Consider the following 57,277-nt stretch of genomic DNA (forward strand, 5'->3'; position numbering starts at 1 on the left):
CGACCCGCTCCTGCCGGTACTTGCCGTGCTCGGCGGCTGCGTGCCACATCGACAGCACCAGGAACTCACGGCCCGGGGCCTCCCCGAAGAGGCCACGAACCATCCCGGGCGAGCCCGCCATGGCGGGATTCCACACCTTCTCCTGCATGAGGGCGAAGTGGTCGACCCGACCCTCCCGGACCCGCGTGTGCGCGACCCGTACCACGTCGGCATCGGTGAAGCGCGGCTCGAAGCCGGTCTTCACGTCGAAGCGGTGGTCGAAGAGGGTGACCCGCAGGTCGGTGTAGGTGCCGTTCTGCGAGGCAGCCAGCCGGTCGTGCGAGCGGGCCATGAAGGAGTCGTAGAAGGACCGGCTCTCCCAGAACGCGAAGACATGCGCGACCCCCTGCCGGCCCCGGCTCCAGCCGCCGCCCTGCCCCCGGAAACCCGGCTCGCCCGGCAGCCCCGCCCATTTTCGCTGCCCGCGCTCGAACCCGCGTCGGTCCGTCACCGTGCAGCGAATCCACTTGACCAGCACTGCGCCATCGTACGGGCCGGGCGGGGCCCCGGTCAGTCCCCGGCGCGGTGGATCCGCACCAGTTCCGCCGCGTCCCGATCGGGCAGTCGAAGTCCGAACTCCCGGTCGAGCACCGCGAGCAGCTCGTCCGCGCCGACGGTCTCCCGCTCGGCCCGCCCATCGGGATGCAGCCGGGTGAGCTCCCGACCGACGAGTGCCCGGCGGACGCCGTCGCCCGGGTACTGGACGACGAGCCGCCCGGAGAAGGAGGAGGCGGGGTGGCTGGAGCTGTAGTGGTTGAGCACGACGTAGTCGACGGGGTGGTACTGCTGCGGGGAGAAGGCGTACAGGTCCCGCCAGGTGTCTCCGCGCAGGAGACACAGGACGAGGACGCCGCCCTCCTCCTCGCGGACGCGGTACGTCCACTCCCCCTGCCGCACCTCGGCCCCCGGCCGCGCCAGCGGGAGCGGCTCGCGAGGGCCCTGGTGACCGAATCCGGCGTCGCACAGCCACGGTTCGCCTTCGACCATGACGACGAGTACGGCGTGCGTCACGGCCGGCACGAAGTCCCCGCGGGTGCGGTTGCGGGCGCCGCGTCCGGAAACCTCGAAGCCGATCCGCTCCAGGGCAGCGGCCAGCAGTGAGTTCTGCTCGTAGCAGTAACCGCCGCGACGGTCGTGCACGAGCTTGACCTCTATGGACTTGAGGTCCAGCGCGACGGGGCGGCCGAGCAGGACGTCCAGGCTCTCGAAGGCGATGGCGGCGGTGTGGGCCCGGTGCACTGCGTACAACGTGGCAAGGTCCGGCCGGAGTTCCCGGGGCTCCCCGGCATCGACCGAAGCCGCCGAACCCCCTGGAAATCCGATCCGCGCCAGATAGGCGTCGAGGTCCAGCTCGTCACCGCTCCACATGGCCGACCATCTCCCCGTTCACCGGTTCTCCCGTTCGCCGTGTCCCGCCCGCCGTCGCACAGCCGGGAAATCCCCGGGCGGCAGGCGCAGTCACCCCGCACAATGATCGTCATGACCGCCCTGCACACCAACCCGCTTTTCGACCGCCTCGCCGACGCCGAAAGCATCCTGGTCGCAGGCGCGGGCGGCGGCTTCGACATCTACGCCGGCCTCCCCGTGGCCCTCTCCCTCATGCACCAGGGCAAGCGGGTCCACCTGGCGAACCTCTCCTTCAGCTCGCTCGCCGGACTGCCCGTCAAGGAGTGGGCGGCCCCGGACCTCGCCGCCGTCACCCCGGACTCCGCGCCGCACCTGTCCTACTTCCCCGAGCGGACGCTGGCCCGGTGGCTGGCCGCGCACGGCTACCCGGCCACCGTGTACGCCTTCCCCCAGATCGGCGTGCAGCCGCTGCGCGCCGCCTACCGCGAGCTGGTCGACCTCCACGGCATCGATGCGATCGTCCTGGTCGACGGCGGCACGGACATCCTGATGCGGGGCGACGAATCGGGCCTCGGCACCCCCGAGGAGGACCTGACCAGCGTCGCGGCCCTGGCCGCGCTGGACGACGTACGGGAGCGCCTCGTCGTGTCGGTGGGCTTCGGCGTGGACGCCTACCACGGGGTCAGTCATGCGCTCGTGCTGGAGAACATCGCGGCGCTGGAGCGCGAGGGTGCGTACCTCGGCGCGTTCTCCATACCGCGCGCCACCAAGGAGGGTGCGCTCTTCCTCGACGCGGTCGCCCATGCCCAGGAGCAGACCCCGGACCGGCCCAGCATCGTGAACGGCTCCATCGCCGCAGCCGTCCGGGGCTCCTTCGGCGACGTCCAGTTCACCACCCGCACCCGGGGCAGCGAGCTGTTCGTGAACCCGCTGATGTCGCTGTGCTTCGCCTTCGACCTGCCGGGGCTGGCCGCGCGCTGCCTCTACCTGGACCGCATCGAGGACACCCGGCTGATGCGCCAGGTCCATTCCCGGATCGCCGAATTCCGCGACGAGCTCGTCACCCGCCCGCCCCGCCGCATCCCCCACTGACACACCCCTGCGCGTCTCCCCGAGACGCCGGAAAGGGTGCCGACCCGTGGTCGGCACCCTCTCTCATGCGGGTTCGGCGCCGTCAGCGGCAATTGCTCACTGCCGCCTACGGCGCCGCTGCGCCCGGTATCAGCTGCAGCCGCTGGTGGAACCGCAGCCCTCGCAGATGTAGCAGGAGCCGGCGCGCTGCATCTTCGTACCGCAGGAGAAGCAGAGCGGGGCGTCGGCGGAGACGCCGAGCTGCATCTCGACCAGTTCGGCGCTGCTGTGTGCCGTCTTGGGGGACGGGACGGACACGGCCGCGACCGGCTTCGGGGCCGACGGAACCGCGGTCAGCGGGGTCGCCTGCGTCAGGGACTCGGTGTCCAGCTCGTCCTCGAGCGGCTCGTAGGAACCCGTGTCCAGGTGGCGCTGGCGCTCCTCGGCGGAGTGGATGCCGAGGGCCGAGCGGGTCTCGAAGGGCAGGAAGTCGAGCGCCACGCGGCGGAAGATGTAGTCGACGATCGACTGCGCCATCCGCACGTCCGGGTCGTCCGTCATTCCGGCCGGCTCGAAGCGCATGTTCGTGAACTTCGAGACGTAGGTCTCCAGCGGAACGCCGTACTGGAGGCCGACCGAGACGGCGATCGAGAAGGCGTCCATCATGCCCGCGAGGGTCGAACCCTGCTTGGACATCTTCAGGAAGACCTCGCCCAGACCGTCGTCCGGGTAGGAGTTCGCCGTCATGTAGCCCTCGGCGCCACCGACCGTGAAGGAGGTGGTGATGCCCGGGCGGCCCTTGGGAAGGCGCTTGCGGACGGGTCGGTACTCGATGACCTTCTCGACCGCGGCGCGGATGGTCTCCTCCGTCTTGGCGGTGACCTCCTCCTTCTCCTCCTCCTTCTTCTTGGCGGAGAGGGGCTGGCCGACCTTGCAGTTGTCGCGGTAGATCGCGAGCGCCTTGACGCCCAGCTTCCACGCCTCGAAGTAGATCTCCTCGATCTCCTCGACGGTCGCCGTCTCCGGCATGTTGACCGTCTTCGAGATCGCGCCGGAGATCCAGGGCTGGATCGCGGCCATCATGCGGACGTGGCCCATCGCGGAGATGGAACGCTCGCCCATGGCGCAGTCGAACACCGAGTAGTGCTCGGTCTTCAGGTGCGGGGCGTCGACGACCACGCCGTGCTCGGCGATGTGGGAGACGATCTCCTCGATCTGCTCCTCCTGGTAGCCCATGCGGCGCAGGGCCTGCGGGACGGTGCCGTTGACGATCTGCATCGAGCCGCCGCCGACGAGCTTCTTGAACTTGACCAGGGCCAGGTCCGGCTCGACACCGGTGGTGTCGCAGGACATCGCCAGACCGATGGTGCCGGTCGGCGCGAGGACGGAGGCCTGCGAGTTGCGGAAGCCGTTCTTCTCGCCGAGGCGCAGGACGTCCTGCCAGGCTTCGGTGGCCGCGGCCCAGATGCTGTTGTCCAGGTCCTCGGTGCGCGGCGCGACGGCGTTGGCGTCGGCGTGCTGCTTCATGACGCGCTTGTGCGAGTCGGCGTTGCGGGCGTAGCCGTCGTACGGGCCGACGATGGCGGCCAGCTCGGCGGAGCGCTTGTACGCGGTGCCGGTCATCAGCGAGGTGATCGACGCGGCGAGGGTGCGGCCGCCGTCCGAGTCGTACGCGTGGCCGGTGGCCATCAGCAGGGCGCCGAGGTTGGCGTAGCCGATGCCCAGCTGGCGGAAGGCGCGGGTGTTGTCGCCGATCTTCTGCGTCGGGAAGTCCGCGAAGCAGATGGAGATGTCCATCGCGGTGATGACGAGCTCGACGACCTTGGCGAAGCGCTCGGCGTCGAAGGACTGGTTGCCCTTGCCGTCGTCGTTCAGGAACTTCATCAGGTTGAGCGAGGCGAGGTTGCAGGACGTGTTGTCCAGGTGCATGTACTCGCTGCACGGGTTCGACGCGGTGATCCGGCCGGACTCGGGGCAGGTGTGCCAGTTGTTGATCACACCGTCGTACTGGATGCCCGGGTCGGCGCAGGCCCACGCGGCCTCGGCGAGCTTGCGGAAGAGCGCCTTGGCGTCGACCTTCTCGATGACCTCACCGGTCATCCGGGCCCGCAGGCCGAACTCGGTGCCGTTCTCGACGGCCGTCATGAACTCGTCGTTCACGCGGACGGAGTTGTTGGCGTTCTGGTACTGGACGGACGTGATGTCGTCGCCGCCCAGGTCCATGTCGAAGCCCGCGTCGCGCAGGGCGCGGATCTTCTCCTCCTCCTTCACCTTGGTCTCGATGAAGGCCTCGACGTCCGGGTGGTCCACGTCCAGGACGACCATCTTGGCCGCGCGGCGGGTGGCGCCGCCCGACTTGATCGTTCCGGCGGACGCGTCGGCGCCGCGCATGAAGGAGACCGGGCCGGAGGCGTTGCCGCCGGAGGAGAGGAGCTCCTTGGAGGAGCGGATGCGGGAGAGGTTCAGGCCGGCGCCGGAGCCGCCCTTGAAGATCATTCCCTCTTCCTTGTACCAGTCGAGGATCGACTCCATGGAGTCGTCGACGGCCAGGATGAAGCAGGCGGAGACCTGCTGCGGCTGGGGCGTACCGACGTTGAACCACACCGGGGAGTTGAAGCTGAAGATCTGGTGCAGCAGGGCGTAGGTGAGCTCGTGCTCGAAGATCTCCGCGTCGGCGGGCGAGGAGAAGTAGTCGAAGTCCTCGCCGGCCTTCGTGTACGTCTTCACGATCCGGTCGATCAGCTGCTTCAGACCGGTCTCGCGCTGCGGGGTGCCCACCGCGCCGCGGAAGTACTTGCTGGTGACGATGTTGACCGCGTTCACCGACCAGAAGTCGGGGAACTCGACGCCGCGCTGCTCGAAGTTGACGGAGCCGTCGCGCCAGTTGGTCATGACGACGTCACGGCGCTCCCAGCTCACCTCGTCATAGGGGTGCACGCCCGGGGTGGTGTGGATGCGCTCGATACGCAGGCCGCCCTTGGCAGCCTTGGTCCCCTTGGCGCGGGAACCACGTGCCGAGCCGCTCGCCGTCTCTGTCATGCCGCTTCCTCCCATATGCGGGCAAAAACGCCCTAAAGTGCCAGCGATATTCCGCGGCACGGTGCTGTGTCTTGTATCTACGTCTCTTCGCCCGGCCGACCGGCCGTGTCACGGAGCGCGAGCGCCGCGGCACGGTTGTCCGGTCAGTCGGCGGCGGAGGCGGGCACGGGGACCTGGGCGGCCCCACTGAGCTCGCACTCCTCGGGGTGAGGCCGGGACACGCGGAGTTCCGCGATGGCGGTCTCGAAGTCTTCAAGGGTGTCGAACGCTTTGTAAACGGAGGCGAACCGCAGGTACGCGACCAGGTCGAGTTCCTGCAACGGACCGAGTATGGCCAGACCCACGTCGTGAGTGGTCAGCTCGGCGCTCCCGGTGGCGCGCACCGCCTCCTCGACCCGCTGGCCGAGCTTGGCGAGGGCGTCCTCGGTGACCGGCCGCCCCTGGCACGCCTTGCGCACGCCGGAGATGACCTTGCTTCGGCTGAAGGGTTCCGTCACCCCGCTGCGCTTGATCACCATCAGCGAGGCCGTCTCCACCGTCGTGAAACGACGGGAGCAGTCGGGGCACTGACGGCGCCGGCGGATCGACGTGCCGTCGTCCGTGGTGCGACTGTCGACGACGCGGCTGTCGGGGTGCCTGCAGAAGGGGCAGTGCATGGTTCCCTCACCCTCCCTCTTGGCACGACTGAATCACCCCACGGAGCCCCTGAACGGCGGAGGCGGACTCCGTCGGGGGCTCGTGAAGCAGCCACCAGCATATGCGATGCCGGGACCCGCGGGAGACCCGAGGACCACAACTTCTGGGCGGCAGCGCTCATCCAACCACTAGATCTTGGGTTGTGGCGGATTTACGCGACTCCGCGTGTCGCAGCGTCCGATGAGCGGACGCGGGGCCTCCCGGTGCCACACTGGACATGGGCCCGGACGGCGGCCGTCCGACCGGGAAGGGTACCGTAAGCGGCGGACGGCGAGCCGAACCCGCGTTCGGCGAACCGATCGTCCATACACCTCTTGATATGCCCACGCAGGACGATCTGCGATTTTTCACTCGAACGTGTGTTTGGCGCAACCTTTCGAAAGCAACTACCGTTGTCCAGCTAGGGAGAACATTTCGAGAGGGGCCGACGTGACCACCACCGCAGACAGTGCCGCCATCACTGCCCAGAACCGCTCCCAGAGCCGACTCGAGCCGGTGCATGCCATGAACGACGCAAACCTGAACCCGGAGGCGGAGCCCGTAGTACGCCCCGCACGCTCGCTGCCAGGTCGACCTCCAGGCATCCGCGCCGACAGCTCCGGACTCACGGACCGGCAGCGGAGGGTCATCGAGGTCATTCGCGACTCCGTGCAGCGGCGGGGTTACCCGCCGTCGATGCGGGAGATCGGCCAGGCGGTCGGCCTGTCCAGCACGTCGTCCGTCGCCCACCAGCTGATGGCCCTGGAGCGTAAGGGCTTCCTGCGCCGCGACCCGCATCGACCCCGCGCCTACGAGGTGCGCGGCTCGGACCAGCCCAGCTCGCAGCCCACGGACACCACCGGCAAGCCCGCCGCCTCCTACGTTCCCCTGGTCGGCCGGATCGCGGCCGGCGGACCGATCCTCGCCGAGGAGTCGGTCGAGGACGTCTTCCCGCTCCCCCGGCAGCTCGTCGGCGACGGCGAGCTCTTCGTCCTCAAGGTCGTCGGCGACTCGATGATCGAGGCCGCCATCTGTGACGGCGACTGGGTCACGGTCCGACGCCAGCCCGTCGCGGAGAACGGCGACATCGTCGCCGCGATGCTCGACGGCGAGGCCACCGTCAAGCGCTTCAAGCGCGAGGACGGCCATGTCTGGCTCCTCCCGCACAACGCCGCCTACCAGCCGATCCCCGGCGACGAGGCGACCATCCTCGGCAAGGTCGTCGCGGTACTGCGTCGGGTCTGACCCCGCCGCCCCATACAGCCCCCGGGATCCACTGCGCCGGTCCCGGGGGTTGTTCCATGCCCCGGAACCCGCGGGCTGGCGGGGCGCCCGCCCGTGGACTACTTGCCGTCGGTGGGCTACTTGCCGTCTGCCTTGGCCGTCGCGTCGATCGCCGCCAGGGAGCGGCGGGCCTGGTTGCGGTCCGTGGTGTACCAGAAGTCCGGCAGCGTGGCCCGCAGGAAGCTTCCGTACCGGGCCGTTGCCAGCCGGGGATCCAGCACCGCGACGACGCCCCTGTCGCCCGAGGCCCGTACGAGACGGCCCGCGCCCTGGGCCATCAGCAGGGCGGCATGCGTGGCGGCGACGGCCATGAAGCCGTTTCCGCCGTGCTCCTCGACCGACTTCTGGCGGGCGCTCATCAGCGGGTCGTCGGGGCGCGGGAAGGGGATCCGGTCCATGACCACGAGCTGACAGCTGGGTCCCGGCACGTCCACGCCCTGCCAGAGCGACAACGTTCCGAACAGGCAGGTCTTCGGGTCGGCGGCGAAGGACTTGATCAGCTCGCCGAGGGTTTCCTCGCCCTGGAGCAGGATGGGGTTGTCGAGTCGGCCGCGCAGTTCCTCGGCGGCTGCCTTGGCGCCGCGCATGGAGGAGAAGAGGCCGAGGGTGCGGCCGCCGGCCGCCTCGATCAGCTCGGCGAGCTCGTCCATCATGTCGCCGCGGGTCCCCTCACGGCCCGGCGTGGCCAGGTGCTTGGCGACGTAGAGGATGCCCTGCTTCGGATAGTCGAAGGGCGAGCCGACGTCGAGGCCCTGCCAGACGGGCACGTCGTCCCCCTCGACGCCTTCGGGAGAAAGCCCCAGGGAGGCCGCGACGCCGTTGAAGTCACCGCCCAGCTTGAGGGTGGCGGAGGTCAGCACCACGGAGCGGTCCTCGAACAGCTTCTCGCGCAGCAGCCCGGACACCGACAGCGGGGCGACCCGGAGGGTGGCGCCGAAGCGGTCGTGGCGCTCGTACCAGACGACGTCGTACTCGGAGCCGTTGGTGATCCGCTCAGCCACCCCGTGGATGCTCTCGACGGCGGCCAGGGCCTGCTTGCGCACCGCGTCCTCGTCCTGGACGGACTTGTCCCGGGTCGCCCCGATCGCCGAGATCACATTGCGCGCAGCGTCCCGCAGGGACATCAGCGCATAGCCGAGGTCCTCGGGAATCTGCTCCAGCCGGCCGGGGAGCGCCAGCTCCATGACTCGCTCGAAGGTTTCGGAGGCGGTCTGCAGGGAGTCGGCGGTCTTCTCGTCGACCAGCTTGGCCGCACGCTTCACGGCCCGGTTGACCTGCCCCGGAGTGAGCTCGCCTGTGGCGACACCGGTCACCCGGGAGACCAGCTCGTGGGCCTCGTCCACGATCAGCACCTCGTGCTGCGGCAGCACCGGAGCGCCCTCGATGGCGTCGATGGCGAGCAGCGCGTGATTGGTGACGACCACGTCCGCGAGCTTGGCCCGCTCACGGGCGGCCTCCGCGAAGCACTCGGCGCCGTACGCGCACTTCGTCGCGCCCAGGCACTCGCGCGAGGAGACGGAGATCTGGGACCAGGCCTTGTCGGAGACACCCGGGGTCAGGTCGTCCCGGTCGCCGGTCTCCGTCTCGTCCGCCCAGTCCCGCATGCGCAGCAGGTCCTGGCCGAGCTTGCTGGTGGGTGCGGCCGCCTCGAACTGGTCGAAAAGGCCGTCCTCCTCGTCCTGCGGGGCGCCCTCGTGCAGGCGATGCAGGCACAGGTAGTTGGACCGGCCCTTGAGCATGGCGAACAGCGGGCGGCGGCGCAGCTGCGGATGCAGAGCGTCCACCGTCCGGGGCAGGTCGCGCTCGACGAGCTGCCGCTGGAGGGCGAGCGTCGCCGTGGCGACGACCACGCGCTCGCCGTGCGCGAGGGCCGGCACCAGGTAGCCGAGGGACTTACCGGTGCCGGTACCGGCCTGGATGAGCCGGTGGGAGTTGTCGTCGATCGCTTCGGCGACGGCTTCGGCCATGGCCACCTGGCCGGGGCGCTCCGTGCCGCCGACGGCGGAGACGGCGGCGTGCAGCAGGTCGGGGAGGGAGGGCTTCGTCATAGCACTGCCAACCCTACGGGGCCGCACCGACAGCGAGAGCATCGGCGAGGAATCATGGCCGGTACAAGGGGTTGGGGACGGTGCCGTACTGCACGGCGTGCGGGCGGTCGGGGCGGTCGCGATAGCCGTCCTCGTAGAGCCGGTTCCGGTTCAGGCAGAGCCGGCCGATGCGTTCCCCGAGCAGGTCGAAGAGCTCGTAGCGGTCCTTGAGCTCCGGGAAGCGTGCCTGGTGGCGCAGGATCTCCGCCCGGACGAGGGACCAGAAATCGCTCTCCGGGACACCGAGGCGGTCCTCACACAGGGCCGAGAGGTAGCGGAAGACGCCGACGAAGAGCCCGGAGTGGATGAACTGGGGCAGGAAGTCGGCGGGCTCGGTGAGCAGGACGGCCCGGACCTCGTCGGGCAGGGATGCCAGCTCGGGCAGGGGTTCGTCGCTGATGTTGACGTCGTCCACGAAGTCCTTGACCGCGAGCCGGACCGGCACGTCGTGCTCGTCGAAGATCACGACGGCGTTCTCGCCGTGCGGGGAGAAGACGGTGCCGTAGCGGTAGAGGAAGCGGAGCAGCGGGGGCAGGAGGGCGGCGAAGAGTCGCTGCAGCCAAGCGGTGGGGGTCAGTCCGGACCGGGCGACGAGCTCGGCGGTGAAGGAGCGGCCGCGCGGGTCGGTGTGGAGGAGCGAGGCGAGGGTCCGGGCGCGCTCGCCCGGTGCCAGCAGGCCTGCGAGGGGCTCGCGCCAGATCGCGCCGAGGAGCTCCTTGTACTGGTACGGGACCTCGGGCAGCGCGTCGTAGACGGGATGGCGGACGGTGACGGAGGCGACCTCACCGAGCAGGACGACCCTGCATTCGTCGCTCAGGAAGGGGTCTCCGTCGCGGAGGGAGTGGATCCAGGCCGTGACGGCGGGGGCGGCGAGCGCGAGGTCGCTGGGCAGTCCGCGCCAGACCATGGTGTTGAAGACGGAGAGCGGGAGCTTGACGCTGTGCCGGTCGGGCCGGCTGAGATTGAGGAAGGTGCGGACCGACTGCTGCGGGAGGCGCAGGTCGGGGTCGGCGGGGAGCGGCACCAGGGCCCCGGAGGCGAGTGCCGGGGCGAAGAGGGGGAGGACGACCTCGTCCCACTGCCAGGGGTGGACGGGGAGGTAGAGGTAGTGGAGCGGGTCGAGGCCGCGGTCGCGCAGGGTCCGGTCGAAGGCGGCGCGGGTGACGGGGTCGAGCTCGGCGGTGTAGAGGCGGGCGGGGTTCTCCAGACCGGCGGTACCGCGGTAGGTGGCGAGCGAGGTGTGGGCGGCGAGCCAGGGCAGCCGCTGGCGGGTGCGGGCCTCGGGGGCCCAGGCCGCGGTGTCTGCGGCGGAGAGTCCGATGCGGCCTTTGTTGGGGACGAGCCAGGGGTGTCCGGTCTGGTGGCCTTCGAGGGCGGCGTAGTCGAGGTCGGCGAGGACGTCGGCGGTGAGCGCGTTGTGGTCGAGCCGGGCGTCGGCGGTGAGGGTGGCGCTGAGCTCGCGGACGAGGTGGCCGAGGGTGGGTCCGTCGAGTCCGAGGAGGGTGCGGGCCCGGATGAGGAAGGCGTACGGGTCCCCGAAGGAGATCGGGCTCCCGAAGTCACCCGGTCCGTCTGGCTCGCCCGGCCCGCCCGGCACGCTCTGTGACGGCGGTGAGGGTGGAGGGGTCGGTGGGGCTGCCGGTGGGGTGAGCGTGATGGTGTCCGGGGTGACGTGCCAGCTGCCGTACGAGCGGCGGCGGGCGCGGAAGCCGAGGCTGCTGCCGTCGTCGAGGGTCAGCGTCCAGGCGTCGCCGTCGGCGGCCGGTGCGGGGACGGGCCGGATGATCTCCTCGTATGCGAACTCGCCGAGCATCTTGGCGAGCAGCCGCCGTGAGGCGAAGTCCCAGGTCGTGCTGTTGAGTTCGGGCGGAGTGCAGGGGTTCTGGGGCGCGGGAGGCACGACCGGTTCGGCCGCGTCGGTGGCTGCGGAGAGGTTCGGCACGGGACTCCTCGAAGATCGGGAACTTTGCTTCGTCACGCAGAGTTATCGAAGGGAGAGGTGCGAAGCGGCCGACGACGGTCGGGGCTTGCGGGGCGGCACTCAGAGGAGATTGCGCAGCACCCGCTCCCGGATCATCAGGGCGGCCCGCTTCTCGGGAAGGTCGATTTCCGCGGAGCAGCGGAAGCCGGAGCTCAGGAAGGCAGATACGGAGGGGGTGTTGCGGATGTCCGGTTCCGCGACGACGCGTGTGCAGCGGGGGCGGTTGCCCAGGACCAGGTCGGCGACGGCGCGCAGCAGAGCCGTACCCAGTCCGCGGCCACGGTTCGTGCCGTCTCCGATGAGCAGGTGGATACCCGTGTCGTGGGGGCGTGCCGGGTAGTACCCGCAGAGCCGGTCGAGGTCGGCCCGATAGATCTCCCAGTAGCTCATCGGCGTTCCGTCGAGGAGACCGAGGCAGGGGATGCTCCGGCCGTCGCCGTCGAGCTGCGCCCGCAGGTGCGCGGCGGTGACCGCGGCGGGGCCGGAGAGCTCCCAGTAGGCGGCCACCGCGGGGTCGTTCATCCAGCCCGTGAGGAGTTCCAGGTCACGGGCCGGTCGTACGGGTTCGAGGCGGAAGGCTCCGACGGGTGTGGTGACGCTGCCCCAGGTGGCCGGGGAGTCGAGAAGGTCGGCCTCGGCGAGCAGGGGCAGCAGGTGGGCGCTGAGGCGTGGTTCGGTCCTGCCTCCGAGAGGTTCCACGATGCCGGTGGCGGCGCGGGTTGCATAGGCGGCGTAGGTGGTGGCGTGGGCGGATCCGGCGGCGGGGGCCGGGGTGGCGGTGGTGCGCATCGGGGGCTCTTCTCCGCGTCGGAGCCGACGCGTCAATCGTGGAGGGGGTTGGTGATGGTGACGTAGACGGACTGGGTGTCGACGGGTCCCACCAGCTCGTCGAGACCGCCCAGGCGGGTGAGCAGGTTCGCCTTGCAGCGCAGGGTGGGCGAGTCGAGCAGCCGCGTGGGGAGCGGGCCGAGGCCCGTGGCCTTGGCGAGGAAGCGGCGGAAGGCGGCGAGCAGGACGCGTTCGTCCGCGAGCCGCTGGGATCCGAAAGCGCCGATGAGGCCGAGCACGTTGTTGATGCCGAGGTAGTAGGCGAAGCGTTCGTCGGTGACGGCGTCGGAGACGAAGGTGTCGCTGGCGCTTCCGATGCCGGGGAGCCGGTGCTCCAGTTCCGCGCGGCGGGATTCGCGGAAGTAGTAGCCCTGGTTGTCGCGGTAGCGGCCGCCGATGGGCCAGCCGGCCGGGTCGAGGAGGACCAGGGTGTTCTGCTGGTGCGCTTCGAGGGCGATACCGGCGAGTGCGTCGAAGGCGAGGACCGGCAGGACCACGTGGTCGAGGTAGCGCAGGAACCACTCGGCGGCGACGGCGGAGGTGGTGTGTCCGGTGGCGTTGGCGAGGCCGGTGACGAGCTCGGCGAGGCGCGAGCTCATGGTGGTCCGGCCGGGCCACGGGCGGGGAGCGGTGAGTGCGGCGATGCAGACGGGGTCGTCGCCCGAGCGGAAGGGGTTGTGGCGCAGCAGGGCGTCCAGGCCGGGGACGGGGGTGCCGTCCGGGGCGTCCACGGCGACCCAGGCGGGGTCGCGGACGATGTCGAAGCCGGGGTGGGCGGCTTGCCACTGATCGGCGAGGCCGGTGCGGAGCAGCCGGTGCACCTCGACTCCGCGGTGGAGTTCCTTGCGGAGGTTCTCACGGCGGGAGTTGGTGATGCGCAGGCCCAGGGAGAGCTTGAGCATCGCGGGGGCGCCCGGGCGGTGGACGGTGCGGACGGAGGATGTGGGGTACCAGGGTTCGCCGTGCGGGCCCAGGTCGTGCAGGAGTCCCGCGTCGTGGAGGGCGGCGACGGCGGGGCGCTGGAGCAGGTCGCGGGCCTGCCAGGGGTGCAGGGGAAGAGGGGTGGTGCCGGGGGGCAGCGGGAGCCCGGGGGCGAGCCGGCCGAGGAGCTGGGGTGCGGAGACGGGGCGGCCGCTCTCGGTCCAGGCCGATTCGCCGGCGAGGGCGGCGGGTTCGACCGCGAACCAGTGCAGGGGAAAGGAGCCGTGGAGTTCGGGTGAGTAGCGGCGCGCTTCGGCCTCGGAGAGTCCTTCGCGGCTCTTGGGGTCCGGTTGGAGGGGGTGACCGAGGAGGAGGGACTGTTCGGCGGTGAGGAAGCGGTCCCCGCCCACGGGGTCCGGTGCGGTGGGGCGTTCGCGCCGGTCGGCGATGAACTCGGCGGTGCGCCGGACCGAGTCGGCGACCCGGCCGACGAGGTCGGCGGCGCCGCGGCCACCGCTCGTGCCCTCACGGGCGATGAGTGCGGCGACGGTGACGGCGTCGAGCGAGGGAGCGGCGGCGGTCGTGCCTTCGAGTCGGGCCGGTCCGAAGCGGTGCCAGCCGGAGTGTGACCAGTGGCGCACGGGAACGAGCAGGGCGGTTCCCGAGGCGGGGAGGGGGATGCGCAGCGGAGTCCCGGCGGGGGCGTCGGGGCGGCCGAGGCCGGATTCGCGGACCCAGCAGCGGAGCAGGTTCTCCACTGCCGCGGTCTCGGCGGCGACGGCCGGGTCGGGGTGGTTCAGCAGGTCGGGCAGGGTGGTCGGCTCCAGCCGGAGGGGGCTCGTCCACACGGAGCGGAGCCGGGGTGTGCCGTCCTTCTGGCGCGGGACGGTCGCCGCCGCCTCGGTCGCGGCCATCGCCGCGGGGGGCTGCTCGGCCGGTGCGCGGGGTGTTGCTGCCGGGCTCGGCGGCGGATGCTCCCCCGTGGCCGCGTCGGCGTGGGCCGGTGTACCGGCCGGGGGCGGGACCTGCGCGTCCCCGGCCGGGGGCGGGACCTGCGCGTCCCCGGCCGGGGGCGGGACCTGCGCGTCCTCGGCCGGTACGGGCCTCACCGACGGGCCGACCGCGAGGCCGACGCCCTGCGCCTCGCTCGTCTCGGGCCGCGGCGTCGGGGACGGCGGCTCGGCGGGCTCCCGTACGGTGGCGGCGCCCGACGGCGGCGACGGCTGCTCCGGCGCGGTGGACCCGGGGTCCGGGAACGACTGCGGCCGCGCCGGGCCCGGCCCGGCGGCGAACCGGTCGGGGACCGGCCCCGCCGGCGACGGGTCGGGCTGGGCCCCGGTGACGGGGCTGGGCTGGTGCGGGTCTGGCATCGCGGGTCCTCGGGGTGCGGGTCAGTGGGTCCGCCGGACGGCGGCCGGGATGGCGTCGGCCAGGCGGTCGAGGACCGCCGCGGCCTGCTCGTCGGTCAGGGTCAGCGGGGGCAGCAGGCGGACCACGGCGCCGTGGCGGCCGCCGAGCTCGACGATCAGCCCGCGGTCCAGGCATTCCTGGCGGACGGCGGCGGCGAGGGCCGGTGCGGCGGCCCCGGTGTCGGGGTCGACGAGTTCGACGCCGATCATCAGTCCGCGGCCCCGGACGTCGCCGATGCAGGGGTGGCTGCAGGCCAGGCCCTGCAGGGCGGCCAGCATCCGCTCTCCCAGCACGGCGGCGCGCTCGGCGAGCCGGTTCTCCCGGACGAAGGCGAGGGTGGCGGTACCGGCGGCCATGGCCAGCTGGTTGCCGCGGAAGGTGCCCGCATGCGCCCCGGGGGTCCAGACGTCCAGGTCGGCCCGGTACACGATCACCGCGAGCGGCAGGCTGCCGCCGATCGCCTTGGAGAGGACCATCACGTCGGGCACCACCCCGGCGTGGTCGACCCCCCAGAAGGCGCCGGTCCGGCCGACGCCCGTCTGCACCTCGTCGGCGATCAGCGGGATCCCCCGCGCCTCGGTGATCTCGCGCATCCGGCGCAGCCAGGCGTCCGGGGCGGGGAGTACCCCGCCCTCGCCCTGCACGGGTTCGACGATCATGCCCGCGGGGGCGGGCACCCCGCCCTTCGGGTCGTCCAGCAGGTTCTCCGTCCAACGCGCGGAGAGTTCGGCGCCCTCGGGACCGCCGACGCCGAACGGGCAGCGGAGGTCCTGCGGGTACGGCAGCCGGGTCACCCGTACCTCGGGGGCGCCCCCCGACGCGTCGAGCGCTCCGGCACTCATGCCGTGGTAGGCCCCGGTGAAGGCGAGGAGCCCGGAGCGTCCGGTCGCGGTGCGCACCAGTTTGAGGGCGGCCTCCACGGCGTCCGTACCGGCCGGACCGCAGAACTGGATGCGCGCGTCGGTGGCCAGAGCGGGCGGCAGGTTGGCGAACAGCTCGGTGGTGAAGGCGTCCTTGACCGGGGTCGCGAGGTCCAGCACGTGCAGCGGGGCCCCCGAGTCGAGGACGCCCCGGATGGCTTCGAGCACCACCGGGTGGTTGTGCCCGAGGGCGAGGGTACCGGCGCCGGAGAGGCAGTCGAGGTAGCGCCGACCGTCGGCGCCCTCGATGGTCAGCCCGCGGGCCCGCACCGGGACGATGGGCAGCGAGCGCGCGTACGTCCGCGCCGCCGACTCCCGCTGCGCCTGCCGGCGCAGGATCCCTTCGGGTACGACCGAGCCGCCGCCCGGCCCGCCCGTGGCCGGGGCCCGGTTGCCCTGCGGCGGCACTTGAGGCGCTGCTTGAGGCGGTACTGGCGGCGGTACTTGTGGCGGGATCTCTGTCCCGGCCGCCGCCGCGGCCGGCTCGGTGACAGCCACGAGTGTTGGTCCTCCCGCACTGATTGCTCTTCCGGATTGCGTCTCGAACATGAACGCTGCTCCCCCATCCCCCGTACGTACCAACGACGGTGACGGCGAGGGATCACGGGTTGACTCAAGATCCTTGTCCCGCAGGGGCAGGGCGCCAGGAACCACGGCCCCGGGCTCTGTCGTCCTGGGCGGCAGCGGCATAGTGGGGGACGCACTCCACGCCTCGAACTCCCAGGGGGACGAAAGACATGCGACCGAACCGACCGGTCACCGCGATCCTGTGCGCGGCCACGCTCGCGCTGACCGCGGCTGCCTGCGGCCCCGGCGACGGGGAGGCCGGCGGCGACGCCAAGCCGACCGTGGCGGCGAGCCTGCCGGGCACGGACGGGATCAAGATCCCGGACCAGCTCAAGGACAAGCTCAAGGAACACGGCATCGACCTGGAGAAGTGGAAGGGCGGTGAGTGGAAGAACTGGAAGAAGGAGGACTGGCTCCGCGAGGCGGGCGACTACATCAACCCGATCATCGAGGACCTGTGGGACCCGGACCGCATGCGTGACGCCGAGCAGCCGCAGCGCCCGGCCGTCGACCCGGACGCGGGCAAGGACCAGGGCGTCACGGACCCGACCCCGGCCCCGGTGGCGGCCAAGCAGGCCAACCCGCCCTACCACCAGAGCGTTCCGGAGTCCGGCAAGGTCTTCTTCGACGGCCCCGAGGGCTCGATGGTCTGCTCGGCGACCGTGGTCAAGGACCCGGCCCACCCCGGCAAGTCCAACATGGTCTGGACTGCGGGCCACTGCGTGCACGCGGGCAAGGCCGGCGGCTGGTACCGCAACATCGCCTTCGTCCCGTCCTACAACAACGCGGGCAAGCCCGCGGCGCAGCTCAAGGGCGCGCCCCGCGAGCAGGTGGCCCCGTACGGCGTCTGGTGGAGCGACTGGGCCCAGACCTCCGACCAGTGGATCGCGACGGGCGGCCCGACCGGCGGCGCGGGCGCCCCGTACGACTTCGCGGTGCTGCACGTGACGCCCGAGAAGGGCAGCGGCAAGTCCCTGGAGGAGACGGTCGGTTCGGCGCTCCCGGTGGAGTTCAACGCTCAGCCCGTGCCGAAGGTCGCGGGGATCACGGCGACGGGTTACCCGGCGGCGGCTCCGTTCGACGGGCAGCGCGCGTTCCAGTGCACGGACAAGCCGGGCCGGCTGTCCCTGAACGCCGCCGACCCGGTGATGTACCGCATCGGCTGCACCATGACCGGCGGTTCCTCCGGCGGTGGCTGGGTCGCGGCGGGCGCCGACGGCAAGCCGGCGCTGGTGTCGAACACCTCGATCGGCCCGGCCAAGGCGGGCTGGCTGGCCGGACCCCGGCTGGGTCCGGAGGCGAAGGGCATCTTCGACGCCGTCAGCCGCAAGTTCAAGTAGTCCCGGCTCCGCGGCTGCGGAGCATGTCCGAATGGCTGAGGCCCCCCTGCACGTGCAGGGGGGCCTCAGCCATTCGGACCGTCAGACCGTCAGACCATCGAACCGTCGGGCCGGGTCGGCCCGGCCGGACCGCCCGGACCACTCGGATCGGTCAGTGCTTCGCGAGCGCGTACGGCGCCAGGTCGGCCGCCAGTTCCTGGTGGACCCGCGCCTTGAGCAGGGTGCCGTCCGGGGTGTGCTCCTCGGAGATGACCTCGCCCTCGGCGTGCGCCTTGGCGACCAGCGAGCCGCGCGTGTACGGCACCATGGCCTCCACCTCGACCTCGGGCCGCGGCAGCTCGGAGTCGATGAGCGCGAGGAGTTCCTCGATGCCCATGCCCGTGCGCGCCGAGACGGCAATGGAGTGCCGCTCGATCCGCAGCAGCCGCTGCAGGACGAGCGGATCCGCGGCGTCCGCCTTGTTGATCACGACGATCTCGGGCACGCTGACCGCGCCGACCTCGCGGATCACCTCGCGCACCGCCGCCAGCTGCTCCTCCGGCGCCGGGTGCGAGCCGTCCACGATGTGCAGGATCAGGTCGGAGTCCCCGACCTCCTCCATCGTGGAGCGGAAGGCCTCGACGAGGTGGTGCGGCAGGTGCCGGACGAAGCCGACCGTGTCGGCCAGGGTGTAGACCCGGCCGCTCGGCGTCTCGGCCCGGCGCACGGTCGGGTCGAGGGTGGCGAACAGTGCGTTCTCCACCAGGACGCCCGCGCCCGTGAGGCGGTTGAGCAGCGAGGACTTGCCCGCATTGGTGTAACCGGCGATGGCGACCGAGGGCACCTTGTTGCGGCGCCGTTCCTGCCGCTTGATGTCACGGCCGGTCTTCATCTCCGCGATCTCCCGGCGCATCTTCGCCATCTTCTCGCGGATCCGGCGCCGGTCGGTCTCGATCTTGGTCTCACCGGGGCCTCGGGTGGCCATGCCGCCACCGCCGCCACCACCCATCTGCCGGGACAGCGAGGCACCCCAGCCACGCAGTCGCGGCAGCATGTACTGCATCTGCGCGAGCGCCACCTGCGCCTTGCCCTCTCGGGACTTGGCGTGCTGGGCGAAGATGTCGAGGATCAAGGCGGTCCGGTCGACCACCTTCACCTTGACGACGTCCTCGAGGGCGATGAGCTGGCCGGGGCTGAGCTCACCGTCGCAGACGACGGTGTCGGCGCCGCTCTCCATGACGATGTCACGCAGCTCGCGCGCCTTGCCCGAGCCGATGAAGGTGGCCGGGTCCGGCTTGTCACGGCGCTGGATCACGCCGTCGAGCACGAGGGCACCCGCCGTCTCGGCGAGGGCGGCGAGCTCCGCGAGGGAGTTCTCCGCGTCGATGACCGTGCCGGAGGTCCAGACACCGACGAGCACGACGCGCTCCAGGCGCAGCTGCCGGTACTCGACCTCGGTGACGTCTTCGAGCTCGGTGGAGAGGCCGGCCACACGGCGCAGGGCCGCGCGTTCCGAGCGTTCGAGCTGCTCGCCGTCCCGGTCTCCGTCGATCTCGTGGCTCCAGGCGACGTCCTCTTCCATCAGGGCATCGGCCCGAAGGCTCTCGGTGAAGCTCTGCGAGTCCCGCACGTCCTGAGTGTCCTGTGCGTCCCGCGCGTCCTGGGAAGGGGAAGAAGAGGAGGTCATTGGATCCTTACGTCGATTCGAATAGCAGTGTCACGTTAGCTGTCACGTCCAACGTGTCACACCGCCGGGGGATTCCCTGCGCGGCCCTGTCGATGGTGACATGCCCGTTCCTCACCGGTCACACCCTTTATTGGGCGCTCCCGCCCGCCGCGGGCTTCCCGGAGGCGGCATGGCCGGGGCCCGCGGCTGCCTTGCCGGGGGCCGCGGCTGCCTTGCCGGAGGGCGCGGCTGCCTTGCCGCTCCACTCCGGGTGCCCCGGCATCGGCGGGGTCGTGGCCCCGTACAGCCAGGGCTCCAGGAAGGCCCCGAGGTCCCGGCCCGCCTCCTGCGAGGCCAGCCGTACGAAGTCGGCCGTCCCGGCCACCCCGTCCCGGTTCTCCGCGACCCAGCGCCGCTCGATCCGGTCGAAGGCCTGCGCGCCGACCTCCTGCCTCAGCGCGTAGAGGATCAGCGCGGCCCCGTCGTAGACCACCGGCCGGAACAGACCGATCTTCTCGCCCGGCGCCGCGGCCTTCGGGGCGGCCGGGGGTCCGCCCGCCGCGCGCCACTGGTCGGAGCGCTGGTACGCCTCGCGCATGCGCCGCTCCAGGGAGTACTTGCCGAGCCCGTCCGCATACAGGGCCTCGTACCAGGTGGCGTGCCCCTCGTTGAGCCACAGGTCGGACCAGGTCCGCGGGGAGACGCTGTCGCCGAACCACTGGTGGGCGAGCTCGTGGACCATCACGGACTCGACGTACCAGTCGGGGTAGCCGTCGCCCGAGAACAGGTTGCTCTCGAAGAGCGAGAGGGTCTGCGTCTCCAGTTCGAAGCCGGTCGTCGCCCGCGCGATGAGCACGCCGTAGTTCTCGAAGGGGTAGCGGCCGACCCGATCCTCCATCCACTCGATGTGGCCCGCGGTCTTCTTCAGCCAGGGGTCCAGGCGCTTGCGGTCCTGGGCCGGCACCACGTCGCGCAGCGGCAGCCCGTGCGGTCCGGTGCCGTGCACGACCTCGGAACGGCCCACCGAGACCTGGGCCAGTTCGGTGGCCATCGGGTGCCGGGTCCGGTACGTCCATGTCGTCGTGGGACCGAGCCGCCGGGCCGGCGTCACCGCCTCGCCGTTGGCGACGGCCGTCAGACCGGCCGGGGCGGTGATCCGGAAGGTGAAGATCGCCTTGTCGGCGGGGTGGTCGTTGCAGGGGAAGACCCGGTGCGCGGCGTCCGCCTGGTTGGCCATGGCCAGACCGTCCTCCGTGGGCACCCAGCCGCCGTCCCCGCGGCCGCGGGGGTCACTGGTGTGCCGGATGGTGATGCGCAGGGGCATGCGGACCGCCACCGGCCGCGCGGGCGTGAGTACGAGGTCCTCGCCCACGCTCTCGAACCGCGCCGGCTCTCCGTTGACCTCGGCGGACGCCACCTTGCCGTGGGTGAAGTCCAGGTTGATGCGCTCCAGCGGCTGCAGGGCGCGGGCGTCGATGACGGTGACCGCGTCGAGCGGGCTCAGGTTGTCCTTGTAGGCGAAGGACAGGTCGTACGAGAGCACGTCGTACCCGGGGTTCCCGAGCTCGGGGAAGAGCCGGTCGCCGATGCCCAGCGGCGTCGGCGGGGGCAGTACGGCGGCGACGAGGGTGAGGGAGGCCGCGGCGAGCAGGGCGGCGCGCAGGCGCGGGGAGGAGAGCTGCATCCACCACCGCTTACCAGCGCCCGCCGCACGGCCGCGTACGGCGCGCGACGGGTCCACCCGAACGGGGCCTTCCGGAGCCGTCCCGGCCTACGCGCGGCTGACGCCGTGGCCACGCGCGGCGGACGGCCGTGGCTACGCCCGGCGGACGTCGTACACGCCCGGCACGTCCCGCATCGCCCGCATCAGCGCGGGCAGCCCCGCCGCGTCGGGCAGCTGCAGGGTGTACGTGTGCCGGACCCGCTGCTCGACCGGGGGTTCGACGGTCGCGGAGACCACCTCGACCCCCTCGCGGGCGATGGCCTCGGTCAGGTCGGCCAGCAGGTGCGGGCGGCCGAACGATTCAGCGAGCAGGGTGACCCGGCAGTCCGCCGTCGCGCGCCAGTGCACGGCGACGGAGGTACGGCCCACGGCGCGCATCTGCGCCACCGCCGCGCAGTGGATGCGGTGCACGGTGACGGCCCCGCCGCGGACCAGGAACCCGGCGACGGCGTCCGGCGGCACCGGGGTGCAGCACCCGGCCAGCCGCACGGTGGCGTCCGGCAGGTCGGCGACGGCGTTGCCACCGCCCCCGCGGGCCCCGACCACCGAGAGCGGCGCCCGTGCGGCGGAGGTGGTTGCCATGGCCCGGTCGGGATGGGATTCGAGCCACCTGCTGATGGCGATCCGGGCGGCGGGGGTCCGCGCGTGGTCCAGCCACTCGGCGGCGGGTCCGGAGGAGGCGTCCTGCGCGAGCAGGAGCTGGACGGTGTCCCCGTCGGACAGCGGGGAGGACAAGGAGGTGAGGCGCCCGTTGACCCGGGCGCCGATACAGCCGTGGGCGGCCTCGCCGTGCTGCGCGTAGGCGGCGTCGATGCAGCTGGCCCCGGCCGGCAGGCTGATCGTGCCGGTGGCGCTGCCGTCCTCCCGGAACACGGTGATCTCCCGGTCTTGGGCGAGTTCCGCCCGGAGCACGGTCCAGAAGGTGTCGGGGTCGGGCGCGGACTGCTGCCAGTCGAGCAGCCGGGACAGCCAGCCGGGCCGCGTGGGGTCCACGCGCTCCTCGTCCGGGTCGGTGGCGGCGTCGGGGGTCGCGGTGGCGTCGGACGCGGCGGCATCGGGCGTCGCGGTGGCGTACGGGTTGCCGAGGGCCACCACGCCCGCCTCGGCGACGCGGTGCATCTGCCGGGTCCGCACGATGACCTCGGCCACGTACCCCTCGGGCGTGGCGACGGCGGTGTGCAGCGACTGGTAGAGGTTGAACTTCGGGGTGGCGATGAAGTCCTTGAACTCCGAGATGACCGGGGTGAAGCAGGTGTGCAGCTCGCCGAGAACGGCGTAGCAGTCGGCGTTCTCGCCGACGAGGACGAGGATCCGGCCGAAGTCGGACCCGCGCAGCTCGCCGCGGGTGCGGGCGATGCGGTGCACGGAGACGAAGTGCCGTGGCCGTACCTGCACTTCGGCGGTGATCCCGGCGTCGCGCAGAACGCTCCGTACGGAGTCGGCGATGGCGGGGAGCGGGTCGCGTTCGCCGGCGTGGGCGGCGATGAGCGCGCGGGTGCTCTCGTACTCCTCGGGATGCAGGATCGCGAAGACGAGGTCTTCCAGCTCGGTCTTGAGGGCCTGGACGCCGAGGCGTTCGGCCAGCGGGATGAGGACGTCGCGGGTGACCTTGGCGATGCGGGCCTGCTTCTCGGGGCGCATCACGCCCAGGGTGCGCATGTTGTGCAGCCGGTCGGCGAGTTTGATGGACATGACGCGGACGTCGTTGCCGGTGGCGACGAGCATCTTGCGGAAGGTCTCGGGTTCGGCGGCGGCGCCGTAGTCGATCTTCTCCACCTTGGTGACGCCGTCGACGATGAAGCAGACCTCGTCGCCGAACTCGGCGCGGACCTGATCGAGGGTCACGTCGGTGTCCTCGACGGTGTCGTGGAGCAGAGAGGCCGTCAAGGTGGTGGTCTCGGCGCCCAGTTCGGCGAGGATCAGGGTGACGGCGAGCGGATGTGTGATGTACGGCTCACCACTTTTTCGCATCTGACCGCGGTGCGAGGTCTCCGCGAGGAGGTACGCGCGGCGCAGAATGGACAAATCGGCGTCCGGATGGTGCGCGCGATGCGCCTCGGCCACGTGGCCGATCGCGTCCGGGAGCCGGTCCCGGGACGTCGGCCCGAGCAGGGCGGCACGCCCGAGCCGGCGCAGATCGAGCCTGGTCCGCCCACGTCTGCGGAGCTCAGGGCGCGCTTCGGGGTGTGCTTCGGGGTTCGTGGCCTCTGCACTCATGGGCACCTCCGGCGGCTTCGACCGGCGGTGGCGGGCATGGGGTGAGCCCTCAGGGCCGGTGCCTGATGTTACCGACCCCACCACGTGGCGCAGTCCACCTCTCGCTCAGCGTGAAACGGATCACCCATTAGAGGGAAGCTTCAGCCGAAAGCCGTTTCGGTGAGCCAGGCTTCATCGAACTCCCCCGCAGCCACGATCACGGCCGGTCCGGTCATGTCGATCTGCCCGTCGGGGTGTTCGGTGATGATCAGGGTTCCGCCGGGGAGGTCGACGGTGTACGCGACCGGTTCGCCGGTGGTGGCCGGGTCGGCGCCGTCGCGGCGGATGGCGGCCACGGCGACGGCGCAGGCGCCGGTGCCGCAGGAGCGGGTCTCGCCGGAGCCGCGCTCGTGGACGCGCATGGCGACGTGCCGGGGGCCGCGGTCGACGACGAACTCGACGTTGACGCCCGTCGGGTAGGCGGACGCCGGGCTGAAGGCGGGGGCGGCGTACAGGTTCCCGGCGTGGTCGAGGCTCTCGACGAAGGCCACCGCGTGCGGGTTGCCCATGTTCACGTTGCGGGCGGGCCAGCTGCGGGCGTCGACGCTGACCGTGACCTCGCCGGCGGGCAGCTCGGCGCGGCCCATGGAGACGGTGACGTCGCCCTTCTTGTCGAGGTGGACCCGCTTGACGCCGCCCCGGGTGGCGACGGCGAGGTCGCCGGGCTCGACGTGTCCGGCGTGCTGGAGGTAGCGGGCGAAGACGCGGACGCCGTTGCCGCACATCTCGGCGATGGAGCCGTCGCTGTTGCGGTAGTCCATGAACCACTCCGCCTCGTCGGCCAGGTGCGCCGCCTCGGGGTGTGCGGCGGAACGGACGACGTGAAGCACGCCGTCGGCGCCGATTCCGGCCCGCCGGTCGCACAGCTTCGCGACGGCGGACGCGGGCAGCTCGATGGCGTTGTCCGGGTCCGGGACGATCACGAAGTCGTTCTCGGTGCCGTGGCCCTTGAGGAAGGGGAGGGTGGTCTGCGTCACCCGCCCATGGTACCCAGCCCCTGCTCAGAGGGGTGGAGCCGTCCGAGGGGCGGTCAGCGGAGCCGGGCGACCCGGTAGACGGCCAGACTTACGACGGCCAGTACGGCCACGGCGTACAGCGCGGCCATGCGCCAGTCGGGGCGGCGGCCGCTCCCCCGGGCCGGGAGGCCGGGCCACGTGTAGCCGACCCGGCGGGCGGCCATCATTCCCCAGCCTCCGGCGCAGCAGCTGATCAGGAAGCCGAGCATCGCGACCACGGCTCCGCCGTCACCGAACTCGAAGGCGAGCGGGAAGGCGAACATCAGCGAACCGGTGGCGGCGAGCATCGCGATCGGGGCGATCTGCCACAGGCGCAGGCGGCGCTGGGGACGCAGTTCGACCTCGAACTCGGGCCCGGCAGCAGCCTCCGCCTCGGCGGAGTCCGGGGCGTCCGGGCCGTCGGGGGTCAGGCGCGCCGGGTCTGCGGGCAACCCGAGCCCCGCGGGCCCGTCCGTCCCGTCCAGAAGCATCGGGTCCGCTTCCCTCCGGGTGTCGTCCCGCCCGGTGTCACGAGGGCCGGCCTCCATCGCCACGCGCCCTCCCCACTCGGACTCAGTACGCCGCCGTTCATCGCAGGTGATCGCACCCGCTGGAGTTTGATGATGGCACGCCCCCGGCCCCGCTACGGGCGCGTGAGGCGTCCCGATGCCATCACGTGATCAGGCTGTGACCGCTCGTTCGACCAACGACTGCGCGAGTCCGGGGAGTTCCCCCCGGTCGGCCACGGCCCCGCTGAGCCAGTGCACGCGCGGGTCGCGACGGAACCAGGAGTCCTGGCGGCGGGCGAACCGCCTGGTCGCCCGGACGGTCTCGGCCCGGGCCTCGTCCTCGGTGCATTCGCCCGCGAGGGCGGCCAGAACCTGCTGGTAGCCGAGCGCCCTGGAGGCGGTGATTCCGTCGCGCAGCCCGCGGGCCTCCAGTGCGCGGACCTCGTCCACCAGCCCGGCCTCCCACATCCGGTCCACGCGCAGTGCGATCCGCTCGTCGAGTTCCGGCCGGGCCACGTCGACGCCGATCTGCACGGTGTCGTAGACGGACTCGTGGCCGGGCAGGTTGGCGGTGAACGGGCGGCCGGTGATCTCGATGACCTCCAGCGCGCGGACGATGCGGCGGCCGTTGCTGGGCAGGATCGCCCGGGCGGCGGCCGGGTCCGCGGCGGCGAGCCGGGCGTGCAGGGCGCCGGGGCCGCGCAGCGTGGCCTCCTCCTCCAGCCGGGCGCGGACCTCGGGATCGGTGCCGGGGAACTCCATGACGTCCAGGGCGCCGCGGACGTACAGGCCGGATCCGCCGACGAGCACGGGGGTGCGGCCCTCGGCGAGCAGCCTGTCGATCTCCAGGCGGGCCAGTCTCTGGTAGTCGGCGACGTTCGCGGTGTCAGTGACGTCCCAGATGTCGAGGAGGTGGTGCGGGACACCGCCGCGCTCCTCGGTCGTCAGCTTGGCGGTGCCGATGTCCATCCCCCGGTACAGCTGCATGGAGTCGGCGTTGACGACTTCGCCGTCGAAATGGCGGGCCAGGGCTACGCCCAGGTCGGACTTTCCTGCCGCGGTGGGACCTACGACGGCGATGACCCGCGGGGCGGGGGCTGCTTTCCTCACGGCCCCAGTCTCGCAGCCCCTGGTCAAGACACGGGCATGTACCCGATCGAGTTACGTGACGGGGTGTGGTCGGGGTCGTTGCCCTGGCGAGGTTCCGGCCGGGCATACGCCCCGCGTACGCCCGGCGCAGGCCGGTCCGGCCAACGCGGAACTTCGCTCACACGCGTAACGTTACGGGAGTAGACATGGGTGTTTTTGATCGGTTTTTTCGTCGTAAGGACGAGGCCGTGACCACGGAGGTCGCGGCGGAGGACCTGACGGCGGAGTCCGGCGCGGCCGACGAGGCCGCGCCTGTTGCGCAGGAGGCTCCGGCGGCGGAAGCCGTGGAGATTCCGAAGCAGCAGTCGGCCGAGGTGGCTGCGGACAGCGAGACCGGCGAGGGCGCCCGCACATAGCGACCGCCAACGGAAGGTGACCCATGGGCCTGCTGGACAATCTGAAGGCCAAGCTCGGTCCGGCGAAGGACAAGGTCGGCGACCTCGCCCACCAGCACGAGGGCAGGATCGGCGAGAGCCTCGACAAGGTGGCCAAGGCCGTGGACTCCAGGACCAAGGGCAAGTACAGCGGCCAGATCACGAGCGGGACGGGCAAGGCGAAGGACGCCCTGGGGAAGATCGCGCACAAGGACGCTCCCGGCGGGACGACGCCGCCGGCCGCTTCCTGACGCGGTCCGCGGAAGGGGCGCGGGACCGGCACCGGCCGGTCGCGCGCCCCTTCGCCGTTTCCTGGGCGGCTCCGCAGCCGGCCCCGGCCGGCCCGGGCCCGCTAGGACCAGGCGGCGACGAAGTACCCCACGCCGTACGGCGCGTCCTCGTACAGCAGGCGCCCGGTCAGCCCCGCGCCCTCCGCGGCGCCGGCCAGCACCTGCCAGGGGGCCCGTCCGGCGGCCTGGAGCTCGGCCGCTAGCCCGGCGTCCAGGGCGGCGAGCGCGGGCACGTCGGCGGCGCCCAGCGCGCGGGCGGCGGCCTCGTCGAAGGCAGCGGCCCGCTCGTCGAGGTAACCGGGGGCCTTGAGGGTGCGGCAGGCACTGCCGTCCCCGAGGACCAGCATGGCCACACGTTCGGCGGAACCGCCCAGGTCCGCGCCGAGGAGGCCGCAGCCGCTCGGGGCGAGGTCCGCGGCGACGGCCACTCCGGCGACCGGGGCGGCCGCCCAGCGGGCCCGGCCGAGCAGCCAGCCGGCCACCGCGAGGGAAGCCGGGAGGGTGACCCCGGTGGCGTGGCCGCTCGGCGGTTCGCCCAGGTCGGGGCCCAGGGTGACGGTCAGGTCCACGCCGAACCCGGCGAAGCTGCCGGGGGTGCCCTGGTCGTACGCGCCGCCCTCGGCGGCGGCCCCGACCACGACCAGCAGGTCGGGCCGGGACGCGGTGAGCACCGCCAGCGCGTCGGAACAGGCGGTACGGGCGGCCCCGAGTTCGGCGGCGGCCCCGGCGGCGACCTCCGGCACGAGCAGGGGCGGGGCGGGACAGACGGCAGCGGCTACGAGCATGATCCGCAGCCTAGCCGCAGGCGCGGAACCCGTGTCGCTCAGGAGGAGGCGGGCACCGAGCAGCCGGAGGCGACGGTCGGCAGCGGCGCCGGGACGCCCAGCGTCGGGATGCCGAGCATGACGCCCGCCGGCTGGGCCGGGGCCGCGTTGCGCTTCTCCCAGGCGTCGCCGGCGCGGGTTCGGCGCACCGTCGGCGTCGGCCCCTCGGCCAGCAGGTGGTGCGGAGCCGCGTAGGTGATGTCCACGGTGACCACGTCGCCCGGGCGGACCTCCGCCTCCGGCTTCGTGAAGTGGACCAGGCGGTTGTCGGGCGCGCGGCCGGAGAGGCGGTGCGTGGCGCCGTCCTTGCGGCCCTCGCCCTCCGCGACCATGACCTCGAGGGTGCGGCCGACCTGCTTCTTGTTCTCCTCCCAGGAGATCTCCTCCTGGAGGGCGACCAGGCGCATGTAGCGGTCCTGCACGACCTCCTTGGGGATCTGCCCGTCCATGTCGGCGGCGGGGGTGCCGGGCCGCTTGGAGTACTGGAAGGTGAAGGCGTTCGCGAAGCGGGCCTCGCGCACCGCGTGCATCGTCTGCTGGAAGTCCTCCTCCGTCTCACCGGGGAACCCCACGATGATGTCGGTGGAGATCGCGGCGTGCGGGATCGCGGCGCGGACCTTCTCGATGATGCCGAGGAACCGCTCCTGCCGGTACGAGCGGCGCATCGCCTTGAGGATCGGGTCGGAGCCGGACTGCATCGGCATGTGCAGCTGGGGCATCACGTTCGGGGTCTCGGCCATCGCCGCGATCACGTCGTCCGTGAAGTCGCGCGGGTGCGGGGAGGTGAAGCGGACCCGCTCCAGGCCCTCGATCGCACCGCAGGCGCGCAGCAGCTTGCTGAAGGCCTCGCGGTCGCCCAGGTCCGAGCCGTACGCGTTCACGTTCTGGCCGAGCAGGGTGATCTCCGAAACGCCCTCGGCGACCAGGGCCTCCACCTCGGCGAGGATGTCGCCGGGCCGGCGGTCCTCCTCCTTGCCGCGCAGCGCCGGGACGATGCAGAAGGTGCAGGTGTTGTTGCAGCCGACGGAGATCGAGACCCAGGCGGCGTACGCGGACTCGCGGCGCGTCGGGAGCGTGGAGGGGAAGGCCTCCAGCGACTCGGCGATCTCGACCTGCGCCTCCTCCTGGATGCGCGCGCGCTCCAGCAGCACGGGGAGCTTGCCGATGTTGTGCGTACCGAAGACGACGTCGACCCAGGGAGCCCGCTTGACGATCGTGTCGCGGTCCTTCTGCGCGAGACAGCCGCCGACGGCGATCTGCATGCCGGGGCGCTTGGTCTTCATCGGGGCCAGCCGGCCGAGGTTGCCGTACAGCTTGTTGTCGGCGTTCTCGCGGACCGCGCAGGTGTTGAAGACCACGACGTCGGCGTCGCCGTCGGCGCCCTCGGGCGCCCGGACGTAGCCGGCGTCCTCCAGCAGACCGGAGAGCCGCTCCGAGTCGTGCACGTTCATCTGGCACCCGTAGGTGCGCACCTCGTAGCTTCGCTTCACGTCCACTGCCTGGCTCCGGTCGCTGCTGGTCATGCAATAAGGGTAGGCGGTACCCGGTGGCCCTCCGGTCCCCCGTTCGGCCGACCCCGGCGGAAGGCGGTGGCCGAAGAGGACGAGCGGCAGGTCCTGGGCTTCCGCGTGCACGGGGGTTCCCTCTCGGTAGGACCGGTCCGGGTCGTCCGCGCGCAGCCGGATGCCGGTCGGGTCCACGCCCGAAGGGGCGGGTCGCCCCGGACCGGCGCGGCGACGGGCCGCCCGGCCGCCGCCCACGAGCTGCTGCGACGGCTCCGCCCCGGGGCCCCGGACCGGCCGCGCCGTGACAGGACGGCGGCCGGGTGGCAGGATCGCGGCCATGCCTCTCGTACCGCCCCGGATCAGCAGGCGCCACGCCCTGCGGGTCCTGGTGGCCGTACTCGCCGTCCTCGGGATCCTGACCTGGTGGCTGAAGCCCTTCGGGCAGCCGGATCTGAGCGGCGAGCTGACCTTCAGCACGGGCGCGCGGACCGGGGTCTACCACCGGTACGGGTTGTTGCTGGAGCAGGCGCTCGGTCCGGAGATACCCGGGGTGGACGTACGGCTGGAGACCAGCGAGGGCTCGCAGGAGAACCTGAAGCGGCTGGCCACCGGTGAGGCCGACTTCACGGTGGCGACGGCCGACGCGGTGGCCAAGTACCGGCTCGACGGGAAGCCCGGCGCGGACCGGCTGCAAGGGGTCGCGCGGCTCTACGACGACTACGTGCAGTTGGTGGTCCCGGCCGGCTCCCCGGTGCAGTCGGCCCGTGACCTGCGTGGCAAGCGGGTCGCCATAGGTCAGCCGGGCTCCGGGGTACGGCTGGTCTCGGAGTGGCTGCTCAAGGCGGCCACGATCGACCCGGTGCTGGACGTCACGCCGGTGTCCATCGGCATCGACACCATGCCGGGCGAGTTGGAGGCCGGCCGGATCGACGCCTTCTTCTGGTCCGGCGGCCTGCCGACGAACGCCGTGCGCGAACTGTCGGAGCGCTTCGACATCCGGCTCGTGCAACTCGGCGACCTGGTGGAACAACTCCAGGAGAACGGCGGCCCGGCACGCTACTACCGGACGGCGGTCATGCCCCAGGACGCGTACACACGGGCCCGCAACACCAGCTCGGTGGCGACCCTGGCCGTGCCGAACCTGCTGGTCACCACGGCGGGGGCCGACCCCCGGCTCACCGAGCAGCTGACGCGGACGGTGATCGGCAGCCGCGACCTCGTCGGCCGCGAGGTGCATGCGGCGCAGCTCGTGGACCTGCGGACGGCGATCTACACCGACCCCCTGGAGCTGCACGAGGGCGCCCGCCGGTACTACCGGTCCGTCAAGCCCTGAGGCCACCGAGGACCCGGAGAGCCCCCGGAGAACCTCCGGGGGTCACGAGGACGACGAGGGCAGCAGCATCGTCGCCGCCGCGGCCGCGCCGATCAGCCCCGCGTGGGTGCCCAGCATCGCCGGGACCACCTGGACGTCCTTGACGAAGGAGAGCGTGGCGTAGGCCGCGAGGTGGCGGCGGATCGGGGCGAAGAGGGTGTCACCCGCGGCCGCCACTCCACCGCCGATGACGGCGATGTCCGTCTCCACGAGTGTCGCGGTGGCCGCGATGGCGGCGGCCAGGGCGCGACCCGCCCGGTCGAATGCGGCCAGGGCGATCGGGTCGCCCGCGGCGGCGGCAGCGGCCACGCCCGCCGCCGTGGCATCGGCTCCGCCTCCCTCGGTGCCCGACGGGGCGTCCGACGCGGGGTCCGACGGCTTCCAGCCGTGGTCGAGCGCCCAGCGGGCGATCGCCGTGCCGGAGGCGATCGACTCGACGCAGCCGCGGCTGCCGCAGACGCACGGTTCACCGTCGAAGGCGACGCTGATGTGACCGATGTGCCCCGCGTTGCCCGTGGGGCCGGGGTGGAGCTGGTTGTTCAGGATCAGGCCACCGCCGACGCCGGTGGAGACCACCATGCACAGGGCATTCGCATGCCCGCGGGCCGCGCCCAGCCAGTGCTCGGCGGCGGTCATCGCCACCCCGTCACCGGCCAGCACCGTCGGCAGATCGGCCCCGTGCGCCGCGAGCTCCGCCACGACCCGCTCCTGGACGGGGAAGTCCCGCCACGCGCCGATGTTGACCGGGCTGACCGTGCCCCGGGAGGCGTCCACCGGTCCGGCGCTGCCGATCCCGCAGCGGACCGCCGAGGCCCACAGCGGCGACTCGGACAGCTCGGCGACGACCTCGGCGACCGCCGCCATCACGCCGTCCCCGTCCACGCCGCGCGGGGTCGGGCGGCGGGTGGTGGCCGTCATCGTGCCGTCGGGGTGCACCAGCGCCCCGGCGATCTTCGTACCGCCGATGTCGATCGCCACCGTAGGGCCGGAGGAAGCTGCGGCGGCTCGCGGTGCGGGGAACGGGGCGGTGGGAATGATCACGGTGGCGGCTCCAGGAAGGGTTCAGGATTCAGTATGCGCCGGGGCGGCGCCGTGCTCTCGCGAGGCTCCAGCCGCGGCTGCTCGCTGATCCGGACCCCGGGCGGGCTGCCCGCGAGGACGGCCAGGAGTTCCTCGGCGGCCAGCCGGCCGAAGCCGGCGGTGTCCCGGACGAGCGCGGTGAGCCGCGGATGGGTGACCCGGCAGAGCGCGGAGTCGTCCCAGGCCACGATCGACAGCCGGCCCGGGACGGGGATGCCCAGCTCGGCGGCGACCGCGCTCCCGGCGACGGCCATCACGTCGTTGTCGTAGACCAGCGCGGTGGGCGGCAGCGGCTCGGCGAGGACCCGGCGGGTGGCGGCCGCGCCCTCGGCGTCGGAGTAGTCGGTGACCACCGAACGCACCTGGTCCGGGCCGAGCCCTCGCCGGGCCGCCTCGGTCCGCAGGGAATCCATCCGGTGGACCGTGTGGGCGAGGCCGGGGAGTCCGGCGATGTGCGTGATGCGGCGGTGGCCGAGCCGGTGGAGGTGGTCGAGCACCTGGGCCATGGCACCTGCGTCGTCGGCCCGGACCGAGGAGAGGGTCCCGGACGGAGCGCCCCCGCCCCCGCCCCCTGCTTCGGCCCCCGCGCCGGCTCCTGCCCCGGTGTCGCCCGTCGCGGCCGCCTCGCCGATCGTGACGGCGGGCAGGGCCAGTTGCTCCAGGAGCGCCGGGCGCGGGTCGCTCGTACGCGGGTCGACCACGAGGACGCCGTCGACCCTCCGCTCGGCCCACCAGCGGCGGTAGACCGCGCATTCGGCGTCGATGTCCTCGACGACCTGGAACAGCAGGGCGGTCCGGGCGGCGGAGAGCACCTCCTGGATGCCGGAGACGAGCTGGAGGAAGAAGGACTCGACGCCGAGCGTGTGCGCGGGCCGGGCGAGGACCAGGCCGACGGCACCGGACCGTTCGCCGGACAGGGCCCGGGCGGCGCTGTTGGGCTGCCAGCCGAGTTCCTCGGCGAGGCGGCGGATCCGGGCGCGGGTGTCCTGCGAGACGCCCGGCCGGTCGTTGAGCGCGAAGGAGACGGCGCTCTCCGACACCCCGGCCTGCCGGGCGATGTCCTTGATCGTGGGTCTGCGGGCCATGGCCTGTCTCATTCGTCCTTCGAGTGCGTCACGCGTGGCGGAATACGGAGGGCAATGGCCGGACCGTACGCGATCCTGCCCTGGCAGACCGCCTTGACGAGCATCCAGTGGTCCCCGGGAGGGGTGTCGAGCGGGGGACGCAGCTCGAACTCCACCTCGGCCACCCCGTCCGCCGGGACGTGCACGGGCCGGGTCGCCGGCCCGATCAACCCCCAGGTGCCGTACGGGGAGACGGCGTGGGCCAGTCCCGTCAGCGCGGTCCGCACGCCGGTGGCGCCGATCCGGACCGGTACGCGCCCCCGCGCGCCCGGGGCCACGGTCACGGCCGGCTCGGGCGCCTCCACCCACAGCCCGGCCGGGACGGAGCCGCCGGGCACGGTGACCGTCAGCACGTCCTCGAACTCCCCCGCGGGGGTGGCGGCAAGGATCCTGACCAGGTGTTCTCCGGGGCCGGGACCGGAGCCGGGGCCGGGGCGATCGCCGGGGCCGAGCCCGGTCAGGGCTCCCGCCCCGGCTGCGGGCACCACGCTCAGCGGGATCCGCTCGTGCCCACCCGGTGCCAGGTCCACGACGCGCCGGGTCCAGGAAGCCTGCCAGCCGTCGGGGGCACGGACCTCCAGCGCGACGGGTCCGCGCGCACCACCGTGGGCGGCGAGCGTGACCGTCGCGGCGGACGGGTCTCCGTCGCATGTCACCGTGTACGGAGCGTCCCCCAGTGGGGCGGTCCCCGTGTTGTGCAGCCAGTAACGGCTGAACACGGGCTGCTGCGGCTCCCGTTCCCCCTCCCGCAGCGGCATGCCCGAGGCAGTGGGCAGCAGCAGTGTGGTGGTGGCCGTGCCCCGGATGCCCGCCGCGAAGGCGCCGCGCGGGCGGTCCAGCAGGTCCGCCTCGACGACCGGATCGGGTGCCTGACCAGGGCCTTGGACCTGGGCCAGGACTTGGACTTGGACCTGGAGCGGGGCCAGGACCAGGACCGCGCACCTCGGGCTCCGCCGCGCGGCCGTGCGTCTCGCGCAGCCGGACCGCGAGGCCGCCCTCCTCACCCCGTTTCACGGCCTCGACCAGGACCCGGTCGGCCGGTTCCACGCCGAGCAGCGACCGGGTCGCCGGCCTCGGACCGCCCGTCGGGGCGGTGACCACGGCGGTGAGCGGCTTGTTGAACTCCCTTCCCCGGCGCGGCAGATCCAGCGCCCGCCAGTCCCCCTCGCCCGCGACCAGCGCGTGCTCGAAGACGTGCGTCCAGTGCTGGAGCTGGAAGGAGCTGCCGTCCGGGGCGGTACGGCGGGGCGGGTCCATCCACTCCCCGGCCGGCCGGCCGGTGCAGGAACGCATCAGGTTGCTGTGCAGGCGGCCCGCCGTGTCCACCGCGAAGCCGGGCGTGCCGCGGACGAGGATCCCGACGGTCCGCTGCGCGTACGGGGCCTCGCGCCCGGCCACCCCGGCCACCCCGGCCGGCTGCCCGCCGGCCTCCAGGCGGCCCGAAGCGGCGACGGCCCGGGCCAGTTCCGCCGGTGGCCCGGTGTGCACCAGGACCGGCAGGTCCCGGATCCCGGTGAGGTCGCAGCCGGGGCTCCAGAGCGCGCGGAGCGGGGCCCGGGCCGGGATCCAGACCCGGGCGTGCTCTCGTACGGCCTGTGCGTACGCGGGATCGGCCGTCGCCAGCACCGCCGCCGTGAAGGCATTGGCTCCGGGGCCGCCGAGGGCGATCCGGAAGTCCGGGAGGCTGCTGTCCGCCGCCAGGTCGCCCCAGCGCGGACCGGCGGGCCGGGTGGGGGTCGCCGTGACCCCGTACCGGCCGAGCGCGGTCACCAACTCCCGCAGTCCGTCGGGAGTTCCCGCGTCCGGCAGCACGATCTCCGCCGCGCCCAGCGCCCGGTCCGGCCCGACCAGCGGCGCCGAGAGCGCGAACCAGTTCAGGCAGGGGCTGTCCAGGGTCCACGGGGCCCGCGTGTGGTCGGCCCCTGCATCCACCCCGGGAAAGGCGAAGCCGCGTCCCACCGCGGCGGCAGCGGTCTCCGCGACCGGGATCGCACCCGGCACATCGGCGGGTACCCGCAGCCGCACCAGCTGGTCGGAGCCGGTGAACCCGTCGACGCACGTGGTCAGTTCGACCCGGTCGAGGCCCCGCCACAGGGTGGTGGTGCGGGTCCAGCGGACCGGCCCGGTGCGCCCGGTGGCGACGATCCGCGCCCCGAGCGGCCCCCGCTCCACCCGGCAGGAGGTGGCGGGCGCGGAGCCGGATCCGGTGCCCGGGCCCTTGGGGAGCAGGTGCCAGGGCCCCTCCTCGAAGAAGGGGTGCCGGTCGTACTCGTCCTGTACGAGCAGTTCGTCCACCTCCCCGGTGCTCATGAGCTCCTGCCCCGTGCGCCGGTCCAGCAAGCGGGCGAGTCCGCCGCCGCGTGCCGGGTCGGCCTCGGCACGGAAGGCCTCGTTCTCCACGGCGAGGCCCTCCGCCGGCTCCCAGCCGCCCGAGGCCGGACTCCCCCGGTCCGGGGCGTCGGTGGCCCCGGCGGCCGCCAGCCACCAGGTCCGGTGGCCGAGCGAGGGCACCTCCTCGGCGAGGAAGACCAGCTCCGCCCGGTCGCCGGCCGCGGCCTCGACATGGACGGGCGCGCACCGGCCCTCGGCGTCACGGAGGGTGATCCGGTGCTCCTGCGCGGCCGTGATCCCCGCGAGCCCCGCGACGGCCGACGCGGCCGCGTCCAGTGACACCCGGACCAGGTCGGTCCGCGGCCACGACACCGGGTTGTACACGGTGACCGCCAGCAGCCCCGACCCCGGCTCCGCCTCCCCCTCCGGCCCCGGCGCCGGCACCGGCACCGGCACCGGCACCGGCACCCGAGTGTCCGCCGCGTCCGTCAGTGCGGCCAGCGCCTCCTCCCGTACGGCGGCCGCCAGTTCGTACGCCTCCCGCCAGGTCGGCAGCAGGTCCAGGTACACCTGGTCGGAGAAGGTCCCGGTGACGGCGTCGTGGTGGGCGGCGTGCACCAGGTGGCGCCAGGCCTTGCCCAGCGTCTGCGCCGGATGGTCCAGGAGTCCCTCGGCACAGGCCAGGGCCGCGAAGGCCTCCGCCTGTTCGAGGAGGTTCTCGGCGGCCCGGTGCGCCTGTTTCACGTCGGTGTAGGTGACGTCCTTGCCGGTGTACACGGGGCCCATCTCCCGGGTGACCGGTAGCGGCCGCTCGCCTCGCGCCGCGAACTCGGCCCGGACGGCGTCGAAGTGGGCGCGCGGCCCGGAGTGCTCCATGCGGGGCCAGCAGTAGCGGCGGTTCCAGGCGTGCTGGACGTCCAGGCCCCAGCGGTGCGGCCAGGAGAAGTCCGTGCCCATCGGGATCAGGACGTTCCGGGTCGCGGCGCAGGTGCGCAGCAGTTCGTACAGGTCGAGCAGCTGCTCGGCGGCGGCCTCCGCGTCCGGCGCCCCGTGGGAGGGCCAGCCGGCCGAGTAGTGCGCGGGCAGGTAGTGCAGCAGCAGTCCGTCGCCGCCGGGCGCGATCCACTCGTACTCGGCGGGCAGCTGCATCGCGGCGGGTGCCCGCAGGGGATCCCCCCAGCGGTCCGTCATCGGGCCCCAGTGGTGGTGGGGGCCGCGCGCGAGGACGGCGGAGTCGAGCCCGCAGCCCGCCATCAGGGCGGGGAAGGACGGGTCGTGGCCGAAGGCGTCGAGCTGCCAGGCGGTGCGCGGGTCCGCGCCCAGGGTGCCGCGGTGCAGGGCGAGGCCGTGGACCGCGCCGCGGAGGGTGGTCTCGGCGGAGACGAGGTTGGTGGACGGCTCGTTGTAGGTGCCGCCGACGATCTCGACGCGGCCCTCGGCGATCAGCGCGCGCAGTTCGGCCCGGTCGGCCGGGTGGGTGTCCCAGTACGGCTTGAGGTAGTCGACCTCGGAGAGCACGAAGCGGTACGCGGGGTCCTCGCGAGCCTGCTGGAGGTGGAGCGGGATCAGGGTGAAGGCGGGGACGCCCTCGTGCTCCCAGCCGCGCTCCACCTCTCCGGGCCGCAGCGGGGTGTCCCACAGGGCGGTGTAGGCGGCCTGGGTGTTCCACCACCTCGGGTCGTAGTGGAAGTGCGGGACGAGCCGGACGGTCCAGCCGGGCTCGGCGACGGTCAGCGCGAACGGCAGCTCGGCGAGCGGCCGCCCGTCGGGGGTGGCTACGCGGGCGGTGGCGGCCAGCAGCTCGCCCGGCGCGGCGGCGCCGGTGCGGACGGCGACCTCGACGGTGGAATCCGGTGCGCACTGCTGCGCCCGCAGGATGCGCGGGTGCGGCGTGGTGAGGCCCGCGCCGTGCACGGTGACGTGCAGCGGCCCGACGGGCCGGTCCCTGCGGATCCTTGCGCGGACCACCTGCGCGGGCGCTCCTGGCGGTCCGGTGAACAGGGCCGGAGTCGTGACCGCCGTGACCGAAATACCGCTGTACATTTCCACACACTTCCCTGCGGCCAGCCACAACTAAAGCGCATTAGTCAGCCCAGGTTCTGCCGGACACAACCCTTGTGTCAACTGGGCTGAAGCGCATAAGTAGGTGGACGTGAGGCCTTGTTGACTTTCCTCTTCGACACCGGCAGGTTGTGGCCCGTCCGCTGAATTCCTGCAGAACTCCAGAACCCCAGGACGCCCTGTGCACGATGACGCGCTCCGCTTCGGCGCCAACTACACGCCGGCCCGCGGCTGGTTCCACCACTGGCTGGACTTTGACCTCGACGAGGTCCGGGCCGACCTCGACTCGATCGCCGCGCTCGGGCTGGACCACATCCGCGTCTTCCCGCTGTGGCCGGTCTTCCAGCCGAACCGGACGCTGATCCGGCCGCGCGCAGTCGAGCAGCTCGTCGCGCTCGCCGACGCGGCTGCCGAGCGCGGGCTCGACGTCAACGTGGACGGTCTGCAGGGGCACTTGTCGAGCTTCGACTTCCTGCCCGCCTGGACCCGGACCTGGCACCGGCGCAGCATCTTCACCGACCCGGACGTGGTCTCCGGGCAGGAGGAGTACCTGCGCACGCTGGCCGCGGCCCTCGCCGACCGGCCGAACTTCCTGGGCATGACCGTCGGCAACGAGATCAACCAGTTCTCCGACGCCCCGCACCCGGACCCCGACCGGATCACCCCGGACCAGGCGGCCCGGTGGCTGGAGCGGATGCTGGCCGCCTGCGAGGAGGGTGCGCCCGGGCGGCTCCATCTGCACGCCGAGTACGACGCCGCCTGGTACCGGGACGGGCACCCCTTCACCGCGGCCCAGGCGGCCCGGATGGGCGCGGCCACCGCCGTGCACTCCTGGGTGTTCAACGGCACCGCGCAGCGCCACGGCGGGAGCGGGGCTGCGACCGAGCACCATGCCGCGTACCTGATCGAGCTCTCCAAGGCCTGGGCCCTCGATCCGCACCGCCCCGTGTGGCTCCAGGAGGTGGGCGCGCCGGCGCCGCTGATCCCGCCCGAGCGCGCGGCGGGGTTCACCGAAGCCACGGTCGCGAACGCGCTGGACTGCCCGGACGTGTGGGGTGTGACCTGGTGGTGCTCGCACGACGTGTCGCGCGGGCTCGCGGACTTCCCGGAGCTGGAGTACGGCCTCGGCCTGCTCACCAACGACCGCCGGACCAAACCGGCCGGCGCCGCCATCGCCCGGATCACCGAGGAGTGGCGGGGCCGCGCGCACCGCCCGGCCCCGCGGACGACCGCGCTCGCCGTGGACGTCGGCGGGCCCGGCGGGAACGGCCGGAGCTCGGGCGGGGCGGCGCAGGCGGCTGCGGGGCGCTCCGTGTGCGCCCCCGGCGGCGCGTTCTTCGAAGCCTGGGCCGCGCTCGCGGCCCGGGGGGTGCGCCCTTCGGTGGTGCTGGCGGAGCACGCCGCGGACCCGGCCCATCTGGCCGCGCGCGGCATCACCGAGGTACTGCGCGTGCACGACGTGACCTGACCGGTCCCGACCCGATCCCGATCCCGATCCCGATCGCCTCGTGAGGAGCCCCGCATGCCCGACACCGGCAACTCCACCGACCGCGCCAGCAACAGTTACAGCTACAGCTGCACGGGCGTCGATCCGCGTACGCCTCCGCCCGCCGCGATACGGCCGACCCGGCGCAGAGTGCTGGCCACCGGGGCCGGGGCCGCCGCGCTGCTGGGCCTGGCGGGCCGCGCCCGGGCCGCCGCCGCGCCGTTACCCGCGCCCGCGGGGGCGGCGGCCACCGTACCGGCCCCGGCCGACCTGGCCCCGTACGCCTCGTACTGGTTCCCGGATTCCCTCCCGGCGGGGACGCCCGGCCCCGGGATCGTGTGGCGCTCGCTCAGCCGGTGGACCCCCGAGAGCGATCCCGACCTGGCCCACAACACCGCGACCGTGCCCCTGGCGGAGCGGTTCACCCCGGTTCCGGCGAACCGGGACGCCCGGGCCGGCCAGGCCCGGATCTCCTCCCTCGTCTCCTTCGGGCCCACGGCCGGGAACCCCGCCCAGGGCTCCCCGACCGCCGACCACTACGCGCTCACGCACTGGGCGTACATCGACGAACTGGTCTTCTGGGGCGGCTCCGCCGGCGAGGGGATCGTGCTCGCACCGAACGCGCCCGTGGTCGACGCCGCCCACCGCAACGGGGTCCGGGTGCTGGGCAACGTGTTCCTGCCGCCCGTCGCGTACGGCGGCGACCTCCGGTGGACCCGCGACCTGGTCCGGCGGGATACCCTCGGCCGCTTCCCGCTCGCGGACCAACTCGTCAGGGTGGCGCGGACGTACGGCTTCGACGGCTGGTTCGTCAACGCCGAGACCGATGGCGGGGACAGCGCGCTCGCCACCCGGATGCGGGAGTTCCTGCGCGCGCTGCGGGCGGCCGGCGAGCCCCACGGTCTGCGCATCACCTGGTACGACGCCATGAACAGCACGGGCCGGGTGGGCTGGCAGGGCGCCCTCAACGCGCTCAACCAGGAATTCTTCGAGGACCGGGCCGGGAAGGTCTCGGACACGATGTTCGTGGACTTCCGCTGGACCCCGGACAGTCTGGCCGCCTCGGGCGCCCTCGCCGACCGCCTCGGCCGCTCCCGCCACGACCTGTGGGCGGCCGTGGACACCGAGTCGCGCGGCTGGGACTCCCCCGTCGACTGGAACGCGATCGTCCCGCGCGATCGCGACCATGTCGTCAGCTACGGCTTCTACCGGCCGGAGTGGACCCGTAACCACCTCACCGACCGCTCCCCGGGGGCCTTCCACCGCGCCGACGACCGGTTCTGGACGGGCGAGTCCCTGGATCCGGCCCGCCCCGCGCCCGGGGCCCGCTGGCGGGCCCCGGCGACGGCCGTCGCCGACCGGTCCACCGTCACCGGGCTCCCCTTCGCCTGCTCCTTCAACACCGGGCACGGGCTGCGCTGGTACCAGGACGGCAAGGTCGCCTCCGACACGCCCTGGAACCACCTCGGGCTGCAGGACCGGCTGCCGGGCCGCCGCTGGGCGGTGGAGACCGCCGGGGCGCGCCCGTCGGTCACCCTGGACTTCGCGGACGCCTGGCGCGGCGGCTCCAGCCTGCTGGTCGAGGGCGCCCTGACCGCTCCCGTGGTCATCGGGTTGCACTCCACGCGGTTGCCGCTGACTCGCGGGTCGGTCCTGGAGCTGGTGCACGCCGCCGGGCCGGAGCCGGTCGCAGTGGAGATCGGGGTGGCCGTGCGCGAACCGTCGGCCCCCGGCGAGCCGATCCCGTACACGTGGTTGCCGGCCGCGAACCGGGGCGGCGGGCAGGGCTGGCGCACGACACGGGCCGGGTTGGCGCCGCTGGCCGGCGGGACCGCGTACGGCCTGGCGGTACGGATCACCGCGCCCGGGACGAAGCCGGTGCTGTGGCGGATCGGCGCCCTGTCGGTGCACGACGAGCCCCGCACCCGGCGCCCGGCACCGCCCACGGCTCCGGTCGTCGACGCCTCGGTCCGGCAGGACGGCCGGGCGTGGCTGCGCCTGTCCTGGCGGGCGGCGGCCGGTCCGGGCGGGCGGCCGCGCCACTACGAGGTGTGGCGGATCCTGCCCGACGGCGGCCGCCGCTTCCTCGGGGGCACCTGCGGCACCGCCCTGTACCTGCCCGCCGTTGCGCGCGCCGGACGGGAGCGGGCGGCGGCCTTCGAGGTCCGGGCCGTCGACGAGCTGTACGCGGTGTCGGCCCCGGCGCGGGTCTCCCTCACCTGGTAGCGGCGGGGGCAGTGGCCCGGGGCAGGCGCCCCGAGGGTTGCGCGCCCATGTGGGTTCCGCGCCCTGCGGGTCGGTACGCGGCCTGCGGGTTACGCAGACTGCGGGTCGGTGCGCGGGACCGCCACCGTCACCCGCAGCCCGTGCGGCGGGTTCGTCCCGTAGGAGAGGGACCCGCCGCCTGCGGCGAGCAGGGCCCTGGAGATCGACAGGCCAAGCCCGGAGCCCTTGATGTTCTGGTGGCGGCCGCTGCGCCAGAAGCGGTCGCCGACCCGGAGCAGCTCGTCCTCGGTCAGGCCGGGGCCGCGGTCGGCGACGACCACGCGGACGGAGCGCCCGGCGACGGAGACGGAGACCTCGACCTCCTCACCCGTGGGGGTGAATTTGAGGGCGTTGTCGACGACGGCGTCGAGCGCGCTGGACAGGGCGATGGGGTCGGCCCATCCGGTGACTGCGGTCCGGCCCGTCTCGGTGAGCCGTACGCCCTTCTCCTCGGCGTAGGGTCGCCACGCGGCGACCCGCTCGGCCGTCAGCGCCCCGATGTCGGTCAGGCTGATCTCGGCGGAGGCGTGCTCGGCCAGCGCCAGGTCCAGCAGGTCGTCCAGGACCTGGGTCAGGCGCTTGCCCTCGGTGCGTACGGAGGCGATCTCCTCGTTGCCCTCGGGCAGTTCCAGGGCGAGCAGCTCGATCCGCAGGAGCAGCGCCGCGAGCGGGTTGCGCAGCTGGTGGGAGGCGTCGGCGACGAACGCCCGCTGCTGCTCCAGGACCTCTTCGACGTTGTCGGCCATCTCGTTGAACGAGCGGGCCAGGCGCTGGAGCTCCGGGGGGCCGCCGGCGGCCGCGACGCGCGAGTTCATGCGCCCCGTGGCGATGCCGTGCGCGGCGGCGTCCAGGGTCTGCACGGGCTTGAGCACCCAGCTGGTGAGCCTGAGGGCGGCACCGAAGGCGACCAGCATGGCGGCGGCGAGCCCGCCGGCGATCAGCAGCCAGCCCTTCAGGATCCGGGCGCGCATCTCGTCGGTCGGGGATTCGGTGGCGACGACCGCGACGACGTCGCCGTCGAGGACCACCGGGGAGACGACGAGCAGCTTGCCGTGGGTCTGCCAGGGCCACACCTGAGGCGGATCGTGGCTGCGCCGGCCGGCCAGCGCCTCCTGGAAGGCGCGGCGCCCCTCGCCGGATTCCGGGAGCTGCCACCAGCTCGGGGACCGGACCATGGCGTTGTCGTCGCGGTAGAAGATGCCGGCCCGGATTCCGTACAGGGTCTGGTAGCGGGCGAGTTCGTGCTGGAGCGTCTCGCGGCGCTCGTCGGCGCCGGTGGCTCCGGAGCCCTGGGCGTCGATGAAGAACTGGGCGAGGGCGGCGAAGCGGGCGCTGTCGTCGATCCGGTCGACGACCACCCGCTGCTGCTGCCCGGCGGCCAGGCTCACCGCGAGCGGGAAACCGAGGGCGAGCAGCGTGCCCGCCATCAGGATGACGAGCAGCGGGAGCAAACGGGCACGCACGACAGGGGACCCCTAGGGAGCGCCCGGGGCGACGAGCCGGTAGCCCACCCCTCGGACGGTCTCGATGAGGGCGGGCATGCGCAGCTTGGAGCGCAGCGAGGCGACGTGGACCTCCAGCGTGCGGCCGGTCCCCTCCCAGCTCGTGCGCCACACCTCGCTGATGATCTGCTCGCGGCGGAAGACGACTCCGGGCCGCTGCGCGAGCAGGGCCAGCAGGTCGAATTCCTTGCGGGTGAGCGGTACGTCGGCGCCGTCCACACTGACCCGGCGCGTGGGCAGCTCGATGCTGACGGGGCCGAGCCGGACCGTGGCGGGCGTACCGCTCCCGGGGGCGGCGGCCTCCTCGGCGGCTCCGGTGCGCCGCGCGACGGCGTGGATGCGGGCGAGGAGCTCGCCGGTGTCGTAGGGCTTGACCACGTAGTCGTCGGCACCCATGTTCAGGCCGTGGATGCGGGAGCGTACGTCGGCCCGCGCGGTCACCATGATCACCGGGGTGGCGGTGCGCTTGCGGATCTTGCCGCACACCTCGTAGCCGTCCTGGTCGGGCAGGCCGAGGTCGAGCAGGATCACGCCGTAGGGCTGGGGGCAGGCCGGGGCGCCGGCGGGCAGCAGCGCCTGCAGGGCCTCCTCGCCGTTGCGGGCGTGGGTGACCTGGAAGCCGTGGCGGGAGAGGATCGCGGAAAGGGCCGCCGCGACGTGGTCGTCGTCCTCGACGAGCAGCAGTCTCATGGGTCCCCCTCTCCTCTTTCTCTCACTTCTGGCTCGGACCGCACCCGGAATGGTCACACGCGGGGCCACCATGCATCCACGCCCATGAGGAGTCCCACGTCAAGGGTGTCCCGCTCCGGCGCGCCTTCCGTTATGCACCCGGTACGCGTACATGATCGACCAGATCGGTGTCGCGCACGGAGCGTATCCGGAAGAGGCCGGATCGTTATCCTCAATTCTCCCTCAGATGTGATGACGTTGTGCGCGTCACCTCACTACTGTCCTCCCAACCGAGGAGGACGGAGCAAGAAGCCGATGAGCGGAGTATCAGTGACCAAGGACGTGCAGGACGCGGCCGGTGCCGCAGACGACCTGGTCGTACTGAGCAACGTCAACAAGCACTTCGGCGCGCTGCACGTGCTTCAGGACATCGATCTGAGCATTGCCCGCGGTGAGGTGGTCGTGGTGATCGGTCCCTCGGGATCGGGCAAGTCCACGCTGTGCCGGACGATCAACCGCCTGGAGACCATCGACTCGGGCACCATCACGCTCGACGGCAAGGAACTGCCCTCCGAGGGCAAGGAACTCGCCCGGCTGCGTGCCGACGTCGGCATGGTCTTCCAGTCGTTCAACCTCTTCGCGCACAAGACGGTGCTGCAGAACGTCATGCTGGGCCAGCTGAAGGTCCGCAAGACCGACCAGGCCGCGGCTCACGAGAAGGCGGTGGCCCTGCTGGAGCGGGTCGGCGTCGGCTCGCAGGCCGACAAGTACCCGGCGCAGCTCTCCGGCGGTCAGCAGCAGCGCGTGGCGATCGCCCGTGCGCTGGCCATGGAGCCGAAGGTGATGCTCTTCGACGAGCCGACCTCGGCCCTGGACCCGGAGATGATCAACGAGGTGCTGGAGGTCATGCAGCAGCTCGCCCGCGAGGGGATGACCATGGTGGTGGTCACGCACGAGATGGGCTTCGCGCGCTCCGCCGCCAATCGGGTCGTCTTCATGGCCGACGGAAAGATCGTCGAAGAAGCGACTCCCGAGCAGTTCTTCAGCAACCCGCGCAGTGATCGGGCGAAGGACTTCCTGTCGAAGATCCTGCACCACTGAGGTTTCCGTCTGGTAGGCATCCGTATGCGGATCGTCACCGGAACGGTTCCTGTCGGCCGTGCGTGCGCCGTAAGCGTCGCTCGTCGTTCAACAACGTCTCATCCGAGGGAAGTTCACCATGAAGATCTCCAAGGCCGCTGCGGCCGCGGCCATCGCCGTCGCCCTTTCCCTGACCGCGACCGCGTGCGGCGGCAGCAAGCAGGACGCCGCCTCTGACGGCGGTGCCTCCGGCGGCGCCAAGGACAAGATCGTCGTCGGTATCAAGTACGACCAGCCCGGCCTGGGCCTGAAGACCCCGGACGGCAAGTACACCGGCTTCGACGTCGACGTCGCGACCTACGTCGCCAAGGAGCTCGGCTACCAGCCCGACCAGATCGAGTTCAAGCAGGCCGTCAGCGCCGAGCGCGAGAACCTGATCGCGAACGGCGACGTCAAGTTCGTCGTCGCGACCTACTCGATCAACGACAAGCGCAAGGAGAAGGTCGACTTCGCCGGCCCGTACTTCCTCGCGCACCAGGACCTGCTGGTCCGCGCCGACGACTCGAGCATCACCAAGGCCGAGGACCTGAACAAGAAGAAGCTCTGCTCGGTCACCGGCTCCACCTCGGCGCAGAACGTCAAGACCAAGCTGGCCCCCGAGGCCGACCTGCTGGAGCAGGGTGGCTACTCCGAGTGCCTGACCGGCCTGGAGAACAAGGCCGTGGACGCGCTGACCACGGACAACTCGATCCTGGCGGGCTACGCGGCCCAGGAGAAGAACAAGGGCAAGTTCAAGCTGGTCGGGCTGAGCCTGAGCAACGAGAACTACGGCATCGGTCTGAAGAAGGGCGACAAGGAGCTCCAGACCAAGATCAACGCCGCGCTCAAGAAGATGGTCGAGGACGGCAGCTGGCAGAAGGCCGTCGACAAGAACCTCGGCCCGGCCAACTTCAAGAGCGAGCCTGCCCCGCAGATCACCGAAGGCAGCTGATTCATCGGTGAGGAGCGTCGCCGCCCGCCTGCCGCGGGCGGCGGCGCACCTCACCGGCCATCCTGGGGAGAGCGCAGGGCATCGTGTTCGATTTTCTTGATTCCGGGCAGTACGACGTGCTCGGAGCCTTCTGGGTGACGGTTCAGCTCACCCTCTACTCGGCGGTCGGGTCCCTGATCTGGGGCACCGTCCTGGCGGGGATGCGGGTCAGCCCGGTCCCGCTGCTGCGGGGCTTCGGTACCGCGTACGTCAACCTGGTGCGCAACACCCCGCTCACCTTGCTGGTCATCGGCTGCTCACTGGGTCTCAGCCAGACCCTCGGCATCAACCTGGGCGGCGACACCTTCAAGGAGACCGGCTTCCGGCTCGCGGTCCTCGGACTGATCGCCTACACCGGCACCTTCGTCTGCGAGGCGCTGCGCTCCGGCATCAACACCGTGCCCGTGGGTCAGGCCGAGGCGGCGCGCGCACTGGGGCTGAGCTTCTTCCAGGTGCTCACCCTGATCGTGCTCCCCCAGGCCTTCCGGGCGGTCGTCGCACCGCTCGCCAACGTACTGATCGCGCTCACCAAGAACACCACGGTGGCAGCCACCATCGGCGTGGCCGAGGCGGCCCTGCTGATGAAGGAAATGATGGAGAACGAGGCGCAGGCCCTCTTCGCCGTCTTCGCGATCTTCGCCCTCGGCTTCGTCCTGCTGACCCTGCCGACCGGCCTGTTCCTGGGCTGGGTGGCCAAGCGAGTGGCGGTGAAGCGATGACCTCCGTGCTGTACGACGCCCCCGGCCCCAAGGCCAAGGTGCGCAACTGGATCTACAGCGGGATCTTCGTCGTCCTGTTCGCTCTCGTCATGTGGTGGGCACTGTCCCTCATGGCGGAGAAGGGCCAGCTCGCCGCCGACAAGTGGACGCCCTTCGTCACCGACAGCCAGGTCTGGACGACGTACCTGATCCCCGGCCTCCTGGAGACCCTCAAGGCCGGCGCGCTCGCCATGGTGATCGCCCTCCCGCTGGGAGCGGTCCTGGGCATCGGCCGACTGTCCGACCACGCCTGGGTGCGGGGGCCGGTCGGTACGTGGGTGGAGTTCTTCCGAGCCATCCCGGTCCTGATGCTGATGCTGTTCAGCTCCGCGCTGTACTCGCCGCAGTTCATGGACGTCCCCTCCGACACCCGGCCGTTCTGGGCCGTGGTCACGGGTCTGGTCCTCTACAACTCGGCCGTCATCGCCGAGATCGTCCGGGCCGGCGTGCTCTCCCTGCCCCGCGGCCAGACCGACGCGGCCAAGGCGATCGGCATGCGCAAGGGTCAGACCATGGCCTACGTGCTGATCCCGCAGGCCGTCACGGCGATGCTGCCGGCCCTGGTCAGCCAGCTCGTGGTGATCCTCAAGGACACCGCGCTCGGTGGCGCCCTGCTCGGCTTCGCGGAACTGCTCTCCATGAACCGGCAGATCTCGGCCAACTACAGCAACACCATCGCGACCCTCTTCGTGATCGCCCTGATCTACATCGTGGTGAACTTCGCCCTGACCAGCCTCGCCTCCCAGCTGGAGGGCCGGCTGCGGAAGTCGAAGAAGGGCACCGGTGCCGTGCTCGGCGCGGAAGAGATCGACGACCCGGTTCCCGGTGCGAACACGGCGGCCGGAGCCTGACACCGGAGCCCTTCCGGACGGCCCCCCGGGGCTGACATCCGGTCAGTGATAGTGCGCGACAAGTGTGGTGCGGCGGAACTCATCCGCCGCACCACGCTGCGTTGCGCCCTCGGGTGTCACTTGACGCGGGCACCTCCAATGGGTTGCATACGTTCTGTGATCACATACCGGACATCGGGAGCCGCGCCATGGACCCGGTGATCGTCGTCGGCGCGGGGCCCGTCGGACTGTCCCTGGCGCTCGCCCTGGCGGGCGCGGGTGTGCCCTCCGTCGTGCTCGACGAAGGGCCCGGCAAGGAGGAGGTCCGGCCCGCCCGTACCGTCGTCCTGCACGCCGATACGGCCGCCATGGTCCACCGGCTGGGGTGTACGACCCTGCGCGACGAGGGGGCGTACTTCGCCGCCTGGCGCACCATGCGCCGGCGCCAGGACGACCGGCGGATCACCTTCGAGGACCGTCCGGCCCCGCTGCACGTGCCCCAGCACGCGCTGACGCGCGAACTGCGCGCCGCCGCCGTGGCCCACCCGCTCGTCCAGCTGGTCACCGACAGCAGACTGGACTCCCTGGAGCAGGACGACCGGGGCGTCACCGTGCACACCCGGGGCGCCGGAACCACGTGGTGGCGCGGGAGTTACCTGGTCGGCTGCGACGGCGCCCGCTCCACCGTCCGCAAGCTGCTCGGCATCCGCTTCCCGGGCCGCACCGCGGTGGAACGGCACGCCGTGGCCGCGCTACGCACCGAACTGCCCTGGCCCGGCGAGGCCCTGCTGTACCGCAACCCGCCGCAGGAGACCACCTCCCGGCCGCTGCCCGACGGAGTGTGGCGGCTGGACTGGCTGCTTCCGGCCCGCGGGGAGCTCGTGACGCCCGACGCCCTCGTGACCCTGATCCGCGACACCCTCGCGGTGTGGTGCGGCGGCACGACACCCCCGTACGACCTCATCGACACCGGGGTCCACACCCTGCACCACCGCCTCGCCCGGCGCTGGCGCGACGGTCGCGCGTTCCTGGCGGGTGACGCCGCACACCTGCTGGGCGCGCTCGGCACCCAGGGCGTCGAGGAGGGGCTCCGGGACGCCGAGAATCTGGCGTGGAAGCTCTCCCTGGCCTGGCACCAGGGGGCCTCCGAGGCCCTGCTGGACAGCTATGAGGGCGAGCGGCGCACGGCGGTCGCCTCGCGGCTGCGCGCGGCCGACCAGGCGATGCCGACGCTGCGGGCGGGCAGCGGCCTGCGCAGCTACCTCCCGGGGGCCGCGCGTTCCGCCGAGTCCCTCCTCACCGACGGCCACCTGGGGCGGGGGCCGCTGGGCGCGGAACCGACCTACGCCCCGCCGGTTGCCGTACGGGAGGTCCCGACGGCCACGGAGCCGGGTGCTCCGGTGGCCGACGTCCCGGTGACCGCCCCGGACGGGGCCACCGTGCCGCTGCGGGACCTGCTGGGACAGGGCCGGCTGCTGGTGGTCCTGGTCGCTCCCGGCACCGGGGTGTGGGACCGGCGCCACTGGCTCGGCGCCGGGCTGATGCCCCGCCTCGCCGCTGCGGTGAGTGCGCTCCCGGTCCGTACCGACCTGCTCGTCGCGGACAGCTACCCGGGGGCCCCGGCGCACACGGTGCTGCTCGTGCGGCCGGACGGACATCTGGCGGCGACCTTCGCGGGGGTCCGACCGGCGGAGCTGTACGAGGCGGCGGACACGGTTCGGGCGGGCGCGCCCGCGTCCCGGTTGCCGGCGCCCTCCGCACCGGCCTCACCTTCCGCGCCGTCACCGGCGCACACGAAGGCATCGACGACCACGACACCGATCGTGGTGATCGATTGACCGTCTCCGGGAGTCCGTGGTTCACTCGCGGAATGACCGGCAACGACGTACGCCTGTGGCGGAGGGTCCATATGGACCTGCTCCGCTACGCGGGCTGCGTGTGTCGCCCTTCCTGCTGATTCGCCCTTCCCTCCGCGCGCCCCGTGCCGTCCACCGGCCTGCGCGCACCTCCGCGAACCCAGGAACGGTCCTCCTTCATGTCTGCACCCGTATCCGCACCCGCGCACGCCCCCGAGCACCTGCCCGCCGGGGGCCCCACGGCCGCCGAACTCCTCGACTTCGCCCTCCGCACGGCGGCCGACGCCGCGATCGTGGCCTCGCTGCCGCTCGACCCCGAGGGCCGCACCTGGATCCGGCTGGACGGGCCGGGCGGCAGTGAGGCGTGGCTGATCGGCTGGCCGCCGGGCACCGGCACCGGCTGGCACGACCACGCCGAGTCGCGGGGCGCGTTCGCCACCGCCCGCGGCCGCCTCACCGAGCACTCGCTGACCGTGCGCCTGCCCTCGGAGGGCTGGAAGTCCCTGGAGCTGGCCCCGGACGTCGACCGCCACCGCACGCTGGCCGCGGGCTCGGGACGAGCCTTCCGGGAGCACCACGTGCACGAGGTCCTCAACGAGTCGCAGGCCGAGCACGCGGTCTCCGTGCACGCCTACTACCCGCCGCTTCCGCTGATCCGCCGCTACAGCCGCAGCGGCCCGGTGCTCAGCCTGGAGCACGTCGAGCGTCCGGCGGACTGGCAGTGAACGCCCCGATCGGCATCGACGAACTGCTGGAGCGGATCCGCGCGGGCTACACGCGACTGGACGCGCAGGAGGCGTACGCCGCCTCGCGTGCCGGGGCCCTCCTGGTGGACATCCGGTACCAGGCCCTGCGCGAGCGCGACGGATTGATCCCGGGCGCGCTGGTGATCGAGCGCAACGAGCTGGAGTGGCGGCTGGACCCGCGGGGCAGCCACCGCGTCGCCGAGGCAACCAGCCACGACCTCCAGGTGGTGGTGATCTGCAACGAGGGCTATGCCTCCAGCCTCGCCGCGGCCTCCCTCCACGCCCTGGGCCTCCACCGCGCCACGGACCTGACCGGGGGCTTCCAGTCCTGGAAGTCGTCCGGCCTCCCGGTCACACCGACCTGACGTTCTGAGGGGGCGTGCGCAACATCCTGCGGCCGACTCCGCCGGCGTACGCGGCGCCTGGACATTGGCGTGCTCCGGCGTCCGGTCCCGGGGGCCACCCCACCCCGGGCCCACCGGCTCACTCCCCCGGGTACCCGAGGTCGTCGGCGTCCTCGCCCTCCGTCTCCAGCGCGCGGCGCACCACCCGAAGGGCCATGCCCTCCGAGTATCCCTTGCGGGCGAGCATCCCGGCGAGGCGCCGGATCCGCTTGTCCCGCTCCAGGCCCCGGGTGGAGCGGAGCTTGCGCTCCACGAGCTCCCGGGCGGTCTGCTCCTCCTGATCGGGGTCCAGCAGCTCCAGGGCCTCCTCCACGAGGGTGGCGTGCACCCCCTTGGTGCGGAGCTCCTGGGCCAGCGCCCGACGGGCCAGGCCCCGGCCGCGGTGCCGGGACTCGACCCAGGCCCCGGCGAAGGCCGCGTCGTCGATCAGGCCCACCTCCTCGTACCGGGAGAGGACCTGCTGCGACACCTCCTCGGGGATGCCCCGCTTGTGCAGGGCGTCCGCGAGCTGGCGCCGGGTGCGCGGGCTCCCGGTGAGCAGGCGCAGACAGATCGCCCGCGCCTGCTCCTCGGGGCTCTGGGGCGGCAGCTCCGTGCGGCCCTCACGGCCGCTTCGGCGCTCGCCGCCCCCTTCCTGCTCCCGCACGGGTCAGCTCTTGGCCACGGCGGCCTTGGCCGTCGTCTTGGCCTTCGTTGCCGGGGCGGGCACGGCGGTGGCCGCGGCATCGGTCGCGTCGGCACCGGCCTCGGCAGCGGCGGTGTCCTTGCGGACCCCCACGCCCAGCTTCTCCTTGATCTTCCGCTCGATCTCGTTGGCGAGGTCGGGGTTGTCCTTCAGGAAGTTACGGGCGTTCTCCTTGCCCTGGCCGAGCTGGTCGCCCTCGTACGTGTACCAGGCACCGGCCTTGCGCACGAAGCCGTGCTCCACGCCCATGTCGATCAGGCCGCCCTCGCGGCTGATGCCCTGGCCGTAGAGGATGTCGAACTCGGCCTGCTTGAACGGCGGCGCGACCTTGTTCTTGACGACCTTGACGCGGGTGCGGTTACCGACCGCGTCCGTGCCGTCCTTGAGGGTCTCGATGCGGCGGATGTCGAGGCGCACGGAGGCGTAGAACTTCAGCGCACGGCCACCGGTGGTGGTCTCCGGCGAGCCGAACATCACGCCGATCTTCTCGCGGAGCTGGTTGATGAAGATCGCGGTGGTCTTGGACTGGTTGAGCGCACCGGTGATCTTCCGGAGGGCCTGGCTCATCAGTCGGGCCTGGAGACCCACGTGCGAGTCGCCCATCTCACCCTCGATCTCCGCGCGCGGCACGAGCGCCGCCACGGAGTCGATGACGATCAGGTCGAGGGCACCGGAGCGGACGAGCATGTCCACGATCTCCAACCAGGATGAGGTTGTCGGTGTCGACGCCGAGGGCCTTGGCGTACTCGGGGTCGAGCGCGTGCTCGGCGTCCACGAAGGCGACGGTGCCGCCGGCCTTCTGTGCGTTGGCCACGGCGTGCAGGGTCAGGGTCGTCTTACCGGAGGACTCCGGGCCGTACACCTCGATCACACGGCCGCGCGGCAGCCCGCCGACGCCGAGCGCGATGTCCAGCGCGGTCGACCCGGTGGGGATGACCTCGATGGGGTCGTTCGGCTTGTCGCCGAGGCGCATGACCGCACCCTTGCCGAATTGCCGTTCAATCTGTGCGAGAGCGGCGTCGAGAGCCTTCTCGCGGTCGGTGCCTGCCATGGGTTCCACCCGGTTTGCTTGAGTCGATCGCTTCACGCCACTGACGCTAATGCCTGCCACTGACAATGCGCCTCCACGACCGTTTCGGCTGTGGATAACTCATCAGAATGGATGTTCGATTTCCCTGTCAAGCGCACCACGCCCACCGGCTTCCGGCAGCAGGACGGGGAGGTGACGGAACCAGCCGTCCTCGTCCGTCACCGTGTCCCAGGCAGGCAGCGGCGTCCCCGCCGCGGGTGGTGCCCCGGACCAGCAGCCCGCCCGGTGCGGGGTGCAGCGGGTACGGATAGCGCTCCCGGTCCGGATCGGGCGATCCCGGCGGGTAGGTGCGCTGCCACTCGATGCCGTTGTGGTCGCTCGCGCCGAAGGGGGTGTGGAGGTACAGGAGATCGCAGAACTCCCCCATCCGCAGGTGGCCACGAGCCACTTGCAGTCGTCGGGCAGCCGCACCCCGAGCGCGGTCTCGGCGGCGTTCCGGTCACCGTGGGCGTCGACGGGCGCGGCCGGCGGCGTCACCGGTCGCGCCGGCGACCCGTATCCGCTCACGGCAGGTCCCGCCGTACGAGGGCCTCCGCGAAGGGCCTGCCGGTTCGCCTCGCGTACGCCATCCGCTCGCGGACCTCGTGCAGGGTGCGCGGCCGGTAGCCGGGCCCGCCGCAGCAGCTCTCGTGGAAGCGCACGCCCGCGTGCAGCAGCACGGGACAGCGTCCGCCATGCCGCGACGTCCATTACTTGTGTGCCAGGGCCGCCTTGAGCAGCGTGACCGTGCTCACCAGTTTGGGGAGGCCCTCCGTCTGGACCGTGGTGATGCCCCGGGAGACCTGGCCCGCTTCGTTCTTCGCGGCTCCGTCGGCGCACTCGGCCGCCCCTCGCCGGAATCCTCCGAGCGCCTCCTTCCAGTACCGCTGGGTGGCGTCGTCCGGGATCGGGTCGAGTTTCTCGGCCTTCGCGGTCCGGGCCAACAGGTCCTGGCAGGCGGGCCCCTGGACGTCGATCGTGCGCATGCTCACCTCGTTCACCCGGCCGGCGTCCTCGGTCAGCTTCCTTATCTGCGCCTCGCCCCCGGAGCTGTACCAGTCCTGCAGTTGCTCGGCCGGAGTGCTGGAGCAGCCGCCGAGCAGCACGGCGACGGACGCGACGGCCGTGACGGACACGGTGACGCGGGTCAGTACGGGGACGCGCACACGTAATGGCATGGAACCTGGAACCCCCTGGATCGGTCCGGCCGATGCTGCCAGGGACCGTCCGGGCCCGTGCCCCTCGTGATGCTTTCGTGACGGGCCGTCCGTCAGCGGGAGACCGCCGTCCCGAGGGAGTCGGCGCACAGGAACTTCGGCCCCACGTCGTAGAAGACGTCCAGGGAGGTGATCGTGAACCCCGCCGCCGTCAGCAGCTCCGGGGCCGACCTGGTCAGGTGGCAGCCGCCCAGGAGCCGCATGTTCAGCGGTTCGAGCCGTCGCTGCCGACGGCGCACGCACCCGTCCCCTTCCGGGGCGAGGCCGTGCTCGAGGAAGTGCAGGCTCGCGCCGGGCTTGAGTACGCGCCGCAGCTCGCGCAGTGCGGCCACGGCGTCCGGGATCGTGCACAGCGTCCAGGTCGACAGCGCGGAGTCGAAGCCGCCGTCCTCGAAGGGCAGCGACTGGCCGTCCAACCCGGCGCGCCGCACCGGTACGCGGGTGTCCCGTACGCGCTCCCCGGCCAGCCGCCACGCGACGTCGGAGGGCTCGACCGCCGCCACCGCCGTGACGCCCGGCGGGTAGAAGGGGACGTTGTGCCCGGCGCCGAAGCCGATCTCGACGACCTCGCCCACCAGCCCCTGGCAGACCCGGCGTCGGAGCGGCCGGGCCGTCCTGGCCCCGCAGGCGGCGTTGAGGATCCGCGGCACGACCTGATCGGCATAGAACCCCATGGCCGCCTCCGGGTCGACTGGTCGCTGCTCCCCCTGGGCCCAGCATGGCACCGCAGCCCGCTGCGGGGCCGCCCCCACGCCGCCCCGCAGCGCCCACGGGCCCGCACGGCAGCGACCCACCCGAGTGACAACCCAGGGTTGACACTCTCCGAGGTGTCAACCTACGGTTGCACCCATGACGAACCCTTCGGTGGAACCCGTTCGCATGACCAATCCGGTACGCCTCGACGACCTGATCGAGGCCATCAACAAGGTCCACACCGACCCCCTGGAGCAGCTCAGCGGCGCCGTCGTCGCGGCAGAGGCCCTCGGGGACGTCGCGGACCACCTCATCGGCCACTTCGTCGACCAGGCCCGCCGCTCCGGCGCCTCCTGGACCGACATCGGCCGCAGCATGGGCGTCACCCGCCAGGCGGCCCAGAAGCGCTTCGTCCCCAAGGCGGACAAGGAGGGCGCCGGCGGCCTCGACCCGAACGCGGGCTTCGGCCGCTTCACCCCGCGCGCCCGCAACATCGTCATGACCGCGCAGAACGAGGCCCGCGCCGCCGGCAACACCGAGATCCGCACCGAGCACCTGGTCCTGGGCCTCCTCGCCGAACCCGAGGGCCTCGCCGGGTACGCCCTGCGCGCCCAAGGGGTCGCGGCGGACGACGTACGCGCCGCCGCGACCGCCCTGCTGCCCCCGGCCCTGCCCGAGGTCCCCGACCTGATCCCCTTCGACGCCTCCGCGAAGAAGGCCCTCGAGCTCACCTTCCGCGAGGCCCTGCGCCTGGGCCACGACTTCGTCGGCACGGAGCACGTCCTGCTCGCGCTCCTGGAGCTGGAGAACGGCGAGGGCCCGCTGAGCGGCCTCGGTCTGGACAAGGCCGCCGTCGAGACGACCGTCAGCGAAGCCTTGGCAGTCGTACGCGTCGTCTCGGACGAGAAGTAGAGGAATCCGCGTCCCGGGTCAGTTCGTAGCGTTTGACGTACGCGCCGAGGAAGGCCTGCAGGGTGGCGACGGCCGGGATCGCGATGAGCGCCCCGACCGCGCCGAGCAGGGCGGTGCCCGCGACGACCGATCCGAAGGCCACCGCCGGGTGGATGTCCACGGTCTTCGAGGTCAGCTTCGGCTGGAGGACGTAGTTCTCGAACTGCTGGTAGACGACCACGAACCCGAGTACGTACAGCGCGTACCAGGGATCCACGGTGAAGGCGAGCAGGACCGGCAGCGCGCCCGCGAGATAGGTGCCGATGGTGGGGACGAACTGCGAGACCAGCCCTACCCACACGGCGAGCGCGGGCGCGTACGGCACCCCGAGGACCGCCAGCACGATGTAGGTCGCGACACCGGAGATCAGCGCCATCAGCCCGCGCGAGTAGAGGTATCCGCCCGTCTTGGCGACGGCGATCTCCCAGGCACGCAGCACCTCGGCCTGCTTCGCGGGCGGCAGTACGGAGCACAGCGCGCGCCGCAGCCGCGGTCCGTCGGCGGCGAAGTAGAAGGAGAACAGCCCGATCGTCAGCAGCTTGAAGAGTCCGCCGAGCACCGTGGCGGAGACGTCGAGCACGCCTGACGCGCTGTTCTGCACGTACTTGCGCAGCCAGTCGGAGCGCAGCACGCTCTCCTGGATCTCCAGCCGGGACAGTTCGGTGTGGAAGGTGGAGTTGATCGCTTTGATCACCGCGTCGAGATAGCCGGGGAAGCCTTCGACCATGGCGACGATCTGCCCGGCGAGCAGCGAGCCGAGCAGCGCGAGAAAGCCGACCGTCACGACGAACACCGCGAGGAACATCACGAAGGTGGCGAGCCCGCGGCGCATGCCGCCGGCCGCCATCCTGGCCACCGCAGGTTCGATCGCGAGCGCGAGGAAGAACGCGATCAGGATGTTGACGAGGAGGCCTATCAGCTGGTGGAAGGCCCAGCTGCCGAGCTGGAAACAGGCCACGAGGGCCAGTACGAGGATCACGGCGCGCGGCAGCCAGCGCGGCATCCGCGCGTCCTGCGCGCCGAGGGCCGCACCGGACGGCGGTGGAGCCGGCGGCGCGGGCGGACCCTCCGGACTCTCCGGACCGGCCGGACCCGGCGGCTGCGCCACCTGCGCCGGCGGTGTCACTCCTCGCGCCTCGGCGGACTGATCGGTCGTCTCTTCGCTGGCTGCCACGGCGCCAGTCTGTCCCACCCGCGCCCGCCACCGCGAAACAGCGCGCTGGTCAGCGCAGCGACGCCGGCACGTCCATCGCCGAACACACCGCGCGCCACACGTCCTTGGTCTCCCAGCCCGCGTCCAGCGCCTGGTGGACGGTGCGCCCGCCCAGCTCCGTCATGACGTGGTCCCGAGCGAAGGAGTCCGCATAGCCCTCGCCGAAGTGCTCCGCCATCCGTTCCCAGAAAATCGTCAACCGCATGCCCCCAGTATCCCGCCCCGGGAGAGTGCACCGCCCGCGTTCGCCCCTCCCCCGCGCACCGTCGCGTCCTACGTTGCAGGCATGCCCGGAGACGAAGCTTCCCCGCACCCCCCACAGACCCCGGCGGCCCCACTGGCTCGCGCCGAGGGGTTCATCTGGCTCACGGCCCGCGTTCTGGAGCAGCGGCGGTTCGCGTTCCACTTCCTCGGCGGGGACGCCGACCCGGTGGACACGGCCCTCGGTTCGTACCTCAACGGAGACGGAGGCTACGGTCACGCACTCGATCCGGATCTGCGCGGCCCGCTCAGCCAGCCCCTGCACACCGCACACGCCCTGCGCGTGCTGGACAGCCTGGGCCGCTGCTCCGGGCAGCGGATCGAGCGGCTCTGCCGCCACCTGACCGGGGTCTCCACCGCGGACGGTGCACTTCCGGTGGTCTTCCCGGCCCCCCGCGACTACCCGGCGGCCCCTTACCACCCCGTGCACGACGACCCGCCGGGCGAGCTCCTGACCACCGGCCCGGTCGTCGGCGTACTGCACCGCAACCGGGTCTGGCACGCCTGGCTCTTCCGGGCCACGGACTTCTGCTGGGACCGGATCGAGAACCTGCGCCACTCGCACCCGTACGAGGTCCAGAGCGCGGTGGCCTTCCTCGACGGCATCCCCGACCGGGCGCGCGCGGCGTCGGCCGCCGACCGGCTGGGCCGGCTGGTGCGCGAGCAGCGGCTCGTGGTGCTCGACCCCGGGCGGCGCGGGGAGCACCCGCCCGCCCCCGGCTACGCGCCGGGCGAGCAGCTGTTCCCGCACGACTTCGCGCGGCGGCCCGAATCCCTGGCCCGCGGCTGGTTCACCGACGAGGAGCTGGGCCGCTCGCTGGACTTCCTGGCAGCCGAGCAGCAGCCCGACGGGGGCTGGCCGGTGCAGCGCCGGGACTGGGCCCCGGGAAGCGCGCTGGAGCGGCGCCCGATCGCCACCCTGGAGGCCCTGCTGACCCTGCGGGCGTACGGGCGCCTGCCGGACGGGCGGCAGGACGGGATCAGCCGCCCAGGGCCCGTACCCCCGCGGTGACCACGACGGCGGCCGCGACCACGACCAGGAAGGGGGCGCGCAGCAGCAGCGCCAACCCGGCTGCGGCGAGCCCCGCGGCGCGGGCGTCGACGACGAGTGCGGAGCCGGTGCTGAAGGTCTGCTGGGCGGTGAGCGCGGCGAGCAGCGCGACCGGCAGCAGGGCGGCCAGGCGGCGCACGAGCGGCCGTTCCAGGGCCCCGGCGGGAACGAGCAGGCCGGCGAGCTTGACGGCGTAGCAGCCGACGACGGTGATGCCGATGGCGATCCAGACGTTCACGGGCGGCGTCCCTTCATCCAGAGCACCACGGGTGCAGCCAGGGCTGCGATCAGCACGGGCACGCCGGCGGGCAGCACGGGCAGGAAGCCGAGCCCGAGGACCAGCGCGAGGGCGGCGACGGCCCGCTCGGTGGAGGTCTTCAGCATCGGCGCCAGCAGCGCCAGAAACACGGCGGGTCCGGCGGCATCCAGCCCCCACGCCCTGGTGTCACCGATGGCCTCGGCGCCGAGCGCGCCGAGCAGGGTGGTGAGGTTCCACAGCGCGTAGAGGGTGAGCCCGGTGACGGTGAAGCCGAGCCGGGCCGACTTCCGGTCGGGCTGGGCCAGCGCGACGGCGGTGGTCTCGTCGATCACCCAGTGCGCGGCGAGGGGGCGTACCGCGCGGGGCAGCTTGAGCAGCTGGGACAGCCGCAGCCCGTAGAAGGCGTTGCGCGTGCCGAGGAAGAAGGCCCCGGCGGCGGCGGTGAACGGGTTCCCGCCCGCCGCCAGCGCTCCGACCAGGGCGAACTGCGAGGCGCCGGTGAAGA

Annotated in this window: 47 protein-coding genes and 3 pseudogenes (2 of these 50 cut by a window edge); 18 read left to right on the forward strand and 32 right to left on the reverse strand. The window is 72.4% G+C overall.

The window, feature by feature from the left end; translation table 11 throughout:
- Together IE257_RS29015 and IE257_RS29020 are read right to left on the reverse strand one after the other, a co-directional pair.
- A protein-coding gene (locus tag IE257_RS29015; RefSeq protein WP_030008846.1) for a YdbC family protein crosses the window boundary here: on the reverse strand, window positions 1–517 show its 5' portion. Its footprint begins 89 nt before the window's first position; only the first 517 of its 606 coding nucleotides appear in the window; it begins with the start codon at window positions 515–517; its stop codon lies beyond the left edge, outside the window.
- A 32-nt stretch (window positions 518–549) separates the two neighbouring features.
- A complete protein-coding gene (locus IE257_RS29020; protein ID WP_189972836.1) occupies window positions 550–1,407 on the reverse strand; it encodes an arylamine N-acetyltransferase family protein in 858 nt (285 codons plus the stop codon).
- A 111-nt stretch (window positions 1,408–1,518) separates the two neighbouring features.
- Between IE257_RS29020 and IE257_RS29025 the strand changes: the two genes are divergently transcribed.
- The gene (locus IE257_RS29025; protein ID WP_189972837.1) at window positions 1,519–2,478 is read left to right on the forward strand and encodes a DUF1152 domain-containing protein; all 960 of its coding nucleotides are present in this window, start codon (window positions 1,519–1,521) and stop codon (window positions 2,476–2,478) included.
- Between the two features lie 129 nt (window positions 2,479–2,607).
- On the opposite strand, the gene IE257_RS29030 is transcribed toward IE257_RS29025, so the two are convergent.
- A complete protein-coding gene (locus IE257_RS29030) occupies window positions 2,608–5,496 on the reverse strand; it encodes a vitamin B12-dependent ribonucleotide reductase (RefSeq protein WP_189972838.1) in 2,889 nt (962 codons plus the stop codon).
- A gap of 143 nt (window positions 5,497–5,639) precedes the next feature.
- Window positions 5,640–6,152 (reverse strand): transcriptional regulator NrdR, encoded by a 513-nt coding sequence (nrdR, locus tag IE257_RS29035; protein ID WP_189972839.1) that lies wholly within the window; start codon window positions 6,150–6,152, stop codon window positions 5,640–5,642.
- A gap of 469 nt (window positions 6,153–6,621) precedes the next feature.
- Between nrdR and lexA the strand changes: the two genes are divergently transcribed.
- The gene (gene lexA, locus IE257_RS29040; RefSeq protein ID WP_052871803.1) at window positions 6,622–7,416 is read left to right on the forward strand and encodes a transcriptional repressor LexA; all 795 of its coding nucleotides are present in this window, start codon (window positions 6,622–6,624) and stop codon (window positions 7,414–7,416) included.
- Window positions 7,417–7,532: 116 nt separating this feature from the next.
- On the opposite strand, the gene IE257_RS29045 is transcribed toward lexA, so the two are convergent.
- The 5 genes from IE257_RS29045 to IE257_RS29065 form a co-directional block, all read right to left on the reverse strand.
- A complete protein-coding gene (locus tag IE257_RS29045; RefSeq protein WP_189972840.1) occupies window positions 7,533–9,503 on the reverse strand; it encodes an ATP-dependent DNA helicase in 1,971 nt (656 codons plus the stop codon).
- Window positions 9,504–9,555: 52 nt separating this feature from the next.
- A complete protein-coding gene (locus IE257_RS29050; RefSeq protein WP_189972841.1) occupies window positions 9,556–11,484 on the reverse strand; it encodes an IucA/IucC family protein in 1,929 nt (642 codons plus the stop codon).
- Window positions 11,485–11,583: 99 nt separating this feature from the next.
- Window positions 11,584–12,312: a GNAT family N-acetyltransferase gene (locus IE257_RS29055; protein WP_189972842.1), complete on the reverse strand. Its 729-nt coding sequence runs from the start codon at window positions 12,310–12,312 to the stop codon at window positions 11,584–11,586.
- Between the two features lie 32 nt (window positions 12,313–12,344).
- On the reverse strand, window positions 12,345–14,186 hold the full coding sequence (locus IE257_RS29060; protein ID WP_372453097.1) for an IucA/IucC family protein: 1,842 nt from the start codon (window positions 14,184–14,186) through the stop codon (window positions 12,345–12,347).
- Window positions 14,187–14,663: 477 nt separating this feature from the next.
- Window positions 14,664–16,151, reverse strand: a complete 1,488-nt coding sequence (locus IE257_RS29065) for a diaminobutyrate--2-oxoglutarate transaminase family protein (RefSeq protein ID WP_229920721.1) — start codon at window positions 16,149–16,151, stop codon at window positions 14,664–14,666.
- Window positions 16,152–16,339: 188 nt separating this feature from the next.
- Between IE257_RS29065 and IE257_RS29070 the strand changes: the two genes are divergently transcribed.
- On the forward strand, window positions 16,340–17,509 hold the full coding sequence (locus IE257_RS29070; protein WP_189972845.1) for a trypsin-like serine peptidase: 1,170 nt from the start codon (window positions 16,340–16,342) through the stop codon (window positions 17,507–17,509).
- A 151-nt stretch (window positions 17,510–17,660) separates the two neighbouring features.
- On the opposite strand, the gene hflX is transcribed toward IE257_RS29070, so the two are convergent.
- The 6 genes from hflX to miaA all read right to left on the reverse strand — a co-directional run bounded on the left by hflX (window position 17,661) and on the right by miaA (window position 25,747).
- Window positions 17,661–19,175: a GTPase HflX gene (gene hflX, locus IE257_RS29075; RefSeq protein WP_189972846.1), complete on the reverse strand. Its 1,515-nt coding sequence runs from the start codon at window positions 19,173–19,175 to the stop codon at window positions 17,661–17,663.
- A gap of 127 nt (window positions 19,176–19,302) precedes the next feature.
- A complete protein-coding gene (locus IE257_RS29080) occupies window positions 19,303–20,838 on the reverse strand; it encodes a M1 family metallopeptidase (RefSeq protein WP_189972847.1) in 1,536 nt (511 codons plus the stop codon).
- 132 nt (window positions 20,839–20,970) lie between these two features.
- Window positions 20,971–23,094, reverse strand: a complete 2,124-nt coding sequence (locus IE257_RS29085) for a RelA/SpoT family protein (protein WP_189972848.1) — start codon at window positions 23,092–23,094, stop codon at window positions 20,971–20,973.
- A gap of 140 nt (window positions 23,095–23,234) precedes the next feature.
- Complete coding sequence (dapF, locus tag IE257_RS29090; protein WP_189972849.1) at window positions 23,235–24,110, reverse strand: diaminopimelate epimerase; 876 nt, start codon at window positions 24,108–24,110, stop codon at window positions 23,235–23,237.
- Between the two features lie 53 nt (window positions 24,111–24,163).
- On the reverse strand, window positions 24,164–24,676 hold the full coding sequence (locus tag IE257_RS29095; RefSeq protein WP_189972896.1) for a hypothetical protein: 513 nt from the start codon (window positions 24,674–24,676) through the stop codon (window positions 24,164–24,166).
- 132 nt (window positions 24,677–24,808) lie between these two features.
- Window positions 24,809–25,747, reverse strand: coding sequence for a tRNA (adenosine(37)-N6)-dimethylallyltransferase MiaA (gene miaA, locus IE257_RS29100; RefSeq protein ID WP_189972850.1), 939 nt, complete (start codon window positions 25,745–25,747; stop codon window positions 24,809–24,811).
- Window positions 25,748–25,974: 227 nt separating this feature from the next.
- On the opposite strand from miaA, the gene IE257_RS29105 reads away from it, so the two are divergent.
- Together IE257_RS29105 and IE257_RS29110 are read left to right on the forward strand one after the other, a co-directional pair.
- A complete protein-coding gene (locus IE257_RS29105) occupies window positions 25,975–26,142 on the forward strand; it encodes a gliding motility protein (protein WP_229920722.1) in 168 nt (55 codons plus the stop codon).
- A 23-nt stretch (window positions 26,143–26,165) separates the two neighbouring features.
- Complete coding sequence (locus IE257_RS29110; protein ID WP_189972852.1) at window positions 26,166–26,411, forward strand: antitoxin; 246 nt, start codon at window positions 26,166–26,168, stop codon at window positions 26,409–26,411.
- Window positions 26,412–26,512: 101 nt separating this feature from the next.
- Here IE257_RS29110 and IE257_RS29115 read toward each other — a convergent pair whose 3' ends face one another.
- Window positions 26,513–27,235: a class III extradiol ring-cleavage dioxygenase family protein gene (locus tag IE257_RS29115; protein WP_189972853.1), complete on the reverse strand. Its 723-nt coding sequence runs from the start codon at window positions 27,233–27,235 to the stop codon at window positions 26,513–26,515.
- A 38-nt stretch (window positions 27,236–27,273) separates the two neighbouring features.
- Window positions 27,274–28,797: a tRNA (N6-isopentenyl adenosine(37)-C2)-methylthiotransferase MiaB gene (gene miaB, locus IE257_RS29120; RefSeq protein ID WP_189972854.1), complete on the reverse strand. Its 1,524-nt coding sequence runs from the start codon at window positions 28,795–28,797 to the stop codon at window positions 27,274–27,276.
- A 319-nt stretch (window positions 28,798–29,116) separates the two neighbouring features.
- Here miaB and IE257_RS29125 point away from each other — a divergent pair, with 319 nt between their 5' ends.
- Window positions 29,117–30,112, forward strand: coding sequence for a TAXI family TRAP transporter solute-binding subunit (locus IE257_RS29125; protein WP_189972855.1), 996 nt, complete (start codon window positions 29,117–29,119; stop codon window positions 30,110–30,112).
- 42 nt (window positions 30,113–30,154) lie between these two features.
- On the opposite strand, the gene IE257_RS29130 is transcribed toward IE257_RS29125, so the two are convergent.
- The 3 genes and pseudogenes from IE257_RS29130 to IE257_RS38615 form a co-directional block, all read right to left on the reverse strand.
- Window positions 30,155–31,186 carry an ROK family protein gene (locus tag IE257_RS29130; protein ID WP_229920728.1) on the reverse strand — a complete coding sequence of 344 codons (1,032 nt, stop codon included), beginning with the start codon at window positions 31,184–31,186 and terminating at the stop codon, window positions 30,155–30,157.
- Between the two features lie 2 nt (window positions 31,187–31,188).
- Complete coding sequence (locus IE257_RS38610; protein ID WP_229920729.1) at window positions 31,189–32,316, reverse strand: LacI family DNA-binding transcriptional regulator; 1,128 nt, start codon at window positions 32,314–32,316, stop codon at window positions 31,189–31,191.
- Between the two features lie 2,871 nt (window positions 32,317–35,187).
- A pseudogene (locus IE257_RS38615) lies at window positions 35,188–36,729 on the reverse strand (glycoside hydrolase family 38 N-terminal domain-containing protein); the annotation flags it as partial.
- A 199-nt stretch (window positions 36,730–36,928) separates the two neighbouring features.
- On the opposite strand from IE257_RS38615, the gene IE257_RS29140 reads away from it, so the two are divergent.
- On the forward strand, window positions 36,929–38,215 hold the full coding sequence (locus tag IE257_RS29140) for a glycoside hydrolase 5 family protein (protein WP_189972857.1): 1,287 nt from the start codon (window positions 36,929–36,931) through the stop codon (window positions 38,213–38,215).
- Window positions 38,216–38,269: 54 nt separating this feature from the next.
- Window positions 38,270–40,459: an endo-beta-N-acetylglucosaminidase gene (locus tag IE257_RS29145; RefSeq protein ID WP_189972858.1), complete on the forward strand. Its 2,190-nt coding sequence runs from the start codon at window positions 38,270–38,272 to the stop codon at window positions 40,457–40,459.
- Window positions 40,460–40,548: 89 nt separating this feature from the next.
- On the opposite strand, the gene IE257_RS29150 is transcribed toward IE257_RS29145, so the two are convergent.
- Together IE257_RS29150 and IE257_RS29155 are read right to left on the reverse strand one after the other, a co-directional pair.
- Entirely contained in the window at window positions 40,549–41,961 is a 1,413-nt protein-coding gene (locus IE257_RS29150; RefSeq protein WP_189972859.1) for a sensor histidine kinase, read from the reverse strand.
- A gap of 12 nt (window positions 41,962–41,973) precedes the next feature.
- Window positions 41,974–42,690 (reverse strand): response regulator transcription factor, encoded by a 717-nt coding sequence (locus tag IE257_RS29155; RefSeq protein WP_189972860.1) that lies wholly within the window; start codon window positions 42,688–42,690, stop codon window positions 41,974–41,976.
- Window positions 42,691–42,984: 294 nt separating this feature from the next.
- Between IE257_RS29155 and IE257_RS29160 the strand changes: the two genes are divergently transcribed.
- From IE257_RS29160 to IE257_RS29190, 8 genes are all read left to right on the forward strand, one after another.
- Window positions 42,985–43,770: an amino acid ABC transporter ATP-binding protein gene (locus tag IE257_RS29160; protein WP_052871785.1), complete on the forward strand. Its 786-nt coding sequence runs from the start codon at window positions 42,985–42,987 to the stop codon at window positions 43,768–43,770.
- A 118-nt stretch (window positions 43,771–43,888) separates the two neighbouring features.
- Window positions 43,889–44,740 (forward strand): glutamate ABC transporter substrate-binding protein, encoded by an 852-nt coding sequence (locus IE257_RS29165; protein ID WP_189972861.1) that lies wholly within the window; start codon window positions 43,889–43,891, stop codon window positions 44,738–44,740.
- Between the two features lie 83 nt (window positions 44,741–44,823).
- A complete protein-coding gene (locus IE257_RS29170; RefSeq protein ID WP_189972862.1) occupies window positions 44,824–45,498 on the forward strand; it encodes an amino acid ABC transporter permease in 675 nt (224 codons plus the stop codon).
- Complete coding sequence (locus tag IE257_RS29175) at window positions 45,495–46,388, forward strand: amino acid ABC transporter permease (protein WP_189972863.1); 894 nt, start codon at window positions 45,495–45,497, stop codon at window positions 46,386–46,388. The genes IE257_RS29170 and IE257_RS29175 overlap by 4 nt, the downstream gene beginning before the upstream one ends.
- Window positions 46,389–46,576: 188 nt before the next feature.
- A complete protein-coding gene (locus IE257_RS29180; protein WP_189972864.1) occupies window positions 46,577–48,205 on the forward strand; it encodes an FAD-dependent monooxygenase in 1,629 nt (542 codons plus the stop codon).
- Window positions 48,206–48,237: 32 nt separating this feature from the next.
- A complete protein-coding gene (locus IE257_RS39535) occupies window positions 48,238–48,324 on the forward strand; it encodes a putative leader peptide (RefSeq protein WP_311318651.1) in 87 nt (28 codons plus the stop codon).
- Between the two features lie 78 nt (window positions 48,325–48,402).
- Entirely contained in the window at window positions 48,403–48,948 is a 546-nt protein-coding gene (locus IE257_RS29185; protein WP_189972865.1) for a cupin domain-containing protein, read from the forward strand.
- Window positions 48,945–49,334: a rhodanese-like domain-containing protein gene (locus IE257_RS29190; protein ID WP_372453094.1), complete on the forward strand. Its 390-nt coding sequence runs from the start codon at window positions 48,945–48,947 to the stop codon at window positions 49,332–49,334. The genes IE257_RS29185 and IE257_RS29190 overlap by 4 nt, the downstream gene beginning before the upstream one ends.
- Window positions 49,335–49,452: 118 nt before the next feature.
- Here IE257_RS29190 and recX read toward each other — a convergent pair whose 3' ends face one another.
- From recX to IE257_RS29220, 6 genes and pseudogenes are all read right to left on the reverse strand, one after another.
- Entirely contained in the window at window positions 49,453–50,019 is a 567-nt protein-coding gene (gene recX / locus IE257_RS29195) for a recombination regulator RecX (RefSeq protein WP_189972866.1), read from the reverse strand.
- A gap of 3 nt (window positions 50,020–50,022) precedes the next feature.
- Window positions 50,023–51,109, reverse strand: a pseudogene (recA, locus tag IE257_RS29200) (recombinase RecA).
- 127 nt (window positions 51,110–51,236) lie between these two features.
- Window positions 51,237–51,536, reverse strand: a complete 300-nt coding sequence (locus IE257_RS29205; protein ID WP_189972867.1) for a hypothetical protein — start codon at window positions 51,534–51,536, stop codon at window positions 51,237–51,239.
- A gap of 115 nt (window positions 51,537–51,651) precedes the next feature.
- Window positions 51,652–51,835: pseudogene (locus IE257_RS29210) on the reverse strand (deoxyxylulose-5-phosphate synthase); the annotation flags it as partial.
- 2 nt (window positions 51,836–51,837) lie between these two features.
- The gene (locus tag IE257_RS29215) at window positions 51,838–52,305 is read right to left on the reverse strand and encodes a hypothetical protein (protein ID WP_189972868.1); all 468 of its coding nucleotides are present in this window, start codon (window positions 52,303–52,305) and stop codon (window positions 51,838–51,840) included.
- 92 nt (window positions 52,306–52,397) lie between these two features.
- On the reverse strand, window positions 52,398–53,018 hold the full coding sequence (locus tag IE257_RS29220; RefSeq protein WP_189972869.1) for a class I SAM-dependent methyltransferase: 621 nt from the start codon (window positions 53,016–53,018) through the stop codon (window positions 52,398–52,400).
- A gap of 175 nt (window positions 53,019–53,193) precedes the next feature.
- Here IE257_RS29220 and IE257_RS29225 point away from each other — a divergent pair, with 175 nt between their 5' ends.
- Complete coding sequence (locus IE257_RS29225) at window positions 53,194–53,949, forward strand: Clp protease N-terminal domain-containing protein (RefSeq protein ID WP_189972870.1); 756 nt, start codon at window positions 53,194–53,196, stop codon at window positions 53,947–53,949.
- Here the strand turns inward: IE257_RS29225 and IE257_RS29230 are convergent.
- Entirely contained in the window at window positions 53,903–55,096 is a 1,194-nt protein-coding gene (locus IE257_RS29230; protein ID WP_229920730.1) for an AI-2E family transporter, read from the reverse strand. The genes IE257_RS29225 and IE257_RS29230 overlap by 47 nt on opposite strands.
- 115 nt (window positions 55,097–55,211) lie before the next feature.
- A complete protein-coding gene (locus IE257_RS29235) occupies window positions 55,212–55,406 on the reverse strand; it encodes a DUF3046 domain-containing protein (protein ID WP_030010745.1) in 195 nt (64 codons plus the stop codon).
- 81 nt (window positions 55,407–55,487) lie between these two features.
- Here IE257_RS29235 and IE257_RS29240 point away from each other — a divergent pair, with 81 nt between their 5' ends.
- Window positions 55,488–56,474, forward strand: a complete 987-nt coding sequence (locus IE257_RS29240) for a hypothetical protein (protein ID WP_189972871.1) — start codon at window positions 55,488–55,490, stop codon at window positions 56,472–56,474.
- Here IE257_RS29240 and IE257_RS29245 read toward each other — a convergent pair.
- Both IE257_RS29245 and IE257_RS29250 read right to left on the reverse strand, forming a co-directional pair.
- Window positions 56,443–56,751, reverse strand: a complete 309-nt coding sequence (locus IE257_RS29245) for an AzlD domain-containing protein (protein ID WP_189972872.1) — start codon at window positions 56,749–56,751, stop codon at window positions 56,443–56,445. The genes IE257_RS29240 and IE257_RS29245 overlap by 32 nt on opposite strands.
- Window positions 56,748–57,277: the 3' portion of an AzlC family ABC transporter permease gene (locus IE257_RS29250; RefSeq protein ID WP_372453093.1), read on the reverse strand. It continues 169 nt past the right edge of the window; 530 of the gene's 699 nt are visible here — the last part of the coding sequence; the start codon falls outside the window, past its right edge; the stop codon is at window positions 56,748–56,750. Before IE257_RS29250 ends, IE257_RS29245 begins: the two co-directional genes overlap by 4 nt.

The organism is Streptomyces avidinii (assembly GCF_014650695.1).
Taxonomy (GTDB): domain Bacteria; phylum Actinomycetota; class Actinomycetes; order Streptomycetales; family Streptomycetaceae; genus Streptomyces; species Streptomyces avidinii.

Excerpts from the sequence above, each read along its gene's own strand:
- IE257_RS29070 (WP_189972845.1), top strand. The coding sequence starts at position 16,340 with ATGCGACCGAACCGACCGGTCACCGCGATCCTGTGCGCGGCCACGCTC.
- IE257_RS29155 (WP_189972860.1), bottom strand. The coding sequence starts at position 42,690 with ATGAGACTGCTGCTCGTCGAGGACGACGACCACGTCGCGGCGGCCCTT.
- IE257_RS29235 (WP_030010745.1), bottom strand. The coding sequence starts at position 55,406 with ATGCGGTTGACGATTTTCTGGGAACGGATGGCGGAGCACTTCGGCGAG.
- IE257_RS29185 (WP_189972865.1), top strand. The coding sequence starts at position 48,403 with ATGTCTGCACCCGTATCCGCACCCGCGCACGCCCCCGAGCACCTGCCC.
- IE257_RS29215 (WP_189972868.1), bottom strand. The coding sequence starts at position 52,305 with ATGCCATTACGTGTGCGCGTCCCCGTACTGACCCGCGTCACCGTGTCC.
- IE257_RS29030 (WP_189972838.1), bottom strand. The coding sequence starts at position 5,496 with ATGACAGAGACGGCGAGCGGCTCGGCACGTGGTTCCCGCGCCAAGGGG.
- nrdR (WP_189972839.1), bottom strand. The coding sequence starts at position 6,152 with ATGCACTGCCCCTTCTGCAGGCACCCCGACAGCCGCGTCGTCGACAGT.
- hflX (WP_189972846.1), bottom strand. The coding sequence starts at position 19,175 with ATGACCTCCTCTTCTTCCCCTTCCCAGGACGCGCGGGACGCACAGGAC.
- IE257_RS29125 (WP_189972855.1), top strand. The coding sequence starts at position 29,117 with ATGCCTCTCGTACCGCCCCGGATCAGCAGGCGCCACGCCCTGCGGGTC.
- IE257_RS29160 (WP_052871785.1), top strand. The coding sequence starts at position 42,985 with ATGAGCGGAGTATCAGTGACCAAGGACGTGCAGGACGCGGCCGGTGCC.
- IE257_RS29115 (WP_189972853.1), bottom strand. The coding sequence starts at position 27,235 with ATGCTCGTAGCCGCTGCCGTCTGTCCCGCCCCGCCCCTGCTCGTGCCG.
- IE257_RS29145 (WP_189972858.1), top strand. The coding sequence starts at position 38,270 with ATGCCCGACACCGGCAACTCCACCGACCGCGCCAGCAACAGTTACAGC.
- IE257_RS29180 (WP_189972864.1), top strand. The coding sequence starts at position 46,577 with ATGGACCCGGTGATCGTCGTCGGCGCGGGGCCCGTCGGACTGTCCCTG.
- IE257_RS29080 (WP_189972847.1), bottom strand. The coding sequence starts at position 20,838 with ATGCAGCTCTCCTCCCCGCGCCTGCGCGCCGCCCTGCTCGCCGCGGCC.
- IE257_RS29085 (WP_189972848.1), bottom strand. The coding sequence starts at position 23,094 with ATGAGTGCAGAGGCCACGAACCCCGAAGCACACCCCGAAGCGCGCCCT.
- IE257_RS39535 (WP_311318651.1), top strand. The coding sequence starts at position 48,238 with ATGACCGGCAACGACGTACGCCTGTGGCGGAGGGTCCATATGGACCTG.
- IE257_RS29065 (WP_229920721.1), bottom strand. The coding sequence starts at position 16,151 with ATGTTCGAGACGCAATCCGGAAGAGCAATCAGTGCGGGAGGACCAACA.
- IE257_RS29055 (WP_189972842.1), bottom strand. The coding sequence starts at position 12,312 with ATGCGCACCACCGCCACCCCGGCCCCCGCCGCCGGATCCGCCCACGCC.
- IE257_RS29110 (WP_189972852.1), top strand. The coding sequence starts at position 26,166 with ATGGGCCTGCTGGACAATCTGAAGGCCAAGCTCGGTCCGGCGAAGGAC.
- miaB (WP_189972854.1), bottom strand. The coding sequence starts at position 28,797 with ATGACCAGCAGCGACCGGAGCCAGGCAGTGGACGTGAAGCGAAGCTAC.
- IE257_RS29175 (WP_189972863.1), top strand. The coding sequence starts at position 45,495 with ATGACCTCCGTGCTGTACGACGCCCCCGGCCCCAAGGCCAAGGTGCGC.
- IE257_RS38610 (WP_229920729.1), bottom strand. The coding sequence starts at position 32,316 with ATGGCCCGCAGACCCACGATCAAGGACATCGCCCGGCAGGCCGGGGTG.
- IE257_RS29025 (WP_189972837.1), top strand. The coding sequence starts at position 1,519 with ATGACCGCCCTGCACACCAACCCGCTTTTCGACCGCCTCGCCGACGCC.
- IE257_RS29095 (WP_189972896.1), bottom strand. The coding sequence starts at position 24,676 with ATGGAGGCCGGCCCTCGTGACACCGGGCGGGACGACACCCGGAGGGAA.
- IE257_RS29240 (WP_189972871.1), top strand. The coding sequence starts at position 55,488 with ATGCCCGGAGACGAAGCTTCCCCGCACCCCCCACAGACCCCGGCGGCC.
- IE257_RS29060 (WP_372453097.1), bottom strand. The coding sequence starts at position 14,186 with ATGGCCGCGACCGAGGCGGCGGCGACCGTCCCGCGCCAGAAGGACGGC.
- IE257_RS29020 (WP_189972836.1), bottom strand. The coding sequence starts at position 1,407 with ATGTGGAGCGGTGACGAGCTGGACCTCGACGCCTATCTGGCGCGGATC.
- IE257_RS29165 (WP_189972861.1), top strand. The coding sequence starts at position 43,889 with ATGAAGATCTCCAAGGCCGCTGCGGCCGCGGCCATCGCCGTCGCCCTT.
- IE257_RS29225 (WP_189972870.1), top strand. The coding sequence starts at position 53,194 with ATGACGAACCCTTCGGTGGAACCCGTTCGCATGACCAATCCGGTACGC.
- IE257_RS29220 (WP_189972869.1), bottom strand. The coding sequence starts at position 53,018 with ATGGGGTTCTATGCCGATCAGGTCGTGCCGCGGATCCTCAACGCCGCC.
- IE257_RS29045 (WP_189972840.1), bottom strand. The coding sequence starts at position 9,503 with ATGACGAAGCCCTCCCTCCCCGACCTGCTGCACGCCGCCGTCTCCGCC.